The following is a 55,813-nucleotide window of genomic DNA, read 5'->3' as shown; positions in this document are numbered from 1 at the left end:
CCGATCTGCGACTACCTCGACGAGACGCTGACGCCTCAGCTCCACCCGGCCGATCCGCTCGAGCGGGCCGAGCACCGCGCCTGGATCGCCTTCGCTTCCGCGACACTGGACGCCATCGGCGGCCTCTACAACGCGCCCGACCAGGCCGCCTTCGAGAGCCGGCGCGCCGACCTCGCCGGCCGCTTCGAACGGCTGGAGGAGGCGCTGGGCGACGGCCCCTTCTTCGCCGGCGCAGCCTTCTCGTTGGTGGACGCCGCCTTCGCCCCGGTCTTCCGCTACTTCGACACCTTTGAGCGCTTCACCGATGTGGCGCTCTTCGCCCATACGCCCAAGGTCCGCGCCTGGCGCCGGGCGCTCGCCGAACGTACCAGCGTCCGCGAGGCTGTCGGGGCCGACTACGGCGATCGGCTCACCCGCTTTCTTGTGGCCCGCAACAGCTGGCTTTCGCGCCTGATGGCCGACGCCGCAGCCCTCGCGTGAGGCGACCATGAACCCCGACCGCATGCTGCCCGCTCTGCTCTACACCGCAGCCCTGTTCGCCCCGGTCCCCGCCAGCGCCAGCCCGCAGGCCGTGGTCACCGGCTTTCTGGCCGAGGTGCGCTCCGGCGCTCACCCCGAGCGCGCCGACCGCTACTTCGCCCCGCAGGTGCAGGCGCACCAGATGACCTCCGAAGGCGAGAGCACAGTCGTCCGCACGCCCGCCGAATATGCCGACCATGTGCGCGAGTTCCTCGCCCTCTTCGGTGCCTTCCACTTCGAGGTCACTGAAACCCTGGCGGCCGGCGACAAGGTCTATGTGCGCTGGCGCCAGCAGGGCCGGCACCTTGGGTCCGTGTTCGGCGAGCGGCCCACCGAGACGCCCCTGACCGAGATCTCCTCCGCCGTTTATCGCGTCGAGCGCGGCCGCATCGTAGAGTACTGGATCCAGACCGATCGCAAGGGTCTGGAGATCCAGATCGACCGGGCCGAGCCACTGCCCTGGGAGCATGGGCTGTGAGCGGCCGCGAGATCGAGCTGCTGCAGGTCGCGGCCTTCACCTCGGGCGGCGCTGGCGGAAACCCAGCCGGCCTCGTGCTGGGCGCCGACGGCCTTTCCACATCCGACAAGCAAGCCCTCGCGTCGCGCGCGGGCCTCTCTGAGACAGCGTTCATCTCTCGCTCAGAGGTCGCCACACTGAAGCTGGAGTTCTTCACTCCCACCCGCCAGATCGCCCACTGCGGCCACGCCACCATCGCCGCCTTCGGCTATCTCGGCGCCTCCGGCCGCCTGCCCGCCGGCCGGCATACCAAGGAGACGATTGACGGCCTGCGTGAGGTGTTCGTGGACGGCGGCCGCGCGGCCATGCAGCAGCGCCCGCCCGTCTATGACGACGTCGACGCCGCCGAGATGCTGTCCGCCCTAGGGCTCACGCCGTCCCAGGTCGACCGCAGGTTCGCGCCCGTCCGCGTCGACACCGGCAACGGCTTCGTCCTGGTCGGCCTGAACGCTCCCGACGACCTGACCGGCGTCACGCCTGACCTGGCCGCTCTCCACGACCTCAGCGAGTTGCACGACTTGGTTGGCGTCTATGTCTTCGCCCTGACGCCGGACAGCGCGACCGCCGCCACCACCCGCATGTTCGCACCCCGCTATGGCATCGCCGAGGAAGCGGCCACCGGCATGGCCGCCGGTCCGCTCGGCTGTCTCCTCAACGACCGCGGCCTCGCGGGCGCCTCCACGCTGATCGAGCAGGGGCGCTTCATGCACCCGCCCTCCCCCAGCCGCCTGCAGGTGGATCTGACGGTGCGTGACGGCCGCATCCAGGACGTCCGCGTCTCGGGCGAGGCCCAGCTCACCGGCGCCACGCGCCTGCGCCTCTAGCCGGAGCCTTGTGCGGAACGAAGCTGTGCTCGCCGTCTTCTTAGGTCCGGTTCGAAGGAGTGGCCTGAGATGAACGCGGTGGTGCGTTTCGAGACCTTCACGCGCCTGGGGTTCGCCGCCCGCGGCGTGCTCTACCTGCTGATCGCCTATCTCGCCATCAGGGCGGGCCGTGACGCCGGCAGCTCGGACGTGCTGCGATCCTTGGCTGACGGCCCTGCTCGCCTGCTGCTCGGCCTGATCGCCCTCGGTCTTCTGGCCTACGGGGCCTGGCGCTGCCTGGATGCGGCGGAAGACCTGGAAGGCGCCGGAAGCGGCGCCAAAGGCGCGGTCAGCCGGCTCGGCCACGCCTTGAGCGGCGGCGCCCATATCCTGCTTGGTTTGCTGGCCGCGGGCCTCGCCATCGGTCTCGTGGGCCAGGGCGGCGGCGGAGAGGGCGCGGACCGTGCGGCAGGCTTCGCCCTGGACCTCCCGGGCGGCAGCCTGCTCCTGCGCCTGGTGGCGGCGGCCTTCGTGGTCGGCGGCTTCGCCCAGGCCTGGAGCGCCTACAAGCTGGAGTTCCTGAAGCAGCTGGACGGCCGCGCCGCCCAGCGCGCCTGGGTGAAATGGTCCGGGCGGCTGGGCTACGCCGCACGTGGCGCGGTGTTCGTGATGATCGGCCTGCTGCTGTGGCGAGCCGCGAGCGCTCAGGACCCGGGCGCCGCCGGCGGAGTCGGCGAGGCGCTGGGCGCCTTCTCCGGAACCGTCCACGTCCTGGTCGCCGCCGGCCTTGGCCTGTTCGGCGTCTTCAGCCTCGTGCAGGCCCTCTATCGCCGGATCACCAATCCGCAGGTGGTGCAGCGCCTCGAGCGTTCGCGCGGCCCGGCCCGCGCGCCGGTCACCTCTCCAGCGGCCCGCCGCCGCTACTGAGCGCCGGGGCCCGGGGCGCGCTCGGCCACCTCGCCGGCGCCATCCCTCATCGAGATCTGGACCTTGTGCGTCGCCAACTCGGCGCGCAGCATCGGCGCGACCCGTCCCTCCAACGCAGCGCCTAAGTCCGCGGCCAGCTGCACATCGGGCGGGACCACGTCATAGGCGCGGAACACCAGGGCGTCTTTGTCACCCCGTAAGGCGAGCACATAGCCAAGCGGCTTGGCGGGCGTTGTGGCGGACACGGTCTTGATGTCCGGAACTGTCATCAGGAAGAACAGCTCCGCCTTGCGATCGCTCATGGGCATGATCCTGGGCGCGCCCGGATCCGCGGTCCCAAGCACCTTCACAAGCCTCTTGCCATTCTGCAGCCTCGCCACCTCGCACGTGCTTTTGATGCGCTTCAGGTTCTTGGGCGTACGGCTCCATCGTGATGAGCATGCCCGCCATCGCCAGCAAACCGGCCGCACGCTCTGGCGCCGCTCGGGTGGTGAAGGCCGTGGCCTGGGGCCCTTGCGGCAGACACGCAGCCCACGCGTTGGAGCCAAGGCTCCAGGCCGCCACCATCGCCAGTCCGGCTGCGCCAATCCGCATGCGAGTTCCTCCGCTCCCCGAAGCTCGCAGAACTCGCGCAGGTTGCAAGGCGCAAGGTCAGGCGGCCGGCTTCGCCAGCTAAGCCGGTTGTGAGCCCGTGCCGAGCCCTCTACGACATCGGCATGCGCATTCTGCTCGCCCTTGTGCTGATGCTCGTCGCGACGTGGGGCGCGGCCGCGGCGGCGGCCGAGGCGGCCAGCCAGCTGAACAAGCCCCGCGGGACCGCGGTCGACATCGGCGGCCGGCGGTTGCGGCTGGTGTGCGAGGGCCCGCGCACCCAGGCGCCGACCATCTGGCTGGAGTCAGGCGCCTTCAGCGGCGCGGCGGACTTCGCCGCGACCCAGCAGGCGTTGACCGAGCGGGGCTTGCGCTCCTGCGCCTATGACCGCGCCGGCATGGGCTATTCCGATCCCGGCCCCAAGCCGCGCGACGGCGAGGCCATCGTCGGCGACCTCGAGAAGCTGATCGCCGCGTCGGGCGAGCCGGGTCCCTTCGTGCTGACCGGCCACTCCATGGCTGGCCTCTACATGCGGCTGTTCGCGTCCCGCAATCCGCAGCAGGTGGCGGGACTTGTGTTCCTCGACGCCGCCATGCCGGAGATGATCGAGGCTCCTGGCGCGCAGGCCTTCATCGACCGGTTCACCACCATGGCGCGCCTGGGCGCCGTGGCCGGGACGCTGGGCCTGACCAAGCCCTTCTACCTGTTCGGCGACCGCATTGGCCTGCCCCCGGCCGGCAAGGTGGAGAAGCGCCACGGGTTCATCTCCGGGCGCCAGAGCCGCGCCGCTCTGGCCGAGGTGCAAAGCTGGCGAGCCGCCGCCCGCCAAGCGGCCGCGGCAGGCCCCCTCAACCCCCAGTGGCCGGTCGCCGTAGTCACCGCCGGGCCAAGGTCGCCCGATCGCGCCGCCTGGGACACGGCCCGGCAAGCCCCCGCGACAGCTTCAAGGGCCGGCTTCATCGACAACATCGACGCCGCCGACCACCGCACCATGCTGGGCCTGACCCACGCCGGCCGCATCGTGGCCGCCATCGAGCGCGTGCTCGCCGCACGTCAGCAGAAGGACGGCGCCTGACGGCCAGGCCTCCGTCCGCCCACGCCCTCGTCCCTCATCCGTCCGTCGCAAGCTGATCCGTACGCTCACGCGATAACGCGCCCGCTGCCAAGTCGCCGACGAGCCGGCGAAAGATGGCACGGAGGCCGGCAAGCAGCCACGCCTGTCCGCGCAGATCTGCGCAAGCTGAAGCATGCTGCTGCGGCAGGAACCTTGGCCAGACGCATGGGTTCTTGGCGCGGAAACTGTCGAGGTTTGCATGTCGTTCGTCGTCCGCCGGGGCCGCCTTGGCCGCCTTGTTTCCTGCGCCTCCGCGATCGCGCTGCTGGCCGCCGCGCCAGCGTCCCTGGCCCAAGCGCCGCTTTGGCAGAACGGCCCGCCCGCCTCAGCCTCCCAAGGGGTCCCGCGCGAGCACCTTGCCGTGGTGGAAGGCGCCGGCGGCCTGTACGACGGCCCGGTCGCGGCCTACGTCAGCCAGGTCGGCGCGCGGGTGGCGAGGGCCGCTGGGCGCAGCGGCTGCGCCTTCCACGTTCTCAACAGCGACGTGGTGAACGCCTTCACCTCTCCGCCGGGGTGCCACGTCTACGTGACGCGCGGTCTTCTGACCCTGATCAACACGGAGGATGAGCTGGCCTCGGTGCTCGGCCACGAGGTCGGCCACGTCGCCGCCAACCACGCCGGACGGCGCCAGCAACGGTCGGTGGTGACCGGCATCGGCGCCCTCGTCCTGGGCGCCCTGACGCGCTCGGCCAACGTCGCGCAGATCGCCAGCCAGGCGGGCCAGTTGAGCGTGCTCAGCTATTCGCGGCAGCAGGAGTTCGAAGCCGACGGGCTGGGCGTCCGCTACCTCGCGCAGGGCGGCTATTCCCCCTACGGCCTGGTGGACATGCTGGGGGCTCTCCAGCGGGAAGACCAGTTCGACGCCGCCCGACGCGGCCGCCAAGGGCAGGAAACCGCCGCCTGGGCGCGAACCCACCCGCTGACCGGCGACCGCATCGCCCGCGCCCTGCAGTCGGCGCGCCAGGCGGGTCCGCCGCCGACCGATGCGACCGCCGCGGCAGGCCGGGACGCCTACCTCCGCCAGATCGACGGCATGCTCTATGGCGACGACCCCGAGCAGGGCTTCGTGGAGGACCGGCGCTTCACCCATCCGGTGCTGCGGATCGGCTTCGAGGCGCCCTCCGGGTTCACCCTCACCAACGGCGCGACAGCGGTCGGCATCGAGGGACCGGAAGGCGCCAAGGGGCAGTTCTCGGCCGGATCGCTGAGCGGCGACCTCGAACGCTACGCCTACGACGTCCTGCGGCGGACGGTGGGGCAAGCGCCGGCCCAGCTGGGAGCTTCGGAGCGCACGCGCATCGGCGGCTTCGACGCCGTGGTCCTGCCGGCGCGGGCGCAGTCGGGCTCGCGCGTCCTGGACGTGGTGGTGGCCGCCTACGCCGACGGTTCGGGCCGGGCCTACCACTTCGTCACCCTGTCGCCGGCCGGCCGGGCGCAGATCTGGGATCCGGTGATCGGCTCTCTCCACCGCCTGTCGCCGCAGGAGCTCGCCGCCGCTCAGCCCAAGCGGGTGGAAGTCGTCGTCGTTCGGCCTGGGGACACGGTTCAGACCCTCAGCCAGCGCATGGCCTTCGACGACTACCGGCTCGAGCGCTTCCTGATGATCAACGGCCTGCAGCCTGCCGATCCCCTCCGCCCGGGCCAGCCCGTGAAGCTCGTCACCACCTCCCGCCGCGGGCGGTAAGCCCGGATCGAGCACGCGAGCGCGCGGGGCTGCAGCACCTCCGCCGGGCCCCTTCACGCCAGTCTCCGGTACGCTTGCCTCTAAGGATGCCGACGTGAGAGACACGGTCAACGAGGGGAAGGTCGGGGGGCCTGCTGCTCGTCATGAGCGAGCCTGATGAACCTGACGCCTCCCCTGGCCGACGCCGCCGCCCATCGCCTTTTCGCAGGCCCCGGCTTCATGCGGGAGCTTTGCCGTGTCCATGACTGGGCGGCGACGCCGCTCGGTCCGCCCGAGCTGTGGGACCAGAGCCTGCGGGCCACCGTCAAGACGCTGCTGACGTCCCGCTATCCCATGATCCTGATCTGGGGTGAGGACCTCATTCAGATCTACAACGACGCCTACTCCTACCTCATCGGCGACAAGCATCCCGAGGCGCTGGGGATCGACATCCGCATCACCTTGGCGGAGGCCTGGGCCACGCTGGGTCCGATGATCGAAGAGGTGATGCGCACCGGGATCGCCAACTGGGTGCCGGCCCAGCAGCTGGTGCTCAATCGCTCCGGCTATCCGGAAGAGTCCTACTTCAGCCTGTCTCACGCGCCGGCGGAGAACGACGCCGGCGAGATCGTAGGCATGCTGTGCGTCTGCAGCGAGGTGACCCAGCAGGTCGTCGGCGACCGCCGGCTCAAGCTGCTGCGGCAAGTGGCTGAAGCGGCGACCGACAAGCTGAGCGTGGAGGCGACCTGCGCGGCCGTCGCCGAGGCGCTCGAGGGCGCGTTTGACGTGCCGTTCGCCACCTTGCGCCTGCGCGACGGCGAAGAGCTCCGCCTCGCCGCCGGCGTCGGGCTGCCGGCCGAAGGCGCCGCCGCGGACCGCGTGAACATCGCGCAGGCGCCGGCCTGGATTCAGGCGGCGGCGAGCGGGCGGATGACCACCTTCTCCGACGTGCAGGACTACTTCCCGGCTCGGGGCGGCCCCTGGGGCCACGCTGTCACCGACGGCGTCGCCATTCCGCTGACGGCCGCACCAGGCCAGCCGCCGCTCGGCGTCCTGACCGCCGGCCTCAATCCGAACCGCGAGCTGGACGAAGATTACCAGACCTTTTTCCAGCTCCTGGCGGCCCAGGTCGCCACCGCGGTGCGCAATGCCCGGGTGTTCGAGGAGGAGCGCGCCCGCGCTGAAGCTCTGGCCGAGCTCGACCGGGCCAAGACCCAGTTCTTCTCCAATGTCAGCCACGAGTTCCGCACGCCCCTGACACTGATGCTCGGGCCGCTGGAGGACCTGCTGTCGCTGCCGCCTGCGGAGTTGCCGGCGCGCCGCACCGACCTTGCGCTCGTCCATCGCAACGCCATGCGGCTGCTGAAGCTCGTCAACACCCTGCTCGATTTCTCGCGCGTCGAAGCCGGCCGCACCAGCGCCCGCTTCGTGCCCACCGATGTCGCGCAGGTGACCGAGGATCTGGCCAGCACCTTCCGCTCGGCCGTGGAGCGCGCCGGCCTCGCCTATCGGGTGGAGGTCGCCCCCCCGTCCGAGCCGCTCTTCCTTGACCGAGACATGTGGGAGAAGGTCGTCCTCAACCTGATCTCCAACGCCTTCAAGCACACCTTCAAGGGCGAGATCTCCGTCCGCCTCCGGCCGCTGCCCGGCTCGGTCGAGCTCACCGTCGCCGACACGGGCGTCGGCATTCCCAGCGACGAGCTGCCGAAGATCTTCGACCGTTTTCATCGGGTGGAAGGCGCCGCGTCCCGCTCCCATGAAGGCTCCGGCATCGGCCTGGCTCTGGTCAAGGAGCTGGTGCGCCTCCATGGCGGCGAGGTCGCCGTCGAGAGCACGCCTGGCCAGGGGACCAGCTTCCGGGTCTCGATCCCGACCGGCTCGGCTCACCTGCCAGCCACCCAGGCCCGCGCAGACGATCGCGCCTCCACCCAGATCGCCGCCGCGGCCTATGTGGAGGAAGCGCTCCACTGGTCGCAGGACGAGGTCGCTCCCGTCGGCTCGGACGCGACGCCGCGCGCCCGGCTGCTCCTTGCGGACGACAATGCCGACATGCGGGCCTATGTCGCCCGCCTGCTCGGCCACCAGCACGAGGTGATCCTGGCCCGAGACGGGGAAGAGGCGTTCCGGCTTGCTCTGGCCGAAGAACCCGACCTCATCCTAACCGACATCATGATGCCCAAGGTGGACGGCTTCGAACTGCTGCGCCGCGTGCGCGCTGAGCCGGCCCTGAAGCGAGCCCCGGTGATCTTCCTGTCGGCGCGCGCGGGCGAGGAAGCCAAGGTCCAGGGCTTGGAGGCCGGGGCAGACGATTATCTGGTGAAGCCCTTCAGCGCGGCGGAGCTGCTGGCTCGCGTCAGCGTCAATCTCGAGCTCGCCCGCATGAGGCGAGCGGCGGCGGAGGCCGAACACCAGGCCCAGAAGATGGAAGCGATCGGCCAGCTGACCGGCGGGGTCGCCCACGACTTCAACAACCTCCTCATGGCCATCACCGGCAGCCTCGATCTCGCCCTTCGGCGCGTGGAGGACGACCGGGTCCTGCGCTTGCTGCGCAATGCAGCGATCGCGGCCGACCGCGGCGCGACGCTCACCAAACAGCTGCTGGCCTTCGCCCGCCGCATGCCTTTGGCGGTCCGGGCCGTGGACGCCAACAGCCTGATCGCCCGCATGTCGGAGCTGCTCCACCGCACGCTTGGCGGCCAGGTCGCCGTCTCCACCCACCTCGCCCGCAATCTGCCGCCGGTGCTGGCCGACGAGACCCAGTTGGAGCTGGTGCTCTTCAATCTGGCGGTGAACGCACGCGACGCCATGCCGGGCGGCGGGGCCCTGGTCATCAGCACCGAGGCGCTGGCTCCGGGCGCTGGGCCGCAGGAGCTCGCCAGCGAAAGGCTGGTCTGCGTGACGGTGAGCGACACCGGCCAAGGGATGAGCGAAGACGTCCTGGCGCGCGCCTTCGAGCCCTTCTTCACCACAAAGGAAGTCGGAAAAGGCACGGGCCTCGGCCTGAGCCAGGTTTACGGCGTCATCAGCGCGCTGGGCGGCGCGATCCGGATCGAGAGCGCGCCTGGCAAGGGGGCCTCGGTCCACCTGTACCTGAGGGTCTCCGACCAAGCCGCCAGCCACCCGCCGGAGCAGACGGATGGCGAGCCGCTGGGCGCCCGCCGGCTCGTGCTCCTGGTCGACGACGACCACCAGGTCCGCGCGACGGCCGCCGAAATGCTGCGCGAGCTCGGACATGAGGTTGTGGAGGCCGCATCCGGCGAGGAGGCGCTGCAGAAGGTCGCAAGCGGACTGTCGCCGGATCTGCTGCTCGTCGACTACGCGATGCCGGGAATGAACGGCGCGCAGGTCGCCGACCGGGTCCGGCAGATGCGCCCGCAGGTGCAGGTGCTGTTCGCGACCGGCTATGCCTCCGGCGCGGCCCTGAGCCAAGAACGTGCGCAGGGCATGGTGGTCGAAAAGCCCTTCAGCCTCGACGCCCTTCGGCGCGCCCTCAGCCCGGAAGGCGCCAAGCTCTAGAACTCGAGGGCTTTGCTCGCCGCAAGCGCAGCAGACTGAAGCCTACCGCGCTCCCGCACGCGCGGCCGCCACGTCATGCACCGAGCCAGGCAAGCCCGAAGAGTCGTAGTAGACGACGGCGCCTTGCGCGAAATAGTGGCCGACGATGGAGCGGCGCGACTTGGTCAGATCCACGCGCGGCTGGCCGCCGTGCATCAGGTTCTCGTGCCAGATGAGGACCGTGCCGGCTTTCGGCCGGTAGACGAACCGCTCGAAGCCGCCCTTCGCGAGGGTGTTCATCCACATCGGGACCACCTTCTCGCCGAACGCCGTCCAATCGTTGTCCCGGACTTTCGGCGCCCCGGCGGTGTGCATGTAGATGCGGGGCGTGCGGTGGGAGCCTGGAAACACCACCAGCTCGCCGCTGTCCGGCTGCACATCTTCAAGCGCCGTCCACACGCCGCACATCCGGCCGGCGGGAAAGGGCGTCAGGTGCACGAGATCCTGATGATGCTCCTGCTGCGATCCGAACACATAGGTGAGCGACTGACACGGACTGGCCGGAACGCCGAAGATCAACTCCAGCATGCGCATCACCTTCGGGTGCATCCATAGCTCCCGGACAGCCGGGTACCGCTCGTGAAGATTGTGCATCCGCTGGCTTGAGCCGTACTCATAGCCCTCCACCTTGCGGGAGATCGCGTCATCCAGGGACGCGTTCAGCCGTTCGAGGAGCTCTGGCTCGATCACGTTCTCCAGGATCGCGAAGCCCTGCTCAGCGAAGTGACGCAGGATCTCACCCTCGGCTTGGCTGGCCCGGCCCGCCGCAATCAAGCCATCGACATGAGCCTGCACCGCACTGGCGTCCCGGTCGAACCACGCCGTCAGCTTGGGATCGGCGTAGTCATAGGCAGACGAGTCGCAAGGTCCCTCGAACACGGTCGGGGCGCCTCGGGCTTGCAGGCTTTGCCGCACCATCTCCGCCACCTCACCCTGGTTTCGGACCTGGATGGTGAAGGTGCGCTTTCCCACCAGCTTCCCGCCGTCGAAAGCCTTGAAGACGAGGTCCACAGAGCCGTTCGGCAGGAGATGCGAATGGAAGATGAGCTCGCCCGTGCGCTCGCCGGCCTGAGTGACCTTTGTGAAGATCGGGCTAGGCTCGCCCCGCACATGCACCTGGATCGACAACGGGCGCCGGGCTTGCGGGCCGAGTTTATAGCCGATCGTGATCAGCCCGCTTGTAGGCTCCGCGTGCGCACGCGACTGCAATCGGAAGGCGGCGAGACCGACGACAGAGGGCAACCTCTCCAGAAGAGTCACGACTGAGCGCAAGTTGTCTCTCCCCTCGTCGCTGCAAGCCAGGCGTGTTTAGGACGCTCTTCGGCATCGGGCCATGGGCGCAGCGCCTTTTCTGTCGGCTATCCAGAGCCGCTGAGCGCCCTTGGCCGCGGACCCTTCGCTTCTGGACGCCGCGGCTTGAAAGGCTTCCGCTGCGCCCTGCTCGCGCAGCTAATCTGTGGAATTCGCAGATGGAGCCGGGACGCTCGCGCTCAGCAGCACTGTCGCCGATGCGGAAGTCAGGACCGAGCTACGGCTCGCCGCCAGTCTTTGGGCCGCCGTCGCGGCCGCGCGCGCCTTCTCCTGGTCCGCGCGTGCGACCATCTGAACGTGCCACGGTTGAGGCCTGCCATAGACGCCGGGCCGGAGCGGGAATGAGGTCATGGTCGCCTCCTCTCCACTAGAGATGGCGCCTCCCCGCGCCTCGTCAACGCCTGAGCTCTAGGCTCCTATCCGGCGAGCTATGGCGACCGCTGCATCACGCGGTTCGATCCGGGTCGTGTCGATCGTCAGGTCCGGCCGCGGCATCTGCGCAAAGCAGCTCGCGAAGTCGGTGCGCAGGCTCTGGAACAGCGGCAGCGATGTCATCTTGCCGAATGCCGCCCGGTCCGGAGACAGCAGACGCTGCTCTTGGACCTGGGGGTCCACCTCCAGGGCGACAAACAGCGTCGAGCCGCCCGCCTCGGCGACAACATCTCTCGCCCGCTCCGGAAACGTGCGTTCCACCGTCGGTTCCGGCGCGAAGGTGAAGATCAGCGAGGTGTCTGCGCGGGCCGCCTCTTCGAAAACGCTGAGCCAGAAGCTCTCCCGCAGCCGAACGAACGGCGACGATCCGAATGGAAAGACGGAGCCCACCGCATCGACGACCAAGTGATTGTGGAAGAGAGCCAGGCCGCTGAGCTCGGCAAGTTCCCGCGCGACGGTTAGCTTCCCCGCGGCGACCTGACCATAGATGAACACCAGTTGCATCGGCCCTTAGTAGCGGGAGACCGGCGCCGCTTTCCACCCAGAGAACCGACGGCCTGGCGGTTCGCCCCGGACGAGGTGCAGCAGGCGGGGCTGCGCGCCCTCGCCGGCAGCGCCGCTGCACCCCCGCTCAAGCTTTCGAAATCTTAGTGAATTTCGGCGCTTCTTGATGGATCAGGGATTCGCTCCGGGGGGAGTGCGGGATGACTGCCAATCTATTTTCACGGCGGCGGCTGATGCTGGCTGCGGGAGCGGGCCTGCTCGCCTCGCCCGCCCTCGCCTCAGCGCCCAAGAAGGCTCACGTCGCGCCTGCGGCTACGACGGGGGCTGCGGCGACGCCCACCGTCTCGCAGGTGGTGGTCGAGGCGCCGCTCACGCCCGAGCAGGCGATGACGCGCCTGATGGCCGGCAACGCGCGCTATGTGGCCGCCAAGGCCACGCATCCCAATGGCGACGCCCAGCGGCGGCGGCTGGTGGCCGGCGGCGAGCGCCCCTTCGCGACCATCCTGGCCTGCGCCGACAGCCGGGTTGCGCCCGAGCTGGTGTTCGATCAAGGGCTTGGCGATCTCTTCGTGGTGCGGGTGGCGGGCAACGTCGTTGACGACGCGGTCCTGGCGTCCATCGAACACTCGGTGATCCACCTGGGCTCGCCCTTGATCATGGTGTTGGGCCACGAGCGGTGCGGCGCGGTCGCCGCCGCCGCCGAGGCCCTGGACGGCCACCCCGCGGACGAGGACAAGGACACTAAGATCGGCGCCTTGGCCGCCCTGATCGCCCCGGCCGTACACGCCGTGCCGGTGGGCGCCCCGGACAAGATCGACGCGGCGGTGTCGCTGAACGCCTCTCACGCCGCTGTCGAGATTTTCGCCGGCAGCAAGCCGCTGCGGAACCGCGTCCTGGCCGGACGGCTCAAGATCGTCGCCGCCCGCTACGACCTAGACGAGGGCAAGGTCGCCCCCGCCAAGGCGCGCGCGGAGATCTGACCTAGATCAGCCGGCGTTGCGCACCACCTGCAGGGGGCCGGGCGCCTGGCAAGTGGGCATCAGCTCCATGGTGTTGATGTTGACGTGCGCCGGCAGGGTCGTGACCCAGAACACCGCTTCGGCGATGTCCTCGGCCGTGATCGGCTGCGTGCCTTCGTAGACCTTGGCCGCCTTGTCGGCGTCGCCGTGGAAGCGGACGGTGGAGAACTCCGTGCCGCCGCACATGCCGGGCTCCAGGTCCGTCACCCGCACCCCGCGCCCCACTAGGTCGGCTCGCAGGTTCAGCGAGAACTGGCGCACGAACGCCTTGGTCGCCCCGTAAACATTGCCGCCCGGATAGGGATAGGTGGCGGCGATCGAGCTCAGGTTCACCACATGGCCGCGCCCGCGCGACACCATGCCGGGCAGCACCGCGTGGGTGGCGTAGAGCACGCCGTTCACGTTGGTGCCGACCATGGTCTCCCAATCGTCCAGCGAAGCGCGGTCGGCGGGCTCCATGCCCAGGGCCAGCCCTGCGTTGTTGACCAGCACGTCCACCGCCGCGAACTCCGCCGGCAGGCCGGCGATCGCCTGCTCCACCGCTGCGCGGTCCGTGACGTCTAGCTTCAGCGGCTGGAGGTTGGCGCCCAGCTCCCTGGCCAGAGCCTCCAGGCGCTCGGCGCGGCGGGCGGCGGCGATCACCTTGTGCCCCTCAGTGATGAAACGGCGAGTGATGGCCTCGCCGAAGCCGGCGGTGGCGCCGGTCACCAGAACGATCATGGTTGCTTCCCGTGCTGCGTTGGCGCGTCCCTAGCGCCCGCACGCGTTCGGAGCCAGCCTGTTCAGGGCGCCTTGTAGGCGCGCAGGAAGGCGTCGCAGATCTCGGTGGCGGTCCTGTCCAGGTCCACGGGCGCGCATTGGGCGCCGCCCATGTGGTGCTGGTGCAGCACGCCGATCAGCAGCGGCGAGAGCAGCATCAGGGCTGCGGCCCGCGTGTCGGTGGCGATCATCTCGCCCCGCTCCACATGCCGGTCCAGCCGGATCTTCAGGGCCTCGATGGACGGATCGACAATGTACTTCAGCGAGGCTGGGCCGATCTGCTCGTCCAGCAGCCCCTCGGCGATGCTCACCGCAAAGACGTCGCCCAGCTTCACTTCGCGCGGCGCCTGCACGGCGATCAGCAGCGAGGTGACATAGGTGCGAATGGACTCCTCGAACGGCGCGGTGGTCTCGGCCAGGGCGCGCAAGCGCGCCTCGCCCGCCGCACGGTAGGCTTCGAGGATGGCGCTGACCACTTCGGCGCGGCCGCCGAAGTAGTGGCGGAGGGTCGGGACAGTGACGCCAGCGGCGTCGGCCAGCTGGCGAAGGCTTGGGCGCGCGATTTCCCGGCGCATGATCCGCGTGGTCATGCGTTGAAGAAGAGCAGCCCTCTTCTCCTCGTAATCGACGTCGCGTGACCCCTTAGGCCTAGGCACGAATTCCCCTTATCAAAAGCTAACTAGCGCGACTGGCTCCCAACAACAATCTGGCGCGCGGCCATTCCATTCTTTATGCGTAGCATAAGAAAGAACGAGAGGTTCCCAGAAGGTGTCGACAAGCCCCCCCACCGACGTCCTGCTTGTCGGCGGCGGCCTTGCTAATAGCCTGATTGCGCTCGATTTCCACCTCCGCCGGCCCGATTTGAGGCTGACCATGCTCGATGAGTCGGCCGAGCCCGTCGAGCACACCTGGTCGATCTTCGACAGCGACCTCGAACAGGAAGGCGAACTCGCAGCCCTGTTCGACCATAGGTGGAGAGGCTACTCCGTCGCCTTCCCGGCCCTCTCCCGAGGTCTGTCTACTGGATATAGCAGCCTGACCAGCACCCGCCTGCGTCAGCACATCAAGCAGCGCCTCGGCGACCGGCTGGTCTGCCGCAAGGTCGTCCGCCTCTGCGGCTCCCACGCCGAGTGCGAGGACGGCGAGACCTTCAGCGCTCCCCTGGTCATCGACGGCCGCGGCGCCCGCCCCAGCCGCAACCTCGAACTCGGCTGGCAGAAGTTCGTCGGCCTGGAAGTCGAGCTGCGCCGGCCCCACGGCCTTTCCGAGCCCATCGTCATGGACGCCACCGTGCGCCAGGAGGACGGCTTCCGCTTCCTCTATGTCCTGCCCACCGGTCCCTCCCGCCTGATGATCGAGGACACCCGCTACAGCGACGGCGCCGACCTCGATCGGGTCCGGCTGGAGGGCGAAGTGCTTCGCTACGCCCGCGGCCGCGGCTGGTCGGTGGCCGAGGTAGTGCGGCGCGAGCAAGGCGTGCTGCCGGTGGTGCTGGGCGGCGACATCGAAGCCTTCTGGAACGAGCCGGGTCGCGAGGCCGTGCAGGTCGGCATGCGGGGCGCCTTCTTCCACCCCACCACCGGCTACTCCTTTCCGGACGCCCTTCGCACCGCCCGTCTCGTCGTCGACCACGCCGATGAAGGCGGCCCCGCCCTTCGCGAGCGCCTGCGGACCCACTCCATCGCCCTTTGGCGCGAGCGTGGCTTCTACCGTCTGCTCAACCGCATGCTCTTCCAGGCCGCCGAGCCGGACCAACGCTACCGCGTCCTGGAGCGCTTCTACCGCTTGCCTCAGCCCCTGATCGAGCGCTTCTACGCCGGACGCTCAACCTTGGCGGACAAGGTTCGCATCCTTTCCGGTAAGCCGCCCGTACCTATCTTCAAGGCGGTCAAGGCGGCCGCCCAGCCGTGGACCTCGCATGCCCCAGTCTGACGCGTACTCGTCCAAAGCCATCGTGATCGGCAGCGGTTTCGGGGGTCTCGCCCTGGCCATCCGGCTGCAGTCCATGGGCCTGCAGGTGACGCTGCTGGAGGCCCGGGACCGGCCCGGCGGCCGCGCCTACGTCTACCAGCAGGACGGCTATACCTTCGACGCCGGCCCGACGGTGATCACCGACCCCAGCAGCCTGGAGGAGCTCTTCGCCCTCTCCGGCCGCAAGCTGTCGGACTATGTCGACCTGCTGCCGATCACCCCGTTCTACCGGCTGCTGTGGGAAGACGGCGCAGCGTTCGACTACGTCAATGACCAGGACGAGCTCGATCGCCAAATCGCCGCCATGTCGCCCCGCGACGTCGAAGGCTACCGCGAATTCTTGAAGTACTCTCAGGCCGTCTTCGAGGAAGGCTACCTCAAGCTCGGACATGTGGCCTTCCTGGACCCAATGAGCATGGTCAAGGCCGGCCCGAAGCTCGCCCAGCTGCAAGCCTGGCGCAGCGTCTACTCGATCGTTTCCAAGTACGTGAAGGAAGAGCACCTGCGGCAGGCGCTGTCCTTCCACACGCTACTAGTGGGCGGCAGCCCGTTCGCGTCCTCGTCGATCTACGCCCTGATCCACGCCCTTGAGCGCAAGTGGGGCGTCTGGTTCCCGCGCGGCGGCACCGGCGCGCTGGTGGCCGGCATGGCGCGCCTGTTCCAGGACCTCGGCGGCACGCTGCGCACCGCAACGCCCGTGGAGCAGATCCTGACGGAAGGCGATCGCGCCGTCGGCGTCCGCACCAAGGCCGGCGAAACCCTCAAGGCCGATCTGGTGGCCAGCAACGCCGACGTCATGCACACCTATGAGCGCCTGCTCAGCGGTCACAAGCGCGGGGCGCAGATGCGGCGTAGTCTTGGCCGGCGTCGGTTCAGCATGTCGCTGTTCGTGGTCTACTTCGGCCTCAAGGCGCCGCCTCCGGCCGACCTGCGCCACCACACCATCCTGTTCGGCCCGGAGTACAAGGCGCTCGTCGAGGCGATCTGCGGAGCCAAGCCGCTGCGCGACGACTTCTCGATCTACCTCCATGCGCCGAGCGTCACGGATGACAGCCTCGCCCCGCCCGGCTGCAGCGGCTACTACGCGCTCTCGCCGGTGCCGAACCTGAAGCAGGACATCGACTGGGCGGTGGAAGGCCCCGCCTACGCCGACCGACTGCTCGAAGCGATCGAGCGCCGCGCCATCCCAGGCCTGCGCGCCAACCTGGAAACCTTGCGGATCTTCACGCCCGAGGACTTCCGCACCGAGCTCAACGCCCACCTGGGCAGCGCCTTCTCGCTCGAGCCGATCCTGACCCAGAGCGCCTACTTCCGGGTTCACAATCGAGACGACGTGGTGCGCAACCTCTACTTCGTGGGCGCAGGCACGCACCCGGGCGCGGGCGTTCCCGGCGTGGTCGGTTCGGCAAAGGCGACCGCCGGCGTCATCGCCCAGGATCTTGCCCTACAGCCGGCCTGATGGACGCCGTCGTCGCCCATAGCGAAGCTTCGATGACGAAAGGCTCGACCAGCTTCCGTCTCGCCTCTCGCCTGTTCGGTCGCAAACTGCGCGAGGACGTCTGGCAGTTCTATGCCTGGTGCCGCCACTGCGACGACGAGATCGACGGCCAGGATCATGGCGGCCGATCCGCGCTCATGGATGACCAGACGCGGCGCGAGCGCCTGGACCATCTGCGCCGCACAACGCGCGCCGCCATGGCCGGAGAGGCGGTCACCGACCCGGCCTTCGTGGCATTTCAACGTGTCGCCCTGCGCCACCACATGCCCGAGCAGTGGCCGCTCGAGCTGCTCGACGGCTTCGCCATGGATGTCGATGGCCGCCGCTACGAAACCACGTCCGAGACCCTCGAGTACTGCTGGGGCGTCGCCGGCGTCGTGGGTGTGATGATGGCCGTGATCATGGGCGCCAAGCAGGATCCGGAAGTGCTCAGGCGCGCTCAGGATTTGGGTCTCGCATTCCAGCTCACGAACATCTGCCGGGACGTTTCCGAGGATGCGGAGAACGGTCGGATCTATCTGCCGGCTGAGAGCCTGCGCGCCGCCGGCGTGCCGCCCAACACTGCGATCCTGCTCGATCCGCAGCTGCGCGCGAACGTGTTCAAGGTGGTCGAGTCACACCTCCAGCTTGCCGAGGCCTACTACCGTTCTTCGCGTGAGGGGCTGCGAGCCCTGCCGTTCCGAGGGGCTCTGGCCGTTTCGGCGGCGCGTGAAGTCTATCGGGAGATCGGTCGGCGCATCCTGCGACGTGGACCTGAGGCGCTTGGCGCACGCATGTCCGTTCCCAAAGCCGCCATGGGCTGGCTCGTCGCGCGGGGCGCGCTGGTGGCGCTCTGGAGCCGGCTCGAGCGCCTTTGGCCCGCGCCGCCGCGCCCGGCGCTGTGGTCGCGTCTCTAGCCGAGCTTCACCGACGGCAGCCGCCACCAGGGCGCTTCGGGGTGCAGATGATGCTCATGGTGGCGCCCGAAGTGGAAGCAGGTCAGCAGGCTCAAGAGCCAGGGATAGTTCAGAGATCGCGCATGGTGCGCATCGGCGAAGGTCGCTTCTTCGTGCCGATGCGGCAGATACGTGCCGAAGGTGAAGAGCTGCAGCGCCGAAAGGATCGCCGGTAGTCCCCAGAAGACGATCAGGTTGGCGACCTGCGCGCCGAGCAGCAGGTAGACCACAAGCACCGCCGTCACCCGAGCGAATTCGATCCACCCAAAGTGGGTCAGAAAGAACCGGTAGAGCCAAGGGGCGAAGTCGGCCGGCCGTTCCGGGTGGAAGTCCGGATCGGCGGCCGTGCCCGGCGCGTCGTGATGCTTCTGATGTGCTCCAGCCAGTTTGCGGAACGAGAAGCCTGCGTAAAGGCCGACGCAGATCTGCCCCACCAGAGCATTCAGCCGTCGCCTGCCGGGGGCAAGCGAGCCATGGATGGCGTCATGGGCCACGATGAACATTCCGGCGCCGAGCCAGCCTTGCAACAGAACGATCAAGGGCGCGCGGACCCAGTCCACCACGCTCCAGCTATGGAAGAAGACGCCCCAAATGTGGAGGGCGAGCCAGCCGCCGACGATCAGCGCGGCCAGCGAGAGCCCGATCAGGCTCTGCCGCTGAACGTTCACGGCCGATCGGCCCGCTGGGCCTGTAGCTGCCTCATCAATCGCTCCGGATCTTCCGCCACCAGGAAGCCGAAGGAGACTCCGCCCTCCCGCGTGTGGGTGACGTGATGCAGGTGATGAGCGCGAACAAGGCGCAGGAGATAGCCCCGATCCGCCTTGATCGGGAACGGGAAGCGCCGATGCACCAGGCCGTCATGCACCATGGCGTAGAGCACGCCATAAGCGGTCACGCCGACCGCCAACCACCATAGCGGCCGCAGACCGGGCTGAGCGCCCGCCCAGAACAGCGCGATGGCGATGCCGGCGAAGACGATGGCGAAGAGGTCGTTGAGCTCAGGACCTTTGCGCCCCGGCTCATGGTGCGACTTGTGCCAGACCCAAAGCGGCCCATGCATGATGTAGCGATGCATGGCCCACGCGACGCCTTCCATGGCGACGAGGCCCGCCAGGAAGCTGACGGTGTTGATCAGAATGGCCGGCATGGATGCAGTCTACGCCGCGGCGGGCCTCAGCAGAAGATCGACATAGGACGCCAGGGGGACAAGCTGCGGCGCGCCATCCGCAAGGGCGGCCTTCGCCCGCTCGAGCCGGCGGCCGGCTTCGTCCCGTAGACCGTCGCGCCCCAGCACGCTGAGCAGGTTGACGGACGCCTTGTCCTCCTCCCCATCGGCCAAGTCATCGAGGGCCTGGAAGGCGAGCCCCAGTTCCTTGCCGAAAGCGCGCAAAGCTTCCAGCACGGTCGCGTCGGCGCCCGCAGCCAGCGCGCCCATTTCGACCGAAGCGATGAAGAGCACGCCCGTCTTCTCGTGGTGCAACTGGCTGACGAAGCCAAGCGACGGTTCGACCGAGCCGCGCAGATCCTTGTCCTGGCCGCCGATCAGGCCGCTGGTGCCAACGGTGCGCGCCAACAGCGACACCATCGCGAGCCGGGAGGCCTCCGGGATGTGGTTGGCGCGGCCCAGGACCGCGAAGGCTTCATTGAGCAGCGCCACGCCAGTCAGAACGGCCACATCTTCACCATAGCGAACGTGAACCGTGGGTTGTCCCCGGCGGGCGTCCGAGTCGTCCATGCACGGGAGGTCGTCCAGCACGAGAGATGCGGCATGAACCAGCTCAAGCGCGCAGGCGCCCGGCAGGGCCGCGCCCGGCGGGCACCCCAGATGTCCAGCGCTCAGCAGCGCCAGAAGCGGGCGGATGCGCTTGCCCGGCGAAAGCACGGCGTAACGCATCGCGGCATGCAGCCTGTGCGGCGGGTCGCCCGGATCCGGCAGGATGTCAGACAGGCCCCGCTCGATCACGTCCCGCAGGGCTTCCAGCTGTCCACGCTGCAACGCGGCCGCTTCCATCAGCGTACTCCGTCCAGCCCCCTGATGCTAAACACACTAGGGTAGAACCGGGTTACACCGCGAGCTTATTTTTGTATCAGTCGGAAAAGAGAATGCAGCGCTCACGAGGGCGTCGCACGAGGGCTCAGTGACCGACTCCCAACACATCCTGCGGCGCAAGGACGAACACCTGGACATCGCCCTGAAGCAGGGCGTAGGCGGGGTGAACAGCTCGTTCGACAGCGTCGCGCTGGAGCATTGCGCCCTGCCGGAGCTGGACCTCGATCAGGTCGATCTTTCGACCGAGTTCCTTGGTCGACGGCTCGCCCTGCCGTTCCTGATCAGCTCGATGACAGGCGGGCCGCAGCGGGGCGCCTCGATCAACGCTCATCTGGCGGAGGCAGCCGAAGCACTCCAGATCCCAATGGCGGTCGGGTCTCAGCGCGTGGCCATCGAAGGCGAGGCCGCGGGCGGCATCGATTCGAACCTGCGCCGTCTCGCGCCGACGACGCCGATCTGGGCGAACCTAGGCGCGGCGCAGCTCGTGCTGGGCTATGGGGTGGACGAGGCGCGACGAGCGGTCGAGATGATCGGCGCTGACGCCCTGATCATTCACCTGAACCCACTGCAGGAGGCGGTCCAGCCAGCAGGCGATCGAACCTGGACCGGCGTGCTGAACGCCATCCAGACGCTAGCGAGCGGGCTTGGTCGGCCGATCATCATCAAGGAGGTCGGCTATGGCGTCTCAGCCCAAGTGGCGGGACGCTTGCGCGATGCAGGCGTGGCGGCGATCGACGTGGCCGGCGCGGGCGGAACCGCATGGGCGGCGATCGAGGCTGAGCGCGCGCCGACTCAAGCGGACAAGGCGGTAGCCGAGGCGTTCACCGGCTGGGGCATCCCCACTCCGCTGGCGCTGCTGCAAGTCCGGTCGGCCTATCCCGACCTGCCGCTGATCGGCTCCGGCGGAATTCGCCACGGGGTCGATGCGGCCAAGGCGATCCGGCTGGGCGCCGATCTTGTCGGCCAGGCGGGCGGCGTGCTGGCCGCGGCGCTGGTGTCGCCGGACGCCGTCATGCAGCACTTCGAGATCCTCGCTCAGCAACTGCGCATCGCCTGCTTCTGCACGGGCTCCGCCAACCTTCAGGCGCTGAAAAGCGTCCGGCTGCTGCCGCTTGCGCGTCCTATTCACGACCTTTGAAGGCGGCGGCCATGTGCCGCCCGCCCTGCTCGTCGCCCGTCGCATGCAGGAGCGCGGACACGAGGTGCTGTTCGTCTCGGACGAGGCCAACCGCCCGCAGGCCGAGCGCAATGGGCTTGCCTTCCAGACCTGGCCCACGGCTCCGAACCGCACGGTCATGGGAGCAAAGGACGATCCGCTCAACGAGTGGCGCACGCGCTGGCCGCCGGCGGTGGTACGCGCCGTCTGCAAGGCGGTGATCACCGGCCCGGCCGCGGCCTACGCCCGGGACACGCAGCAGGTCATCCGCGAGTTCCGGCCGGATCTCATCGTCTCCAACGAACTGCTCTTCGGCTGCATGGCGGCCGCCGAAGCGATGAACGTGCCTCTGGCTCTTCTTACCGCAAACGTCTGGTGCTTCCCGACTCGTGCAGACGTGCCGCCGTTCGGCCCGGGCTTTCCGCCCCCGCGCAACGCCTTCGAAGAAGGGCGCGACCGCAGCAGCCGGGGCATGATCGCTCGCTGGTACGACGCCGGTCGGGAGCCGCTGAACGCCGCGCGAATCGGGCTGGGTCTCGCCCCCGTCGCCCACACACTGGACCAGTTGGGCGCAGCAGGCCTCGTCCTCCTGGGCGCGAGCGGCGCCTTCGACTACGGGCGCGTCGCCCCCCCTCCTCCGTTCATCTACGCCGGCCCGTTGGGAGAAGCGCCCGCCTGGGTTAGCGACGGCGCGGAGCCAGATGCGCTGATCGATCCTGGTCGGGCGAACGTGCTGGTCTCGTTCAGCACCGCCTATCAAGGGCAGGAAGCAACTGTTGGACGGTGCATTCGAGCCCTCGCCACCCTGCCCGTGAACGGCATCGTGACCCTGGGACCTGCGATCGACCCCGCTGGTCTTCCGTCCGCATCCAACGTCAAGGTCGTGGAGCGGGCTGACCATGAGCGGATCGTGCCCCACTGCAAGCTGGTGGTATGCCATGGCGGGCACGGCACGGTGCTGCGGCCGCTGATGATGGGCGTGCCGCTGATCTGCATTCCGACGGGCCGGGATCAACCCGAGAACGCCCAGCGGATCGCCGCGGCAGGCGCGGGCCTGCGCCTGCCGCGCAACGCTGGGGTGGCCCGCATCCGCCGTGCGGTCGAGCGGGTGCTTGGCGACTGCAGCTTTGCATTCGCGGCGCGCGAGCTGGGCGAGGCAGTCGCACGAGAGGCCGATGGTGGGCTGACGGCGGCGAAAGCGCTGGAGGCCTTCGCCGGTTAAAGGGCCGCGACCCCGGCGACAACCAAGCGCCGCGCGGTCGAGGGTTTCCCTTCCGCCATCTTCCCGCAGCTGCCGAAGAAGCGGACTTCCGTCACATCCAGAGCGATCTCGAAAGCCTTGCCGTCCACGCGCGCCTCCGCCGTGGCGGGGTCGCGGCGCACGACATCCAGCGGCAGGGACGCGTGATTGAACACGCCCGCCCTGGCGAGGCCGGCGCGCAGAACCTGGGTCAACGCGGGCTCGAACACCCGCCCTCGGTAAAGCTCTGGCGTCAGGCGGCCGGCGGCTTCTCCCTGCGCCATGGCTCGCAGGTCTGCGGAATCCAGGTGGGCGTACATGCTGCCGGAGGGGAAGAAGACGCCCGTGGCCGCGAAGCGGTCGCCGCCAAGGTGGGAACACTGGATCGGCTCGAAGGGCGACAAGCCGGCGGCATGCAGATCCCTTGCCGCGCTGAAAACGGCGAAACCCCACTTGGCGCAGCAGCGGTCGCGAGTGCCATGGGTGCATACCGCCAGCCGCGGCGCGCGGCTCTCGTCGGCCAGCCACCGACCAGCGAACACGTCAAGCAGCGGCTGCAGCGCAGCCGGTTGGTGTCCGGCGTCGGCCGAATAGACGAGGATACGGCAGGTGTCATCCGTCCCGCGCGGCGGATCGTACAGGCGCGTGACCACCCCGCCCTGACGCGCCGCCTTGATGGCGGCCTGCTCGTCGGCAGAGGCCCACGAGGCGTTCACCTCAGCCGTTCGCCAGAACCGCTTTGCGACGGGCAGGAACACATAGGCCTGCGCCACCACGCCCGTGCCGGCCATGGTCTCGTGGGCGCTGAGCGCAGCCCGCGAACAGAAGCTCATTGCTGTTCCTGCTCGATCAGGAAGGCGCCACGGCGCAGCATCTCCTGCACGAACGCCGTCAGATGCGGTCGAGCGGCCGGCGGACTGGTCGCTTCCAGTGCGGCGATACTGATCGCTTCTCCGGCGGCGAGCTCATCCAGCGCTGGCTTGAGATCTCTCGAGACGGTGAACTCGACGCCGCGCCAGGTCAGAACCACGGAGGCGCCGCGATCCAGAACGCGCGCAGCGCCGTCGGCGAGCCGGATGCGAGCTCGATCCGGCAGCTCGGTCTCATCGCCGATGAACGGAAACGAGAGCTTCGGCCGCTGCGGCTGCGTCGCCTCGACGTGTCGGCGATAGGCCCTGGCAAGTTCTTCTGGATCCTCAGCTGCGACCTGGGCCAACAGGCTGGCGAGGCGCTCGCCCAGCGCCTCGTCGTCTTGTTCGAAAGGTAGATCTCGTCGCGCGAGGGGCTCGGTCAGCGCCCGATCCGCCAGCCAGTGCAGGAAGTCGGCTCCGCTCTTGCGGGTCAGTCCGACTGTCAGGTGCATAGTGGGACCGCCCAGGCCTACCGCGGCATGCCAGTAGCCGCGCGGCAGGTACAGGACGTCGCCAGGCTCGAGAATTATCTCCTGCAGCGGGGCTTCGGGTCGGTGCTGGTCGAACTGCCCGCCGCGTCGCGTGGGCGCTTCAAGCGTTGAGCCGTAGAGCAGCCAGCGCTTTCGGCCCTCGACCTGCAGCACGAAGACGTCGTGATCGTCCCAGTGGATGTCGAAACCCTGGGTCGTCCCCCAGCAGGCGTAGAGGTTCGCCTGGCAGGCGCAGGCGAACTCCGCCGACAGGTCAGCGCAGATGCGTTGCAGCGGGGCGTTCAACTCATTGGCCGCATCGACGATCAGCGTCGCCCCATCGCGCAGCGCCTCGTTGAGGGCTGCAGGGTCTAGATCCTGCAGGACCGCGCCACGCCGCGTCCGCCGGGACTTGAAAGCCGCCTTGCTGATGTCCGCGCCCGCCCGCTCAAGTCGCAGACGCGGCGGGACGAGGCGATGTTCGGCCAGCGCCCCATTGAGCGTCGACCACCCGAACAGGCGCGCGACGGCGTTAGGCGCCATCCGCGTACGGAAGGCGTCCTGCCCTAGACGGCGCTCCAGAAATGGCCCGACCTGCGCCGCCCCGATCAGGGCGGCGAGGCCCGCAAACCTGGCTTCAGGCCGCGCCGTCCGTCCCGTCGGCGTCGGAGCCGTCGGTTCCGTCTCCTTCGGCGCCGTCTCCTTCAGCGCCATCGGTTCCGTCGCTGTCGCCGTCAGTTCCATCCGTGCCGTCCCCCTCTTCCCCGTCCGTGCCATCGCTGTCGGGATCGGTCTGATCCTGCAGCTGCATGACGGTGGGATCGATCGGATCGTTGATGGCTTCCAGCAGCGGGCCGCCGCCCGTTTGTCCCGTCTGGTTCATGTTCCTGTCCTTGTCGCCCGTGGCCGGCTGGCCCTGCACAAGCTTGGCGCAGCCCTGTGACAGAACTCCGAGCGGCGCAGGTTCGATCCCTTGACGATGCACCGCGGACGCGGAGCCACCCTCCCCGGCGCTCCAAATCCGCAACGGGTCCGGCGGATCGTCGCAAAGGCCGTTCAAGTCGTTGTGATCGACCGCCCTTGGCTGTACGGCGAGTACGAGACCGCTCCCGGAGTCCAGACCGGCGTTCAGCAGAGTATGCGTGCACAGACCCTCCGCCGCCGCGATGTCCTCGCCGCCGCGCCTGCGGCGCTGGCGCTGCCGCACGTCGCGCGGGCGCAGACCGCGCGGGTCGCCGACTTCGTGCGCCGTCGCGCCGCAGCGTTGGCGGCAGCGCCGTACCAGCCGCGTTCAACGGAGCTGCCGCGCAGCCTCGCCGAGCTGAACTACGACGGCTACCGCGACCTTCGCTTCCGGCCCGATCAGGCGGTTTGGCGGGCGGAAAAGCTGCCGTTCCAGCTGCAGATGTTTCACCGCGGCGGCCTGCATCGCGAAGCGGTGGAACTGTTCGAAGTCCACCGCGGGCAGATCCGCCCGATCGGTTACCGGCCCGATATGTTCACGGCCGGCCCTGTGGCAGGTGATGTTCTCACCAGCGACCTCGGACCACAGCTCGGCTTTGCAGGGTTCCGGATCCACACGCCGATCAACGATGCTTCGAGGTTCGACGAGTTTGCGGTGTTCCTGGGCGCCAGCTACTTCCGGCTGATCCCGAAGGACTGCGTCTACGGCCTTTCGGCTCGAGGCCTGGAGCTTGGCTCGGGCGACCCTGGGGAGGAGTTCCCGGCCTTCCGCAGCTTCTGGATCGAGCGGCCGGCTCCCGACGCCCGCACGATCACCGTTCACGCCCTTCTCGACAGCCCCAGTGTCGCGGGCGCCTATCGTTTCGTGATCGCGCCGGGCGAGGCGACCGTCATGGACGTCCAGGCGAGCCTGTTCCCGCGTAAGGCGCTCTCCAACGCTGGACTTGCGCCGCTGACGAGCATGTTCCTGTTCGGACCTGAGCAGCCGCGCCGGTACGACGACTTCCGGCCAGAGGTTCACGACTCTGACGGCTTGATCGCCAGCAATCCGGCCGGCGAGCGCCTCTGGCGGCCGCTTGTGAACCCCCAGCGGGTGGAGATCAGCCAGTTCCATGGCGATGGCCTCGGCGGCTTTGGACTGCTCCAGCGCCGACGTGATCTTGCCTCCTATCAGGACCTGGAGGCCGCATATCATCGGCGGCCTGGCGCGTGGATCGAGCCCACCTCCAACTGGGGCGCCGGCGCAGTACGCCTTGTGGAGCTGCCCGCCCGTAGCGAGGCGGAGGACAACATCGTCGCGTCGTGGCGACCGGCCCGGCCGCTGCAGCCGGGACTTGAGCACACCTTCGGCTACCGCCTTCGGTGGGCGGCCGACCCCGTGACGCCCGCCTCGCTCGCGCCCGTCACCTTGTGGCGGACCGGCCAGGGCGGCGCACAGGGCGTGCGGCTCTTCATCGTCGAATACGGTGGCGTAGACCTGTCATCTCAGCGGGGCTTGGCTGCGGACGTCGCAGCGGGCGCGGGCGCGATCCGCAACCTGACGCTTCACCAGAACGAGGCGACGGGCGCGGCGCGCGTCAGCTTCGAGTATGACCCTCAAGGGGCGTCCGACGCCGAGCTGCGGGCACGCCTGGTCCGTGGCGGCCAGCCGATGTCGGAAAGCTGGGTCAAGCGGTGGCAAGCATGAGCTCGATCGAGCCGCTTTCCCGCCCGCCTGTGTCTCGCGTGGCGGAGCCGCCCCGGAAGAAAACGCGGCTGCCTAGCAGCGAGGCGACGAGCGCGCCGACGCCGTCGCCCACTTCAGCAAGCACGCGCCGCTATGATCTCGACTGGATCCGCATCACGGCATTCGGGCTGCTGATCCTCTACCACGTGGCGCTGGTCTACGCTCCATTCGACTGGCACATCCGCAGCACCCACACCTTCGGATGGGTGCGCGAAGCCCTGCTGGTCTCCAGCCCATGGCGTCTGACCCTGCTGTTCCTGGTGTCGGGATCAGCGCTTCGGTTCATGTCGACAGGTCAGGGCCCCAGGTCCTTGATCGCGGCTCGGCTGAAGCGTCTTGGGCCGCCGTTGCTGTTCGGTGTTCTGTTCCTAGTGCCGATCCAGTCCTGGATCGAGGCGATGGACAAGGGCTCGTGGTCCGCCAGCCTGCTGGCATGGTGGCTGCGGGAGTTCAGCCCTGCCGGCCTGGCGAACGGCGCACCGCTGAACCACCTCTGGTTCCTGCTCTACGCAGCAGTCTACAGCTTGGCGGCGATCGCCGTGTTCGGCGATCCGCAGCGAGCGGCTCGCCTCGAGGCGAGGCTCTCCGATCTGCTCACTGGCTGGCGAGCGCTGGCCGTGCCGGTAGCCTACCTGATCGCGATCCGCATCCTCCTGTTCCCGCTGTTCGGCCTCACAAACCAGCTGGCTACCGACTGGTACAATCACGCGCTCTCGTTCGGCGCGTTTTCGCTGGGCTTCCTGCTGGCCCGTCGTGAGACCCTGTGGCGCGACCTCGAGCGCTTCCGCTGGATCAGTCTGTGCGTCGCCGTTCTCGCCTTGCCCGTTATGATGGCGCAGGACGCTCACCCGGGCGGCGGCGCATTCCTGGGCATACCGCGGGCGGTCATCTTCGGCTTGGACCAGTGGGCCACCATCGCCGCAATCCTCGGCTTTGTTTATCGGCACCTGCGCAACGTCTCCGGCCCCTTGCTCCGGTACCTCACAGACGCGGTGTTCCCCTGCTACCTCGCCCACCAGACGGTTCTGGTGGTCGCCATCTGGCTCCTGAAGCCGCGCGGCCTGCCGGCTGCCGCCGAAGCCCTGGTGCTTGTGGGCGTGACTTTCGCGGGAAGTCTGCTGATCTATGAAGCCGTGCGTCGGGTTCCGCCCATCCGTCCGCTTTGGGGACTGAAGCCGCTTGCGACTTCGGCGGAGACGCAGGCGCCGAAGCTCTATGCCCGTCGGCGCATGCTGCTCGCCTGTGGAATGATCGCGCCCCTTCTGGCGTTTGCGACGACCCTTCTGGCGGTAGCCGCCTACCCCGACTTCAACCATGCCAGGCAATACCTGAGCGAATTGGGCGGCGCCTCGGCGCACCTGCCGATCATCTTCAACGCGGGCGTCCTAGCGGCCGGTCTGATGGCCGCGCTTGCGGGCTGCGGCTTCGGCCTCGCCCTGATCGCCCTTTCGCGCGCCCACATTTCCGGAGCCCTGACGGGCGTGGTGTTCGTGCTCGCTGGCTGCGGCTTGGCCGTTGCGGCGATCTACCCTTGGCCTGACCCGCGGCACCTGGCGATCAATCTGGCGCTCGGCATCCAGCTTGCCCCCCTGCTGCTGCTGTGGGGCCTGCGCGCGCAGCCCGAACTGGGCCGCCTGAAGCTGTTCCTGGCGATCGTGTTTGTGGTCATGGCTGTGCTTACCGTCCTGACCAAGCACCTGCTGTTCCCAGGCACGGTGAACGACGCCAACGTCGGCTGGTGGGAGCGGGCGTACGCTGTGGTGCTGGTGGGCTGGGTTGGCGTCGCCGCCTATGTGTTGGAACGGCGCCTCAGAAGCGAAAGCTGTGCGTCAAAAGCGGCCTGAATGGCCGGCGATTTAAGTTCGTTCTCGCTTCTTTCAACATTTCGTGATTGATCGTTTGGGAATCCAAGCCATGCTGCAACGCAGCGGCCTGGGCTCTCCCCCTCGTGGGGTTCGGGGAAGTGAAGCAGACGATGAGCAATCTAGCGAGCCGCCTCCAAGAACCGAACCTCCGGATCGAGGCGCCGATCGGGCCGATCCCCTGGCTGCCGCCGGAAGCGCCCCTTTCGATGCCGCGACAGGAGCCGGAAGACGAGTCCGCGCTGGTTCAGAGCCGGCCGGCCAGCTCGCCTCCGGACATGCTGAGCCGGCGCATCGCCGTGTTCGGCGGCGCCTTCATCATGACCGCACTGGTGGCCATGGGTCCCGCCGTGCTGTTCGCACGCGAAGGCTGGGACAAGCTGGAGATCGCGGCCTTCGCCGTGTTCCTGCCGCTGGTCCTCGCGGTCGCCTGCTGGTTCTGCAGCGCCGTTGCAGGCTTGTCCGTGCTGCTGGGCGGTCGCGAACAGGAAGACCTGGAGTTCCCCGCGCGTCCGAGCCCGCCGAAAACGCGCACGGCTCTGCTGATGCCGCTCTACAACGAGGACGCCGGCGCGGCGTTCGCGCGACTGGCAGCCATGGATTCCTCCCTGGCTCGCCTGGGCGTGTCGGACGCTTTCGACATCTTTGTGCTCAGCGACTCCACCAAGGACGCCGTGGCCTTGGAAGAGCAGTCGGCCTTCCGTGCGTTCCGCGTCACCGCCCACAGCCACATCTTCTATCGCCGCCGCGTCGAAAACACCGAGCGCAAGGCCGGCAACATCGCCGAGTGGGTTCGCCGCTTCGGCGGCGCCTACGATTTCATGATCGTGCTGGACGCCGACAGCATCATGGCTGGCGAGACGGTTCTGCGCCTGGTCAACGCCATGGAAGCCCATCCGCGGGTCGGCCTTATCCAGACCGCTCCGACGATCACCGGCGCCTCCACCTTGTTTGCCCGGATGCAGCAGTTCGGCGTGCGCATGTACGGCCGCGTGGCGGCGGCGGGCCTGGCCTGGTGGGCCGGCGCGGAAGCCAGCTACTGGGGCCACAACGCCATCGTGCGCGTGCATGCCTTCGCGTCGGCCGCCGGCCTGCCGATCCTGCCGGGCGTGAAGCCCTTCGGCGGCCACGTGCTGAGCCACGACGTCGTCGAGGCGGCCCTCCTGCGCCGCGCCGGCTGGGCGGTGCACGTCACCGCCGCGCTGGACGGCAGCTGCGAAGAAACGCCGCCGACCATGCTGGACTTCATGCAGCGCGACCACCGCTGGTGCCAGGGCAACCTCCAGCACCTGAAGCTGCTGCGTGCCAAGGGCCTGCACCCGATCAGCCGCTTGCAGCTGGCCATGGGCTGCATGGCCTACATCTCCTCGCCGCTTTGGTTCGCGGCGCTGGTGATCGGCATGGCCATCCAGCTGCAGCATCCGGTCGACTGGAGCACCTTCTGGTACTTCCTGAACCCGCAATTCACCCCCTTCATGCTGACCTCCCTGCTGTCGGGCGCCCTGCTGATCGGGCCAAAGGTGATGGGCTGCATCCTGGTGATGAGCCGCCCGCGCGAGCGTCGTGAGTTCGGCGGCGCCCGCACGATACTCAAGGGCCTAGGCATGGAGATTTTCCTGTCGGCCGCCCTGGCCCCTGTGCTGATGGTCGCCAACACCAAGTCGGTCCTGCAGACGCTGCGCGGCCGTGATGTGGGTTGGAAGCCGCAACAGCGGGACGCGGACGGCGTTTCGCGGGCTGACGCCTACCGCGCCATGGGCTGGCAACTGTTCACGGGCCTGTGCTTTGTGGTGGCCCTCTGCTTCCGCCCGGACCTTTCGGTCTGCTTCGCGCCGATCGTGCTGCCGCTGCTCTTCGCTCCGCAGCTGGCGGTTTGGACCTCGCGCCGCAGCCATGGCGACGCCTTTGCCCGCGGCGGCTTCCTGGTGACGCCGGACGATCCTGGCGTCAGTGCGATCCCGGCGGTGCTGGGCGCCCGTCAGACGCCCGCTTATGCCGCGCCTCTGCACGTGGAGGCCCGGCCGACTGTTGCGAGCGCCGCGGCCCTCTAGGCCTGGCTTCAGACAGAAGAAGGTCCGGCGCGCTGGCCTCCAGCGCGCCTTTTCTTTTTTGGCTTAGCCCCAAAGCTCCACCGGAGGCGGCTCGATCAACGAGCCCAGGTAGGTCAGGCCGGGGTGTCGGTCCCGAGCCAGCAGAAGCCCACCATCTAGGTCCACGAATTGCGCGCCCTGGGCAGGGATCAAGGCCGGCGCGATGCCCAGCGACGTCGAGACCATGCACCCGACCATGATCTCGAGCCCGGCGGCCAACGCCGCCTCCCGTAAGGCCAGCGCTTCAGTGAGGCCGCCGGCCTTGTCGAGCTTGATGTTCACGCAGCTATAACGGCGTGCACAGTCGGCCAATTCGGCCCGGGTGTGCAGGCTCTCGTCAGCGCAAAGCGGAACGGGGCTGTTCCAGCCTTCCAGTTCCGCATCCTGGCCAACAGCCAGCGGCTGCTCCAGGAGCTTGACCTGCAGTCGGGCGAAATCGGGCGCAAGCCGTACGAGGTCTTCGAACGTCAGGGCCTCGTTGGCGTCGACGATAAGCCTTGTGCGGGGCGCCGCCTCGCGCACCGCAGCGACGGCGTTCACGTCATCTGGACCGCCAATCTTCAGCTTCAGCATCGGCCACCGCGCCACCGCCCGCGCCTGTTCGGCCATCGCTTGCGGCTCGCCCAGGCTGATGGTGAGGCAGGTCTTCACGGGATCAAGGCGTTCTCGTCCCGCCAGGCGCCAAGCCCGAACGCCCGCACGCTTGGCTTCAAGGTCCCAGAGGGCGCAGTCGAGGGCGTTGCGCGCCGCACCAGGCGGCAGCAGGTCCTGCAGAGCAGCCCGGTCTGCACCCTCCGCGATCTGAGCAGTCACCGACTGCAGTTGGGCGAGCACGCCCTGCACGCTTTCGCCGTAGCGAGCATAGGGCACCGCCTCGCCGCGACCGGCGAACGCGCCGTCCGACACCTCGGCGACGACCACCTCGGCTTCCGTCTTGGCGCCGCGTGCAATCACGAATGCGCCGGCGATCGGCCAGCGCTCCGACCGGGCGTTCAGGGACGCTGGCACACGCACGCTGTGGTCAGGCCGCGTCGCCGACCGCGGCGTCGAGCAGCAGGTAGAGCCGGCCCGCGTCACTGCCCAACAGACTCGCCATCAGGAACCCCTCGGGATCACGGACCACGGCGTCGTCGACAACCGCCTGGTAGCGGCGCACGAAGGTCTCGGCCTGATTGCGCAGGTCAGCGTCAGTGAAAAGACGGCGCACGATGCGGCGCGTGGCGGCCGGTGCGAGCCGCTTCACCACTTGGCGGGCGCCATCGAGATCGCCGCTTTGGACCGCCGCGGCGATCTCGTCGATCCGTCCAGTCGGCAACAGGCGATCCGGCTCCACCCCCATACGGGCAAGTTCCGCGCCCAACGCCGCTTCGATCGGCTCATCCCCGCCGCCTGCGTCAGGTCCGTCGATCGACGCCAGGAGATCCTTCCAAGTCCAGGTCTCGCCCCCCTCCTCCTCGTCCTCGGTTTCAGCGGCCGCGCGCGTGGCCTGAGGAGGCCCACCTGCGGCTTCGAAGATGGAGGAGAACTCCTGATCGCTTGCAGTCGGCGTCAGCTTCAGTCGGGGGCGCAAGCCGATCTGCTCGGCAGGATCGGCTTGCGAGCGATCGGCCGTCGAACTCGTGGGCGAAGGCACGACCAGGTCTTCAAGTTCAAGCTCCGGCTCGTCCGGTTCGATAGCGCCAGAGGCGGACGTGATAGATGCGACGGGCTCGGGCTCCGGAGGCTCAGGCTCCGCCGCAGGCGGCGGCGGAGGTGCAGGCCGCAGCGTCGGCGCCTGATAAGCCGCACGGAAGGTGGTGCGGCCAGCGGCTCCGGACAGAGGCGCGCGCAGCGGCGCGGCCATGCTGGCGGATGCTGCCGTCGGCGCCACGGCCTGCGGTTCGACGACCGGCGCAGGATCGACTGCCGGCGGAGGCGGTGTGGGCGGCGGAGGCGGCGCCGCCACACGCGTGGTGGGTGCAACAGGCGCAGGCTGGAGCGGAGCTGAGAGCGGCGCGGCGCCGGCAGGCGCGGCCGCCACCGTGCCCATCAGGCGCACCGCCTCGCTCAGCATGTCGAAGTTGCGACGGACCCGCTCCTGGAACGCCGCATCGATCGCTTGCGCTTCCGCCGCCGTGCGATGGGCGTGCTGCATCAGCTCGTCCATGCCGTGGGCCAGCGCGGCGCGCACCTGCTCAGCTTGAGCGCGAGCGGACGCGGGCATCTGACGTGTCCGCTCTTCCAGGCGAGCGAACATTGTCTCCAGTTCCTGGAGCGTCGCACGGGCCGCCGAGGCGCCCTCGTCCAGCTTGCGGGCGGTTGCGGCGCCGGCCTGCTCGACCATTTGCGAGGACTGCTGCACCAGCGCCCTCGCCTCTTCGAGGCGCGCTTCGAAGACCTGGTTCGCCTTCTGGCCCGCCGCAAAGGCGGCTTCGGATAGCTGGTCCACCTGCTCGCGCGCCATGGCGGCGTGCCGCGACGCCGCTTCGCGCGTCTCCTCGGCTGCGTGGTGGAGGGCTGCAATCGCGGCGCGGGTCTGCGCCTCCAGCTCGGCTCGCTCGCGGGCCGCGGCTTGGGAGACCGCCTCGAGCGACTGATGGGTGGACTGACCGAACTCCTCGCGCTCGGCGTGGGCCGTCTGGGCCAACTCGCGGAACTGCTCGGCCGCGTCCGCCATCAGCGCCTTCAGGGTCTCGCCGCCCTTGGAAGCGCGATCGCTCATCTCCATCGCCGACAGCCGGGCTTGCGAGATGAAGTCGGCAAGGCGGGTGGCGTGGGCGTCGGCCTCGTCGGAGAAGGACTCGTGATCGGCGCGCAGCGCGTGCGACAGGGTGATCAGCGCCGCCCGCTGCTCCGACAGCCCGCTTTCCACGGCGCGGATCTGCTCCGAGACACCGACGCCGGCCGTCTCCAGCCGTGCGATGTGGCGAACCAGGTCCTCTCCAGCGGTTCGGGCGGCGTCTCCCGCTTCGCTGGCGGCGGCGGCCAAATCGGCGGCCCGCGCCGACAGGGCGGCTTCAGCCTCACGCAGCTGGGTCTCGGCCAGCTCGGACGCCTCGGCGACCATCCGCGCCTGCTGCGTGATGGAGTCGGCCACACGGGTGGCCTGAGCATCGAGCGTGTGGGCCAGCCCCTGCATTTCGGTGCGTTCCCGGCCAAGCGTGCCGGCGAGTTCGTTAGCCGTGCGCACCGAATTCTGTGTCGTCTCGGAGAGGCGTTCGGCTTCGGAGGCCAGCGCTCGGCTGAGGGCCAGCAGGGTTTCACGCGCTTCGTCCGCGGCGGCGCCGGCGCGAAGTATCTCCTCGCGGACGCCTTGGACGACGTCGCCTGCTTCGGCTGCGGCGCTGAGCGCCGGCGCGAGCATGGTCTCGGCCATCGCCTTCGCCCGCCGGCTTTCCGCCGCCAGCTTCTGGCCTTGGCGGATCATGTAGGCCGCGCCGAAAACGAAGGCCGCTGGCCCGACCGCCAGAAGCACGAACACAGCCATCGCGAAGGCGTCGTCCGTGAACGGCTCCACACGGTTCCGGTAGCCCACCGCATAGGCCAGCGGCGCAAGCGCCCAAAGAACGGAGACCGCAAGGGCCGTCAGGTAGATCGGCCAGCCCGACGGAGCTTCGTAGACGTCCTCAGCAAGCGGCGCCGGCGGCTGGGCGTCGCGAAGTGCGGGCTGCGGCGTCTTGGGGGCGGCCACGGGTGTTGCGAACGATGGCGACGCTATGGGCGCATCCAGCTCGGAAGAGGTGGCCATGCGGGCCATCATCGGTTGATCGATCAGCGGTGCGGGCTCAAAGGCGGTCTGCGTGTCCGCTCCGGTGTCGCTGGACGCCCCGAAATCCAACGGCTGACGCCGCTTCCTGATCTTCATGCCCGCCATCCACTCCGCACGAGATCGCGCCCGTCCCCGCGCCCGCGTCTCCAACGGCAAGGATTACCTGCGATGGCAGGCGACGCAAACAGGCGAGCTCGACTCAGCTCAGGTTGGACGTGGAATGTCGCGCCGACGCAATGCGTTGCGACAAGAGGTTCAGACGCGAACGGCGCCTGACGCTCAGGCCCGAGCTTCGGGTGCCCGCCGATTAGACGAGGGCCCATCCACCGCGATCTTCTCGATCTTCCGAGGGCTGCGGGCGATCACACGCTGCGGCGCAGGTTGAACCCGTTCCGGCTGCGCAGCTTCGAGGCTGACGCCGAAATGGCACATGGCGGCCGCGGACGAATGCACGACAACGGCAGCGACCATCTCAGTCAATGTCGAGAAAGCCATCTCCCTGCCTCGTGCTCTCGATTCCGTCGACCAACGTTATACGTCATGTGCTGGCGCGTCTCCATGACCCTGAGATGAATTTTCAGCAATGTTGCTGAACCGCCGCGCCGCTCCGACTTTGATCTGGACAAGCCTGGGACTTGGCAGAAGGTCCTTAGGCTGAGGGACGCGCATTTGGACAGACGTGCTGACGAGTTGAGCCATCCAGGGCAACTGGAGGATGACCGCGCGCCACGGGCCTTGGCTAGCTTGGCGCCGAGATTCGTCCTGGCCGGCCTGCTCCTGCTGGTCGCTTTCGGGGCGTGGCGCATGGGTCTGCTGGAACAGATCTCCCCTGCCCGGCTGGAGAGTCTTCAGGCTCGGGTGGACGCCGCTCCGGTGCTGGCCGTGTTCATCTACGTCGTGGTGTTCGCCCTGCTCACCGGCGCCTGCCTGCCCGTCGCCCTAATGATGACCTTGTCAGGCGGCGTGCTGTTCGGCGCTGCAGTCGGCGGCGCTGCGACGGTGGTCGGCGCGACGGCTGCGGCGGTGCTCACCTACCTCGCCGCGAGGACCGCACTGGCGCCTTCCTTGTTGGCTCGCGCCAAGCGCGACCCGCGAATGCGCAAGGTGATGAACGGTTTCGGCGAGAACGCCTTCAGCTACATCCTCACCATGCGGCTAATCCCGCTGTTTCCCTTCTCCCTCGTGAACATCGCAGCTGGGCTCGCGGCGGCGCCGATCCGCGCCTATGCCGGCGCGACTGCCGTCGGCGCGGTGCCGACGTCCTTCATCTACGCCAGCCTGGGCTCGGGCTTGGGCCGGTCGGTGAACTCGGAGCACGCGGTAGCCGCCGCGTTGCATTCGCCCGCCGTGCTCGGATCGCTCACCGCTCTGGCGCTGCTCTCCCTCGCTCCGCTGGTTGTCAGTCGGCTGCGCCGACGCCGCCCCTAAGCCGCGGACACCCGCGCCTGCAGCAGCTTGATGGCTTCGTGGCTGGAAAGCGCCGCGCCTTCCTGCCAGGCGTTGATGTAGCTGAGGTGTTCGCCGGCGAAGAAGAATGGCCCGTCCGGCCTGCACAGGGTTGCGTAGTCGGTAGTCCGCTGAGCCTCTTCCCAACTGACCGCCACGCCTTCGCTGTAGGGTGTCTGGTCCCAGGCGACGGTGACTGGTTTGCCGAGCTCACGGCCTCGTCCGGGGTGGAACTTCTCGATGACGCGCCTGGAGACGGCGAAACGCTCGTCAAAGCTCATCGCCGCGAATTTCCGCGGGTTCTCGGGCCCTGAGAACCCGATCGAGTAGGCGCCCACCAGAATCCCGGTCTTCTCCCCGAATCCGCCCGACGGATACCAAACCAGCTCGCTCGGCTCTTCGGTCCACCCGAGACCGCCATACTGGAAGTCGTCTTGCTCCCAGAACCGACGTGTTTGCCAGGCGACCTTGGTGCCCTCGTGATATTGCGTGTTGGCCAGAGCCTTCTGCACAGCCGGGCTAAAATCGGCGGTGATCTTGCGCAGCACCGGCACAGGGATGGTCACAATGGCGTAGTCGGCGTCGAGGCGCTGAGCTCCGCCAGCGTCCACATAGGCGATCCGCACGCCCTTCCCGCGGCGCCGGATCTCCTTCACCTCGGCGCCGAACTTCACCGCCGGCTTCACCTGCTCGTAGAGCGCATAGGAAATTCGATCCATGCCGCCCACCGGCTGCAGCATCGTGGCCTGCATCTCGCTGATCTCTTCGAAGATCAGCGACGCGCCCCAGAAGCGCGACTGCATCATGTCCTTCAGCCGCAGCGGCTCGCCCGAGCTGGGCGGATGGAGATAGCCGCCGGGCGGATCCTTGAAGGTGGAGCGGACCGAGCCGGCGTACATGCGCTCAGGGTTCAGGTCGCCATAGAACCCGAGATAGCCCAGCAGGGCCTGCTTGTCGGCGGGCGTGAGCTCTTGGTCGAGCGAGCCGCGGCTGATGGCCTTGGACAGCAGCTCGGCGAAGGCGCCGCGCGTGTCGTTCGTCGCTTGGCCGTTGGTCACCACCTTGCCGCCAAAATCCAGCTTGGCCATGCGGTTGCCGTTGACCATCACCTCGAGCGGCACGCCAAGGTCGCGGCAGTAGCTAAGGATGGCGCGGTGGGTCTGCGGAATCCGGGCCGGACCTGCGTTGAAGTAATGGTGGCGGCCGCTCTCCCAATCCACCGTCTGGTCAGGCCGCCCGATCTGCTGGATGCGGTCGCCGCCCCGAACGCTCCAGGCCCGGCCGCCTGGACGCTGGCGGGCCTCCAAGACCGTGACTTCGTAGCCAGCCTTGCGAAGCTCGTACGCGGCCACCAGACCGGCGACGCCGGCGCCCAGAACCGCAACCTTGACGCCCTTGCCTGACCCCGCCGGCAGGTTCGGGGCGGCATAGGCCTTCGGAGTCGCCAGCAGGCCCATGCCCTGCATGGTCACATACAGCGCGCCGTAGCCGCCCGCCTTGCCGACCCGTTCCAGAAACGCGCGACGCGAAAGACCCATGAGCTGAACTCCCGAAGTTCTACCGGGAACGCTCGGACCCAGGCCGCCCGCACGCAATGACGCAACGCGCCGACGGCTAGGACGACCTCTGAACCGCCTAACAATTATACAGGTTTAGGCGGCCATCTGATCCCGGAAGCTTGCGCCTTCGTGGGCGAGAAGCCAACGCTTGCGAGGCAAGCCGCCGCCATAGCCCGTCAGAGTTCCGTTGGAGCCGATGACCCGATGGCAGGGTACAACGAGCGCCACGGGGTTTGAGCCATTGGCCAGTCCGACCGCCCGCACGGCGGTTGGCCGACCCACCGCCTGCGCTAGTCGCGCATAGCTCCAGGTCTCGCCTGTCGGAATCTGGCACAGGGCGGTCCAGACCTGTCGTTGGAAGCTGGTCCCGATCGCGGCCCAGGCAAGCCGCTCCAGCGCTTTCACTTCGCCGGCGAAGTAAGCCTCAAGGGCCGCACGAATTGGGGAGCGGCCAGCACGAACGGCCGCGCCAGGGTAGCGGCGCGAGATCCACGCGTTCATGCGCTCCTCGTAATCGGTCCAGTTGAAGGCCCGCAGCACGCCCGCCTCATCGGTCACGACGATCGCCGTGCCGATCGGTGTGTCGAGCCGATCCAGGATCAGGGTGTCAGGCAGCGGCTCGTTCATCGGACTTCCTCTGGGGCTTGGGTTGAGCCGCGTCAGCGGCCCACAGATGCTGGGCGGCGTAGGCGCGCCAGGGCCGCCACCCTTCGGCGCGGGCAAGCAGTTCGGCTGGCGTCGGTCGGGCGCCGTCGGGCTTCGGCAGCATCCGCAGCAGGGCGACGTCGGCTTGCGGGAAGGCGTCCGGCTCGCGCAGCTCGCGCAGGGCGATGTACTGCGCCGTCCATTCGCCGATCCCTGGAAGCGCACGAAGAACAGAAACGGCGCTTTCCAGGTCAGCTCGCGGCGTGAAGATCGAAGGATCGCTCGCGACGGTCTGCGCGAGACCCTGCAGGGCTGCAGCCCGGGCTCGCGGCATGCCCAAAGCGGCGATTTCCTGCCCGAGTAGGCGGCCCGGCTGAGGGAACAGGCGCGACAGCCCGAGCTCTTCGGCTGCGGGGTCGTCGAGTGGCTCGCCATAGGCCTGCGCTAGTCGGGCCGCCAGATTGCGTGCGGCCGACACCGTGATCTGCTGCCCAAGAATGGCTCGCACCGCGAGCTCGAAACCGTCCCACGCTCCGGGCGCTCGCAGCCCCGGCCTTGCTGCGACCAAGGGCGCGAGATCAGCGTCCCGGCTCAGGTGAGCGCCAATGCGAGCTGGATCCGCAGTCAGGTCGAACACCCGTCGGACGCGCGCGATCACCGCCGGCAAGGCCTGCAGCTTCGGAAAACGAATGTGGGCGATCAGGTAGTCGCCGTCGCCGGGCTCCACGACGACCACGCCACGTGCGCCGTCCACCTCCAAGGAGCGCGCGTAGCGGCGGGCTGAAACCGTTTCCACGCCTGGGATGGCGCGGGCGGCCAGAAAGCCGATCACCTGCTCCCAATCGTAGGGCGCGCGGTAGGCCAGACGTACAGTGACCCCGGCTCTCCCGGCGCTCACCTCCTGCCCGCGCGATCGGCGCAGGGCGCCTGGCGGGCGACCGAACAGCTGCTGAAAATTCTCGTTGAAGCGTCGCACGCTGCCGAAGCCGGACGCCAGCGCCACCTCAGCCATCGGAAGGCGCGTCTCCTGGATCAGCTGCTTGGCAAGGAGGACGCGGCGCGTCTGAGCCACGGCGACTGGCGAAGCGCCCAGGTGCTGCTTGAACAGCCGACGCAACTGACGCTCACCAACGCCGACCCGATCGCCGAGCGCGTCCACGTCCCCGCCGTCCAAAGCCCCAGCTTCGATCAGGGCGAGAGCTCGAGAGACCGTATTGGAGGTGCCCCGCCAGGCGCCTAGATCCGGCGACGCCTCGGGACGGCAGCGCAGGCACGGGCGGAATCCGGCCTCCTGCGCAGCGGCTGCGGAGGGGAAGAAGCGCATGTTCTCCGGCTTGGGCGTGCGCGCCGGACAGACCGGTCGGCAGTAGATTCCCGTGCTGCGGACGCCGCAGAAGATGCGTCCGTCAAACCGCGGGTCGCGGGTGACGAAGGCTTGGCGGCAGGCTTCGAAGTCGAGGTCCATGGCGGGAGCATGCACCCGCCGCCGCGCTCACGTCTCGCGGTTTTCGGACATCGATGGCGCGGCGACTAGCCGTTCGCAGCCAGCACCTTGGACGCCTTAGAGCGAGCCTTGCGGCTGTACACCCGCGGCGGGTTCAACGCCGCCGGAAGGCTGGAGTCCGGTCGCTGCCAACGCCACTCGTACGAGGTGAGCCAAACCCAGCCCCCTTCGCTCAGCCGGCGCGGCGTGATCGCGAAGCCGCGGATCCAGGGAGTTTCGGTGAGATCAGTCACGGCGCAAATCCGACTCGGGGGCACTCAGAGGAGGGGCGGTGCTAGCAGATCGCGCAGGGCGCCGTCTGCGCCCGCCGGGCCACAGTCGGCCCGTCGCGACGATAAGACTCAGGCAGGCGGGTAACGATGCTTGCGACCGCGGAAATCCTCGACGTCGGAGCCGCCGTCCTGCGCCTCGGAAAGAAACTGCGGCCCCACTGGCGCCTTCCCGTGCCCGCCGGGAATGTCGAGCACATAGGTCGGCTGACAAAGGCCGGACACGTCCCCGCGCATTTGCCGCATCAGCGCCTGTCCAGCATCCAAGTCGGTGCGCAGGTGGCTCGTCCCAGGCGCAAGGTCGCCGTGGTGCAGGTAGTAGGGCTTGATGCGCGTCTCGACGAACGCCCGCATCAGAGCGGTCAGGCTTTCGACATCGTCGTTCACGCCCTTCAGCAACACGGTTTGCCCCAGCATCGGGATGCCAGCGTCGACAATCCGGGCGCAGGCGGCCCGCGCCTGCGGCGTCAGCTCGCGAGCGTGGTTGGCGTGAAGGGCGACATAGACGGCCTTGCTCCCGCACTTCAGCGCTTCCACGAGGTCTGGCGTCACGGCGGCGGGATCCACGGCCGGCACGCGGGTGTGGAAGCGAACGACCTTCACGTGTTCGATCCCGGCGAGCCGCTGCATGGTCTCGCTTAAGCGCCGGGCCGACAGGATCAGAGGATCGCCGCCGGTGAGGATCACCTCCCAGATCTGCGGCCGGGAGGCGATATAGCTGATCGCGGCCTCCATCTGAGCAGGCGACAGGGTCCCTGAGCCGCCGGGGCCCACCATCTCGCGTCGGAAACAGAAGCGGCAATAGACTGCGCAGGTGTGGGTCGGCTTCAGCAGCACGCGGTCGGGATACCGGTGGACGATCCCCTCGACCGGGCTGTGTGCATCGTCCCCGATCGGATCGGCGCTTTCGAGCGCCTGCTGCACCAATTCTTCTCCGGAGGGGACGAACTGCCGCGCGATGGGATCGTGCACGTCTGCGCGGTCGATCAACTCGGCCATGGGCGGCGTGATCGCCACGGCGTACTGCGCCGCGACGCGCTCAAGCTCTGGCAGCCGTTCAGGCGCAATCAACCCGGCGTCGGCGAGCGCGCGAGGATCGCGAAGTGTCCGGGCTGCGGTCATAGTCGCCGGCATATGGCCCGGAAGTTGGCGTGGAGCAACGCGCGCCGCCTCTGGCTTGCGAGGCCGAACTGCGCTAAAGGCTGGCGCAGGAGACGACGCATGACCTATCAGGTCTTCCAAGCCGAACCGATGACGGGCCTTGCAGCCCGCGCGGCCGGCTGCGCCTCCGTCAAAGCCACCATGATGATGATTATCACCCGCACGGGGCGACGGCGCACGTCATAAGACCTGCCGCCACGATCGGACGATCGAAGCCCCGCTCCTCACCGGACGCGGGGTTTTTTGTTGCCCGGTCGGCCCCTGCCTCACACGCAAAGGACCACCGAGATGGCCACCGCCAAGATGCACATCGCTAGGATCGCAATGCTCGCCGCCACGGCCGCCACTTCCGTGAGAGGGCCTGATCATGTCCGCCGCTGAGAACTTCGCCCAGCATCACGTCCTGACCTTCGCCGCCAGCCACACCCAGGCCGCGCTGCAAGCGGTGGAGGACTTCCTCGCCCGTTCCGGCGCGGCTCTCGCGGGTTTGCGCATGCGTTCGGTGGGCGAGATCGTCGAAACGACGCTGCAAATCCAGGATCTGTCGGATGCCAGCGCCGAAGCTGCCGGCGAGCGACTGGCTAACCGCGCGGGCGTCTCCGCCCTGCGTGTCGAACACGTCAGGCCGCTGAAATGACCTGGCCCGCCAACGACAGCGGCGCCACGCGCAACTGGCTCTTCCTAGTCGAGATGGAGGACGGCGCCGACGCCCTGCTCCGCGCGCTCGGCCCCTTTCCAGCGCAAGGCGCTCGGGTTGCGCGCATGGCCATGGAGGTGAGCGGCGACATCGCCCGCCTGGAGGTCGAAGCGAACGGTCTTGATGAGGAGCGGGCCGCCTACCTGCGCACCCGCCTGCAACAGCTCGCCAGCGTTCGATCGGTGGCTGCCGGCTGGCGCTAGCCAGGCACGGGCACGGGCACGGGCGTCCAGAGCACCTGTTCGATGCGCTGGGCGCCCGCCGCAAGCATGACGAGACGATCGAAGCCGAGGGCCGAGCCGCTGGCCGGCGGCATGTGTCCGAGAGCGACCAGGAAATCGTTGTCGATTGGATAGCGCTCGCCGTAGATTCGCTCGCGCTCCGCCTCGTCCGCTTCGAAGCGGCGGCGCTGCTCAGCAGGGTCGGTCAGCTCGCCGAACGCGTTTGCGAGCTCGACGCCGCAGGCATAAAGCTCGAACCGCTCCGCCACCTTCGGCTCGCCCGGCTTGCGTCTGGCCAAGGCGGCCTCCGGTGCAGGGTACTCGCAGAGGACTGTAGCACGTCCGTTGCCGATGGCCGGTTCGACCTTGTCGACGAGCACACGTGTGAAGACGTCGGACCAGCCGTCGTCCGCCGCCACGCGCACGCCGGCGGCACGGGCCTGAGCGGCAAGCCCCTCGCGGTCTGTCGATCCGTCGTCTGCCACGGTGGCGAGCAGGTCAATGCCGGCCAACTGCGAGAACCCCTCGGCCAAGGTTACCCGTTCCGGCTCCTCGAACGGGTCGATTTCGCGGCCGCCGAAGCGAAACGACTTGGCGCCCGCCGTCTCTGCGGCCAGCCGCAGCAGGTCGCCGCAATCCTTCATCAGCGTCTCGTAACGCTCACCCGCGCGGTACCACTCCAGCATGGTGAACTCGGGGTGGTGCAGCGCGCCGCGTTCGCCGTTCCGCCAGACCTTGCCCATGTTGAAGATGCGCGTCTCGCCCGCCGCCAGCAGCGTCTTGCAGCCGAACTCGGGCGAGGTGTGAAGATAGAGGCTGGCCCGCTCGCCCGCCGGCCCGACGATCTCCGTCCGGAAGGCATGCAGATGTGTCTCGTTGCCGGGCGAGACCTGCAAAGCCGCGGTCTCCACCTCCGTGAAGCCCTTCGCGTCGAACCAGGCGCGCACGGCGCGCGTGATCGCCGCACGCGCAGTCAGGAAGGGCCGGCGATCGGCGTGCTTGTCCGGCGCCCACCAGGGCGAAGCTTCAGTGTGTTGCAAGGCTGCGACAGGGGAAGGACTGGCGATTTCGGCCGGGATCGCTATAGGGGCGCAACAACAATTTGATTAGCGGAATCATGCGGGCTTGCCCGCGCGCCGCCGTCATCGAGGAACAAGCAACGTGAAAGTCTCCGCCAGCTCGCTGCGCAAGGGCAACGTCGTCGACCTGGAGGGTAAGCTCTACGTCGTCCTCAGCGCTCAGAACATCCACCCCGGCAAGGGCACCCCGGTGACCCAGCTCGACATGCGTCGCATCTCGGACGGCGTGAAGGTCTCGGAACGCTACCGCACCACCGAGACGGTGGAGCGCGCCACGGTGGACGACCGGCCCTACCAGTTCCTCTACCAGGACGGCGAAGGCTTCCACTTCATGAACCCGGAAACCTACGACCAGGTCGTGGCGGCCGAAGACATGGTCGGGGACGCCGCGCCTTATCTGCAGGACGGCATGCAGGTCATGCTCTCCACTCATGAGGGCGTGCCGATCGCTATCGAACTGCCGCGCCTGGCGACCTTCGAAGTGGTGGACACCGAGCCGACCGTGAAGGGCCAGACCGCCTCTTCATCCTACAAGCCGGCGATCCTTTCGAACGGCCTCAAGACCATGGTCCCGCCCTACATCACCACGGGCACCCGCATCGTGGTCTTGACGGAAGACGGCTCCTACCAGGAACGCGCCAAGGACTAAGGTCCGGCGGCCAGTCAGATCCGAAAGCCCCCGTTCACCAGGACGGGGGCTTTTTTCTTGCGACCGACGCCCGGCTCGCGCGTTCGCCCCGCGCCGAACGACCGCGTAAGATCCCGGAATGCCCGACGCCCTGCCGCTTTCCCTCTCCGGCCTGACCAAGAGCCTGCCCGGCGGCCGCGTGCTGTTCCAGGACCTTTCCCTGCAGGTCCGCCCAGGCGAGATCGTCGCCGTCATGGGCGAGTCCGGCGTCGGGAAATCCACCCTGCTCAACCTCATCGCTGGCCTGGACTTGGCGGACAGCGGCCGGATCGAGATCAGCGGCCAGGCTCTGGACAGCTTGTCGGATGATGTGCGCACCGCCTTGCGCCGCGACAACATCGGCTTCGTCTTCCAGGCCTTCCACATCCTTCCGCACCTGACCCTGGCTCAGAACGTCGCCCTGCCTCTGGTGTTGGCTCACGCCGCGCAACGCGAGGCGTTGGAGCGCGCCGACGCGATGTTGGCTCGGGTGGGGCTTGGCGGTCGAGGCGGTGATTTCCCGGCTCAGGTGTCCGGCGGTGAGCTCCAGCGGATCGCTCTGGCGCGTGCGCTTGTCCACCGGCCTGCCCTGCTGCTCGCCGACGAACCCACGGGCAATCTCGACCCGCAGACGGCTGAGCGTATCCTTGATCTGTTCAGCACCCAGGTCCGCGAGTCCGGCGCGGCCGCGGTGATGGTGACGCACTCCGAGCGCGCCGCCGCGGCCGCCGATCGGATCCTTACCCTCACGTCTGAGGGGCTCGTGGCTGCCCATGCCGCCTGACCGGGCGCTCAGCCCCACCCTGCTTCGGTGGATGATGCTCGGCGAGTGGCGCGCGCGGCCCAGCCGGGTGGTGCTCGCCATCATGGCGATCGCCATCGGCGTGGCTCTTGGCCTGGCCGTGCACATCGTCAACCGCTCGGCCCTGGACGAGTTCGCACGCGCGGTTCGCACCGTGAGCGGCGAGTCCGATTTGCAGATCCACGCCGTTTCGCCGGCCGGCTTCCCAGAAGGCCTCTACCCTCAAGTGGCGCGCGCGCAGGGCGTCGCGATGGCGAGCCCGGTGGTGGAACTGGCGGCGCGCACGGATACCGGCGGGCAGTTCACCTTGCTCGGCGTCGATGTCCTGCGCGCCGCGGCGGTGACGCCGAGCCTGATCGGTCGGCGCCCAGGAGCGGACACCTTCGACTCTTCCGAGGCGGTGTTTCAGGCTGACGCCCTGTTCCTTTCACAAGATGCGTTCCAAGCGCTCGGCCGCCCGGTGGGCGCTCGCGTGACCGTCACAGCGGCGGGACGCAGCGCAGAGCTTCAGATCGCCGGGACCTTGCCCGCGGCGGCCTCCGGTCAGGCGCTGGGCGTGGTGGACATCGCCACTGCACAGTGGCTGTTCGGCCAGATCGGCCAATTGCAGCGGCTGGATGTGCGGCTGCAAGAAGGAGCGGACCGGGCACGCGTGGAGAATGAGCTTGGCCGCCTTCTGCCGAGGGCCGCGGAGCTCGTCACGGCCGAGACCGAGGCGCGGCGCAGCGATAATCTTTCCCGCGCGTATCGCGTGAACCTTGAGATGCTGGCGATGGTCGCACTGCTGACCGGCGGCTTCTTGGTCTACTCGGCGCAATCGCTTTCGGTGGCGAGGCGCCGTCCGCAATTTGCTCTTCTCCGCGTCCTGGGACTGAAGCCTCGAGGCATGCTCCGCCAGGTGCTTATAGAAGGCGCGGTGCTTGGGGTGACGGGCGCCGGGCTCGGCATCCTGCTGGGCGTCGGCCTGGCGGCCCTGGCCTTGAACCTCTTCGGTGGCGACTTGGGCGGCGGGTATTTCGCCGCTGACCGTCCGAGGCTGGTGTTCACGCCGGTCGCCGCAGTCGTGATCGCGTCGCTCGGGTTGATCGTGGCTCTCGCGGGAAGCCTCCTCCCAGCGCTGGAGGCCAGCCGCGCCCAGGCCGCCGTCGCCCTGAAAGCGGGAGCGGGTGATGCAGGCGATCCACGTCGCGCGCCCATGCCGTGGATCAGCGTGGCGCTGCTCGGCGCAGGCGCCCTCGCCGCATTCGGGCCGCCCGTGGGGGGACTTCCGTTGCTGGGCTATCTGTCCATCGCTCTCATGCTGGCGGGCGGCGTCGGAGCAATGCCGTGGCTTGCCCGTGTGCTGATCCGGCCGCTGCGGCGCCTCAGGAACCCCGCTCCACCCGTCGCATTGGCCGTCGCCCGTCTTTGGGGCGCGCCGCGCCAAGCCGCCATCGCACTTTGCGGCATCGTCGCGTCCACCAGCCTGATGGTGGCCATGGCCGTGATGGTCACCAGCTTCCGCGGCTCCGTCGATGAATGGCTGGTCCAGATCCTGCCCTCCGACGTGTACATGCGGATTGAGGATGCCACCGGCGGCGGCATTCCGCCCGAAGTCCAGGCGCGCATCGCAGCCCTGCCCCAACTCGAAGCCGTGGATTTCCGCCAGGAGGCGCCGTTGCGTTTGGCGCCGGACCGACCCGCTGTCCGTCTGATTGCTCGAGAGCTCGACCCCGCCACGATCAAGGAGGTCCTGCCGCTTGTCGCCCGCGCGGACATCCCCGTCGGCGCGGTTGCGGCGTGGGTGTCCGAGCCCATGGCGGATATCTACCGACTGAAGGCGGGCCAACGGCTCACCCTGCCGATCGGCTCAGGGGGCACGACGCAGGTCTGGGTGGCGGGGATCTGGCGTGATTACTCCAACCAGTTCGGGGCGGTAGCGCTGGACTCCGACGACTACACACGCATCACCGGCGACCGGCTGCGCTCTCAGGCGGCCATGGACCTTGCGTCGGGCGTCCGTCCTCGGGCTGTGGCTGAGGCGATCCGGGAGCTACTGCCGCCGGCGGTCGCACGTCAGACCGACTTCGCCGAGCCGCGCAATCTGCGGGCGGTGGCCTTGCAGATCTTCGATCGCAGCTTCGCCGTGACCTACGCTCTTGAAGCCATCGCCATCGTTGTCGGTCTGACGGGCGTGGCGGCTACCTTCTCCGCCCAGACGCTCGCGCGCCGCAAGGAATTCGGCATGCTCCGGCACGTGGGCGTGCTGAGACGGCAGATCGTGCTGATGCTCGCCACCGAGGGCGCGCTGCTTGGCTTGGTCGGCGCAGTAGCGGGGCTGGCGCTGGGCGTCGCCATGAGCCAGGTGCTCATCCATGTGGTCAATCCGCAGTCCTTCCACTGGACCATGGAGACCCGCCTGCCCTGGGGCCTGTTCACCATTCTGACCCTCGCGCTTGCGGTCACATCGGCCGGCGCTGCGGTTCTCGCTGGGCGCGGCGCGGTCTCCAGCGCCGCAGTCCAAGCGGTACGGGAGGACTGGTGATGTTCTCGCGCCGTCAGCTCCTCGCGCTTACGGCCCCGAGCCTTCTGTTGCCCGGGATCGCTGCGAGCCAGCGGGGAGACGCGCCCGTGCCGCCGACCTATCCGCAGGTCCGTCCCGGCGCCCGTTTAAGCTTTCCGGCGGACCATGGCTCCCATCCCGAATTCCGGACCGAGTGGTGGTATGTCACCGGCTGGCTACGCGCTCCAGATGGGGCGGACCTCGGCTTTCAGGTCACCTTTTTCCGCAGCCGGCCGCAGGTGGATCAGCGAAACCCGAGTGCGTTCGCGCCCAAGCAGATCATCTTCGCGCACGCCGCCCTCTCCGATCCCGGCGCGGGACGCCTGTTGCATGACCAGCGCATCGCACGGGCCGGATTTGGCCTGGCTGAGGCTCGGTCGGGAGATGCGGATCTCGTGCTGGATGATTGGAGCCTGAGACGCGACCCGGAGGGGCTCTTTCGCACCCACGCTGGCGCGCAGGAATTCGCGCTCGATCTCGTGCTGGCGCCCACCCAGCCGATCCTCCTGCAGGGGCAAAGCGGCTACAGCCGAAAGGGGCCAGCGCCCGAGCAGGCGAGCTACTACTACAGCCTGCCTCACCTGAAGGTCTCAGGTGCGGTTACCCGCGCGGGCCGCCGGGTGGATGTCACGGGTGAAGCCTGGCTCGACCGCGAATGGTCCTCTACGCTGCTGGACGCCCGCGCGGTGGGCTGGGACTGGGTCGGCCTGAACCTCGACGACGGCGGCGCACTTACGGCCTTTCAGGTGCGCGACGAGTCCGGCCAAGCGGTCTGGACGGGAGGATCGCTTCGCGACGCCGCAGGCCGGTTCACCGAGTTCGGGCCGCGGGATGTCCGCTTCACCACCCGTCGGCTCTGGCGCTCGCCCCGCACCAACGCCGCCTACCCTGTCGAACGGGTCGTTGAGGTGCGCCTGCCCGGCGGGATGCGCGCCTTTTCCATCCGCCCGCTGTTCGACGACCAGGAACTGGACAGCCGCGCGTCCGGAGGTCCCGTCTACTGGGAGGGCGCGGTACGAACTGACGGAGGGCGCGGGTATCTGGAGCTGACCGGCTATGCCGGCGCTTTGACGCTGTAGGGCCACACGCTCGCCTCCAACTTCAGGTCTCCTCGTCGCATGCTGAAGACCAGCCTTTCACGACGCAGCCTCGCAGGCGGGTTGGTCGGCGCTGCGGCCGCAAGCCTCGCCGGATGCAGCCGGGCAGCGCAGCCGCCGGCCGCTGGAGCCGCAGAGAGTGGCAGGAAGCCAGGGCTCGACGGCGCCCTGCTCGGCCAGGGTGTCGAACTCGCCAGCCGCCTTCCTCAGCTGCGCTCCATGATCGTGGCGCGTGACGGGCAGACCGCTTTCGAGCGCGCGTTCCGCGGTCCCTCCCTGGATACTCCGGTCAACATCAAGTCCGCGTCCAAGACCGTGCTTGCGTCAGTCGCCGGCGCCGCGATCGCACGGGGCGAACTCAAGCTGGCCGATCGCATCGCCCCCATCCTCGGTCCGCGCGTCCCGGCCAGCGCGGACCCACGGGTGCAGCAGATCACCGTTGAGCACCTGCTCAGCATGGAGGCCGGCCTGGAGCCGACATCCGGCCCAAACTACGGGCGGTGGGTGAGCAGTCCGAACTGGGTGGCCTACGCCCTCTCCCGCCCCTTCGTCGATGAGCCGGGCGGCCGGATGCTGTACTCCACCGGCACATCGCACATCCTCTCGGCCGTCCTGACCGCCGCCACGGGCCGCAGCACGCTTGATCTCGCCCGTGACTGGCTGGCCGAGCCTCTCGACGTCCAGATCCCCTCGTGGTCTCGCGACCCGCAAGGCATCTACTTCGGCGGCAACGAAATGCGGATGTCGCCGCGCGCTCTGCTTCGCTTCGGCGAGATGCACCGCAACGGCGGCATGAGCGGCCAGACCCGGGTGCTGCCAGCCACATGGGTCGAAGACGCCTGGCGCTCGCGAGGGGGACGCTCTCCGTATACGGGCTACACTTATGGGCTCGGCTGGTGGATTCAAGAGAGCGCTGGCCAGCCGGTCTACTTCGCCTGGGGCTACGGCGGTCAGATGGTGTACGTGCTGCCGTCGCTGGATCTGACCGCCGTGATGACCTCGGACCCTGACGCGCGCGGCGTCACAGGACATGTCCAGGCGCTGCACGCGCTGATGGACCAAACGATCGTTCCAGCCGCCCTGCGGGGCGCCTGACGGCAACGAAGGATCAGCCACGCCGTTTGCCTTCAGGAAACCCCAGGCTCCCCCGAGAGACAGCCATGAAGATCACGCTCACCGCAGCCGCCCTCGCCGTCCTGGCCTTCGCCGCCGCCCCGGCTGGAGCCCAGACCGGCTCCAGCGGCGGCACGACAGCTGCGAGCGCCAGCCAGCCCGCCGCCAACCCGGCGCGGCGCTCCGCCGGGCGGGCCGCGCCTCAGCCAGGTCGAACCGAGCGGACGCCGACCAACGCTGAGACCACAGCCGGCGTAGCAGCCGCGGAAGACGACGATGATGAGCCGGACACCCGCCCCCGTCTGACGACCGGCCTGAACGGCTCTGAAGCGACGCAGGGCCGCGGTGGCGAATGGGGTGTCGCGCCGGGCTCTGGTCGACTGGGTGAGCCAGGCGCCATCTCCATGGGTATCGGCTCTACAGGCGGCGACAGCCTCGGCTCCACGAGCCCCGGCCAAAGCGCCAGCTCGATGGTGCGCACCGTGACTCCGCCGGGATCACCCCCGCCGCGCTAGCCGCGTCGGAGCGGCACCACCTTCTGCGCGAGTTCCGCCGCATCAGCCAGAGCGGCTTCGACCTTGCGCGACAGCTCGTCGTCTCGGAACGGCTTCTGGATAATCCGGTCCTCGCCGACGTCGCGCAAAGCTTTCAGGTCCGCATAGCCGGTGATGAACAGGACCGGCAGACCGGGGCGCATCTGAACCGCGGCGCGAGCCGCCTCGACCCCGTTCATGCCGGGCATCGCATAGTCGGCGAGCAGGATGTCGATGCGCTGGTCGGTGCGAAGCACGTCCAGCGCTGCGGAGCCGCTGCCCGCCTCGATCACGGTGAAGCCCAGGTCTGTGAGCATCGCGGCCGTGATCTCACGCACTGCGCTGTCGTCGTCCATGACCAGGACGTTGCGGGTGCTGGCGCTGACCACGTCGCGCGGGGCGACCTTCCGTTCCGGCTCGCTGCTCGCGCGGGCCGCAGCCCGAGGCAGGAACACCTTCACGGTCGCGCCTTCACCCAGCTTGGTCTCGATCCGGACGCCGCCGCCCGACTGTTTGGCGAAGCCGTAGACCTGGGCGAGACCGAGGCCGGACCCCTTGCCGATCTCCTTGGTGGTGAAGAACGGTTCGAAAGCCTTGGCGAGAACCTCATCCGACATGCCCGGTCCGGTATCGCTGACCGCCAGCAGAACATACTCGCCAGGCATCGGCTCTTCCGGCCGGCTCGGCTTGTCGCGCAGGGTGACGTTGGCGGTTTCGACCGTGAGACCGCCGCCGACTTCCATGGCGTCGCGAGCGTTGATCGCCAGATTGAGGATGATCAGCTCGATCTGCGTAGGGTCGACCAGGGCCGGCCACAGGTCTGGCTTCAGCACCGTCTCAAGCCTCACGCTGCCGCCAAGCGTGCTCTGCAGCAGGTCACGCATGCCGCCGACCGTTTCGTTGAGGTCGAGGGGCTTGGGTTCCAGCTTCTGCTTGCGGGAGAAGGCGAGCATCTGGGCGGTCAACTTCGCGCCTCGCTCGGCAGCGGTGCGCATGTGGCCGATGCGGTCGGCGATCTTGCCGTCCACGCTCTCCTTGGACATCCACCGCTCGACGAAGCTGATGTTGCCGAGGATCACTGTCAGCAGATTGTTGAAGTCGTGCGCCACCCCTGAGGTGAGCTGACCGACCGCCTCCAGCCGCTGCATCTGGCGCAGAGTCTGCTCGACCCGCTCGCGCTCTTCGATCTGCTCGGCGAGCTCGCGATTGCGCTGCGCCAGGGCCTCGGCGGCGGCGCGCTCCTCAGTGATGTCCCGGCCGATGGCGTAGAACGCCTCGCCTTCCGGAACGGCGGTCCAGGAGATCCACCGCCAGGTGCCGTTGGCGTGGCGCAGCCGGTTCTCGTGGCGCTCGATGACTTCGCCCTCGGATAGGCGCTTGATCACCCCCCCAAGCGCCTCGATGTCGTCGGCGTGGATCAGCAGGCTGAAGTCAGAGCCCACCAGCGCGTCCGGATGGTAGCCTAGCTGGTTCAGCCAGGCTGGGTTCACCCGCCGCAAGCGTCCGTCCAGCCCGGCGACGGTGAAGAGGTCACGCCCAAGCCGCCAGATGCGGTCGCGCTCGGCGGTGCGCTCGGCGACCTGACGCTCCAGGTCGCCGGTCAGCCGGCGCAGAGCTTCCTGCGCCAGGCGCTCTTCGTTGATGTCGCGGACGATGCCGACAAACCGGGTGCAGATGCCCTGCTCGAACTGGGCCTGACCGCGCGACGCGATCCAGCGCTCACGCCCGTCCGGGGAGACGATGCGGTACTCCTCGGCGTAGGCCCCCGTCTTGTCCGGATGGTAGGTGATAGCGTCCGCAACGCTGTCGGCCAGCCGCTCGCGGTCGTCCGGATGCAGTCGCGCCAACCAAGCGTCGAAAGTGGGTTCTTCGTCAGGGCCGAGCGCCAGCAAGACCCGGCACCGCTCATCCCAGCTCATCTCACCGGAACGAGGATCGAAATCCCACAATCCGAGCTCGGCGCCCTCGATGGCGAGGCGAGCGCGCATTTCGCTACGCGACAGCGCCTGTTCGGCTTCCCGGCGTTCGCGGCGCTCTCGCGCCTGATCCAGCGCCCGTTCCACGGCTGTCGCCAGCCGGGTCAGGTTGCGCTTCATGATGTAGTCGGTCGCGCCGCGCTTGAGGGCGTTTGTCGCGAACTCTTCCCCCACCACGCCGGAAACGAAGATGAAGGGGATATCCGGCTGCAGAGCGCGTGCGATGTTCAACGCAGACAGACCGTCGAAGTCCGGCAGCGAGTAGTCGGCCAGGATGACTTCGCAGGCGCCCTCTTCGAGAGCGGCCACGAATTCGCGGCGGTTTACGACGCGCGTGAGCCTGAAGGCGAGCTGCGCCTTGTTGAGATGCGCCGCGAGAAGTTCGGCGTCGATTTCGCTGTCCTCCAACAGGAGGAGGCAGATTTCGCGATCAGGCCGGCTTGCGTCAGGCATCGACCCTTCCCCTAGGCGGCGGCTCGTTCAGGATGGCCCAGAACATGCCAAGATCCTGAATGGCCTCGAAGAATGCATTGAAGTCGACGGGCTTCACCACGAAGGCGTTCACCCCCAGCTCGTAGCTCTTCACCAGGTCCCGCTCCTCCCGGGAGGAAGTGAGCATGACGACCGGAATCTGGCGACGGGTGGCGTCCTTCTTGACGGTCTCCAGCACTTCGAGGCCGTCAACCTTCGGAAGCTTCAGATCGAGCAGCACGACGGCGGGGTCGCCCGGCAAGCGCTCGGCGTGCTCGCCGCGCGAATACAGGAAGTCCAGCGCCTCGGCGCCGTCGCGCGCGACCACGATGTCATTGGCCAGCTGGCACTTGGCGAGAGCGGCAAGCGTCAGCTCCAGATCCCTCGGATTGTCCTCGACCAGCAGGATCGGCCTCAGGTCAGCCACGCGTCGTCTCTCCTCTGAGCGCCACTTGGCGCTTCGGCAAGGTGAAGGTGAAAGTAGCCCCTTGGCCCAGAACGCCGTCGGCCGCAATCGTTCCGCCGTGCCGCTCGACGATGCGCTTGGCGAGCGCTAGGCCGATGCCGGTGCCTTCGAAGTCCTCGGCCCTGTGCAGGCGCTGGAAGACGCCAAACAGCTTGCCGACATAGGTACGGTCAAAGCCGACGCCGTTATCCGAAACGGTGTAGGCGACGGACTCGCCACGGTCTTCGCCTTCAACCGTGATCACCGCCAACTCCCGCGGCCCGGTGTACTTCACCGCGTTCTGGATGAGGTTTAGCAGCGCCTGTCGGACCATCGGGCCGTCGCCCCAGGCCTCCGGAAGCTCGCCGATACGCCACTCGATCTTGCGTCCAGCCACGTCCGGCTCCAGGGAGCGGCGGATCTCGCTGACCAGCTTACTGATGTCGATCTTGCCGAGGTGCAGGCTGGCCCGCCCCATCTGGGAGAAGTTCAGCAGGTCATCCACGAGCCTGCCGGCAGCGACGGCGGCTTCGCTGATGCTCTGCACGTAGTGGCGCGATTTGGCGTCGAGGTCCTTCTCGCGCTCCGACAACAGCTCGGCGTAGCCCACGATGTGGCGGAAGGGCGCTCGCAGGTCGTGCGAGATCGAATAGGAGAAGGACTCCAACTCCTTGTTGATCCGCTCTAGGCGGCCTGTGAGCTCGGCCCGTTCCTCAGCGCGCTTCAGGACGAGGTTCTGGATGGCGTTGCGGAAGCCTCGGGCGCTTTCCACCTCGGCGTCACGCCATGGCAAGCTGTGTAGGCGCACCTGCTCCTTCCAGAGTTCAAAGGAGGTACGCGGGCTCAAGCGATCGGCCTTGGGCTCCATGGGCTTGTTGGGATCGCCGCCCCACTCGACCGTGCGGATCACCTCAGGGCGGAACCACATGATGTAGTCCGGATGAATCTGGGAGATGGAGACCGCGAGCAGGCCACATGCGGTCGCGGCGTAACCCGCCGCGTCCGGCCAGGTCTGAGCGAGGGAGTCCGTCGCGAAGTGATCGTCGCCCCGCTGGAAGAGCTGATGGGCGATCGCGGTGATTTCCGCCGGCTCCGGTGTGTCGCCCGTGCTCAGGACCCCTTCTTCGGTGATGACCGCCGCGCCCGCCGCGTGGGTCAGCTCGAGCCAGATCTCGCTGTTGTCGGCCAGCGCCCTTTGGAAGGACGTCGAGAGTGCGAGGCGCGCCAGGAGGTCGGTTTCCACCTGCTTCAACGACAGCCGCTCGGCCGCCGCATCAGCCCGTTCCCGCGCTTCCACCTGAAGGGACAGGACCTGCCCCAGGATGTCGCACGCCGTGCGCACCTGCGGGTTCACCTGACGCGGCTCGCGGCTGTGACCGGAGATCAGCCCCCAGAGGCGCCCCTCGACCAGGATCGAGATCGACATGGACGATCCCGTGCCCATGTTGCGCATGTACTCGAGGTGGATCGGCGAGACGCTGCGCAGAGCGGCCAGCGACAGGTCCAGCGGCTTGCCGTCGGTCGGGCTGATCGCGGGCAGCACCGGCACCGGCTCGTAGTCGGCGCTCGCGATCAGGCGGATCCGGTTCAAGCGATACAGTTCGCGCGCCTGGGCGGGGATATCTGACGCGGGGAAGCGGAGGCCGCGATAGGACGGCAGAACGCCGTCCGTGTCCTCGGCCAGCACCGTGCCGTCACCCGCCTCGTCGAACGAGTAGAGGAGCGTCCGGTTGAAACCGGTGAGCGCGCGCACTTCCCGGACCGCAGCATCGGCGATCGCCTGCAGATCCTCAGCGCGGGCGATGTCGTCGAGGAACTCGCGCAGGCGCGGGTAAAGGCCCTCGAGCGTCTCGGCTTCCGAGTGCGGCGGATCCTCGAACTCCAGCACCACGCCCTGCTCGGTCACATGGCCGAACACCTGCAAGACGAACTCGCCCACGGTGACGGTGCGCAGGAAGGCAGGATGCTCCCCGTCCAGCCACCGCCGTAGCTCGGCCGTCAACTGGCGCGCTTCGGCCACATCGGAAAGCCGGTCGCCGGGTTTCAGCTCGAACCCGGCCACCTGCAGCAGGTTGGCGCTGAAGTTGAGGCAGACGAAGTCCTTCGGACGCACCACCAGCAGCGCACCATGCGGCTGGATTGCGCCTGGGATGCGGATCGGCTCGGCGGCGCACGAGTCCAGATCGAGCTGAGCCGTGGGGGTAAGCGAAACGTCGTTCATGCCGCCAACCACTCCTGAAGCAGGGCGAAAGTGCGGTTGGCGCCGGCGCAAACCGCGTCCTGACGACTTGCGGACGTCGTCTGCTCGGCGAAAGCCTGATAGCTGCGCCACATCTGGCCGGTCCGCGAGCCGTAGGGCTGAAAGTAGGTCAAGCCGCCCCGGGGCAGCCAGCCCGTGTCCTTCAACGCGCGGTGGATCACCTGACCGCCGAGGGTGGAGCCTTCCATCACATAGATCGAGCCAAGCGCTTCTGCGGGATCTGCAGCCAGATCGGCAGCAGCGAAACAGTGCGGCAGCGCCTCAAGCTCGGCCGTAGTGCGCCCGAGCGCGATCAGATCCCTCCGCAGGTGCGGGAGCCGACTTCTCGGCTCCAGAAAAGCCCGCAACTCAGGACGCTCGCGAATGGCTCGCTCCCAAACCATGTGAAAGCCAAGGAAACCCTCCAACACGCAAACGAACCATTGTCTGTCGGAAACCCGACCAAGCAGCTGCAGTTGGTTCTCAAGTTGTGCGTGAGCGTCCGCAGTTTCCCGGCGCAGGCGGATCGCCAACGCCTCAGACGCAGCAGGCTCGGAGGGAGCAGGCAAACTCAACGCAAGCGACATTCCGAGCGAAACCCTCAAAGGTCCGCCCCCGCCCGACGCGGCGAGATGACCTCAAACGCCCAACATATACAAGCTGCGGCGTGCCGACCATTTCCCCTCATGGAGCGTAGAGAATTCCTGGGGGCCGCTCGCCTTGCACCGTTCAGGGCCGTTCTCTAAGTCACCGGCAGGGCCAGCTCCGACTGCCGTTTTCCACTGCGGCGGGCGGCATTTCCTCTGTTGATGTAAGGTCTCGCCCATGGACGCCCGCGCCGCGCCCGCCCGGTTCTTCGAGAGAACCGCCCTGCCCTCCGACACTCTCACGCACCTTCAGCGTCTTGAGGCCGAGAGCATCCACATCCTTCGGGAGGTGGTGGCCGAGTGTGAGAACCCGGTGATGCTCTATTCGATTGGCAAGGACAGCGCGGTGATGCTGCACCTGGCCG

General features: G+C 68.3%; 49 protein-coding genes and 1 pseudogene (1 of these 50 cut by a window edge). 27 read left to right on the top strand and 23 right to left on the bottom strand.

The features are described from left to right. The 4 genes from DJ018_RS09895 to DJ018_RS09880 all read left to right on the top strand — a co-directional run. Window positions 1-480: the 3' portion of a glutathione S-transferase family protein gene (locus DJ018_RS09895; RefSeq protein WP_111514803.1), read on the top strand. Its footprint begins 198 nt before the window's first position; the window shows 480 of its 678 coding nt (coding positions 199-678); its start codon lies off the left edge, out of view; its stop codon occupies window positions 478-480. Window positions 481-487: 7 nt separating this feature from the next. Continuing rightward, the gene (locus DJ018_RS09890) at window positions 488-997 is read left to right on the top strand and encodes an ester cyclase (RefSeq protein ID WP_111514802.1); all 510 of its coding nucleotides are present in this window, start codon (window positions 488-490) and stop codon (window positions 995-997) included. Continuing rightward, entirely contained in the window at window positions 994-1,860 is an 867-nt protein-coding gene (locus DJ018_RS09885) for a PhzF family phenazine biosynthesis protein (protein WP_111514801.1), read from the top strand. Before DJ018_RS09890 ends, DJ018_RS09885 begins: the two co-directional genes overlap by 4 nt. A 69-nt stretch (window positions 1,861-1,929) precedes the next feature. Beyond that, complete coding sequence (locus DJ018_RS09880) at window positions 1,930-2,766, top strand: DUF1206 domain-containing protein (RefSeq protein WP_111514800.1); 837 nt, start codon at window positions 1,930-1,932, stop codon at window positions 2,764-2,766. Here the strand turns inward: DJ018_RS09880 and DJ018_RS09875 are convergent. Continuing rightward, window positions 2,760-3,068 (bottom strand): hypothetical protein, encoded by a 309-nt coding sequence (locus tag DJ018_RS09875; RefSeq protein WP_133254260.1) that lies wholly within the window; start codon window positions 3,066-3,068, stop codon window positions 2,760-2,762. The genes DJ018_RS09880 and DJ018_RS09875 overlap by 7 nt on opposite strands. A gap of 381 nt (window positions 3,069-3,449) precedes the next feature. Here DJ018_RS09875 and DJ018_RS09870 point away from each other — a divergent pair, with 381 nt between their 5' ends. From DJ018_RS09870 to DJ018_RS09860, 3 genes are all read left to right on the top strand, one after another. Then, on the top strand, window positions 3,450-4,433 hold the full coding sequence (locus DJ018_RS09870; RefSeq protein WP_133254259.1) for an alpha/beta fold hydrolase: 984 nt from the start codon (window positions 3,450-3,452) through the stop codon (window positions 4,431-4,433). 238 nt (window positions 4,434-4,671) lie between these two features. After that, complete coding sequence (locus DJ018_RS09865) at window positions 4,672-6,156, top strand: M48 family metalloprotease (protein ID WP_165842866.1); 1,485 nt, start codon at window positions 4,672-4,674, stop codon at window positions 6,154-6,156. A 615-nt stretch (window positions 6,157-6,771) separates the two neighbouring features. After that, entirely contained in the window at window positions 6,772-9,651 is a 2,880-nt protein-coding gene (locus tag DJ018_RS09860; RefSeq protein ID WP_420849515.1) for an ATP-binding protein, read from the top strand. Window positions 9,652-9,693: 42 nt separating this feature from the next. Here the strand turns inward: DJ018_RS09860 and DJ018_RS09855 are convergent, their stop codons facing one another. Continuing rightward, a complete protein-coding gene (locus DJ018_RS09855; RefSeq protein WP_133254258.1) occupies window positions 9,694-10,932 on the bottom strand; it encodes a phytanoyl-CoA dioxygenase family protein in 1,239 nt (412 codons plus the stop codon). A 477-nt stretch (window positions 10,933-11,409) separates the two neighbouring features. Beyond that, complete coding sequence (locus DJ018_RS09850) at window positions 11,410-11,937, bottom strand: P-loop nucleotide/nucleoside kinase family protein (protein ID WP_111514794.1); 528 nt, start codon at window positions 11,935-11,937, stop codon at window positions 11,410-11,412. Window positions 11,938-12,137: 200 nt separating this feature from the next. Between DJ018_RS09850 and DJ018_RS09845 the strand changes: the two genes are divergently transcribed. Then, on the top strand, window positions 12,138-12,917 hold the full coding sequence (locus DJ018_RS09845) for a carbonic anhydrase (RefSeq protein WP_111514793.1): 780 nt from the start codon (window positions 12,138-12,140) through the stop codon (window positions 12,915-12,917). Between the two features lie 6 nt (window positions 12,918-12,923). Here the strand turns inward: DJ018_RS09845 and DJ018_RS09840 are convergent, their stop codons facing one another. Then, a complete protein-coding gene (locus tag DJ018_RS09840) occupies window positions 12,924-13,676 on the bottom strand; it encodes an SDR family NAD(P)-dependent oxidoreductase (RefSeq protein WP_111514792.1) in 753 nt (250 codons plus the stop codon). A 62-nt stretch (window positions 13,677-13,738) separates the two neighbouring features. Beyond that, a complete protein-coding gene (locus DJ018_RS09835; RefSeq protein ID WP_165842907.1) occupies window positions 13,739-14,290 on the bottom strand; it encodes a TetR/AcrR family transcriptional regulator in 552 nt (183 codons plus the stop codon). A gap of 193 nt (window positions 14,291-14,483) precedes the next feature. On the opposite strand from DJ018_RS09835, the gene crtY reads away from it, so the two are divergent. From crtY to DJ018_RS09820, 3 genes are read left to right on the top strand one after another with little or no spacing between them, the layout of a single operon-like run. Continuing rightward, window positions 14,484-15,647 (top strand): lycopene beta-cyclase CrtY, encoded by a 1,164-nt coding sequence (crtY, locus tag DJ018_RS09830; protein ID WP_111514790.1) that lies wholly within the window; start codon window positions 14,484-14,486, stop codon window positions 15,645-15,647. Beyond that, window positions 15,634-17,145, top strand: a complete 1,512-nt coding sequence (locus DJ018_RS09825; protein ID WP_111514789.1) for a phytoene desaturase — start codon at window positions 15,634-15,636, stop codon at window positions 17,143-17,145. Before crtY ends, DJ018_RS09825 begins: the two co-directional genes overlap by 14 nt. Window positions 17,146-17,177: 32 nt before the next feature. Continuing rightward, window positions 17,178-18,080, top strand: coding sequence for a phytoene/squalene synthase family protein (locus DJ018_RS09820; protein ID WP_240609508.1), 903 nt, complete (start codon window positions 17,178-17,180; stop codon window positions 18,078-18,080). Here DJ018_RS09820 and DJ018_RS09815 read toward each other — a convergent pair. From DJ018_RS09815 to DJ018_RS09805, 3 genes are read right to left on the bottom strand one after another with little or no spacing between them, the layout of a single operon-like run. Next, window positions 18,077-18,787 (bottom strand): fatty acid desaturase, encoded by a 711-nt coding sequence (locus DJ018_RS09815; RefSeq protein ID WP_111514787.1) that lies wholly within the window; start codon window positions 18,785-18,787, stop codon window positions 18,077-18,079. The two genes, DJ018_RS09820 and DJ018_RS09815, sit on opposite strands and share 4 nt — an antisense overlap. Continuing rightward, the gene (locus tag DJ018_RS09810; protein ID WP_111514786.1) at window positions 18,784-19,266 is read right to left on the bottom strand and encodes a sterol desaturase family protein; all 483 of its coding nucleotides are present in this window, start codon (window positions 19,264-19,266) and stop codon (window positions 18,784-18,786) included. The genes DJ018_RS09815 and DJ018_RS09810 overlap by 4 nt, the downstream gene beginning before the upstream one ends. Window positions 19,267-19,275: 9 nt before the next feature. Further along, window positions 19,276-20,130 carry a polyprenyl synthetase family protein gene (locus DJ018_RS09805; protein ID WP_111514785.1) on the bottom strand — a complete coding sequence of 285 codons (855 nt, stop codon included), beginning with the start codon at window positions 20,128-20,130 and terminating at the stop codon, window positions 19,276-19,278. A 127-nt stretch (window positions 20,131-20,257) separates the two neighbouring features. Between DJ018_RS09805 and fni the strand changes: the two genes are divergently transcribed. Next, entirely contained in the window at window positions 20,258-21,307 is a 1,050-nt protein-coding gene (gene fni / locus DJ018_RS09800) for a type 2 isopentenyl-diphosphate Delta-isomerase (protein WP_111514784.1), read from the top strand. Continuing rightward, window positions 21,282-22,547 (top strand): glycosyltransferase, encoded by a 1,266-nt coding sequence (locus tag DJ018_RS09795; protein WP_111514783.1) that lies wholly within the window; start codon window positions 21,282-21,284, stop codon window positions 22,545-22,547. Before fni ends, DJ018_RS09795 begins: the two co-directional genes overlap by 26 nt. Here DJ018_RS09795 and DJ018_RS09790 read toward each other — a convergent pair. The 3 genes from DJ018_RS09790 to DJ018_RS09780 form a co-directional block, all read right to left on the bottom strand. Continuing rightward, window positions 22,544-23,398, bottom strand: coding sequence for a sucrase ferredoxin (locus DJ018_RS09790; protein ID WP_111514782.1), 855 nt, complete (start codon window positions 23,396-23,398; stop codon window positions 22,544-22,546). The two genes, DJ018_RS09795 and DJ018_RS09790, sit on opposite strands and share 4 nt — an antisense overlap. Beyond that, on the bottom strand, window positions 23,395-24,489 hold the full coding sequence (locus DJ018_RS09785; RefSeq protein WP_165842865.1) for a cupin domain-containing protein: 1,095 nt from the start codon (window positions 24,487-24,489) through the stop codon (window positions 23,395-23,397). The genes DJ018_RS09790 and DJ018_RS09785 overlap by 4 nt, the downstream gene beginning before the upstream one ends. A gap of 94 nt (window positions 24,490-24,583) precedes the next feature. Further along, window positions 24,584-24,829: a hypothetical protein gene (locus DJ018_RS09780; RefSeq protein WP_133254256.1), complete on the bottom strand. Its 246-nt coding sequence runs from the start codon at window positions 24,827-24,829 to the stop codon at window positions 24,584-24,586. Window positions 24,830-25,012: 183 nt separating this feature from the next. Here DJ018_RS09780 and DJ018_RS09775 point away from each other — a divergent pair, with 183 nt between their 5' ends. The 3 genes from DJ018_RS09775 to mdoH all read left to right on the top strand — a co-directional run bounded on the left by DJ018_RS09775 (window position 25,013) and on the right by mdoH (window position 30,548). Next, window positions 25,013-26,596: a glucan biosynthesis protein G gene (locus DJ018_RS09775; RefSeq protein WP_165842864.1), complete on the top strand. Its 1,584-nt coding sequence runs from the start codon at window positions 25,013-25,015 to the stop codon at window positions 26,594-26,596. Next, window positions 26,593-28,479 carry an acyltransferase family protein gene (locus DJ018_RS09770; RefSeq protein WP_111514778.1) on the top strand — a complete coding sequence of 629 codons (1,887 nt, stop codon included), beginning with the start codon at window positions 26,593-26,595 and terminating at the stop codon, window positions 28,477-28,479. The genes DJ018_RS09775 and DJ018_RS09770 overlap by 4 nt, the downstream gene beginning before the upstream one ends. Window positions 28,480-28,610: 131 nt before the next feature. Continuing rightward, entirely contained in the window at window positions 28,611-30,548 is a 1,938-nt protein-coding gene (mdoH, locus tag DJ018_RS09765; RefSeq protein ID WP_111514777.1) for a glucans biosynthesis glucosyltransferase MdoH, read from the top strand. A gap of 63 nt (window positions 30,549-30,611) precedes the next feature. Here mdoH and dgcA read toward each other — a convergent pair whose 3' ends face one another. Together dgcA and DJ018_RS09755 are read right to left on the bottom strand one after the other, a co-directional pair. Next, window positions 30,612-31,595 carry an N-acetyl-D-Glu racemase DgcA gene (gene dgcA / locus DJ018_RS09760; protein WP_111515279.1) on the bottom strand — a complete coding sequence of 328 codons (984 nt, stop codon included), beginning with the start codon at window positions 31,593-31,595 and terminating at the stop codon, window positions 30,612-30,614. Between the two features lie 13 nt (window positions 31,596-31,608). Beyond that, window positions 31,609-34,431: a coiled-coil domain-containing protein gene (locus DJ018_RS09755; protein ID WP_133254254.1), complete on the bottom strand. Its 2,823-nt coding sequence runs from the start codon at window positions 34,429-34,431 to the stop codon at window positions 31,609-31,611. A 648-nt stretch (window positions 34,432-35,079) separates the two neighbouring features. Here DJ018_RS09755 and DJ018_RS09750 point away from each other — a divergent pair. Continuing rightward, entirely contained in the window at window positions 35,080-35,763 is a 684-nt protein-coding gene (locus DJ018_RS09750; RefSeq protein ID WP_111514775.1) for a TVP38/TMEM64 family protein, read from the top strand. Here the strand turns inward: DJ018_RS09750 and DJ018_RS09745 are convergent. From DJ018_RS09745 to DJ018_RS09725, 5 genes are all read right to left on the bottom strand, one after another. Further along, window positions 35,760-37,319, bottom strand: a complete 1,560-nt coding sequence (locus DJ018_RS09745; RefSeq protein WP_111514774.1) for a flavin monoamine oxidase family protein — start codon at window positions 37,317-37,319, stop codon at window positions 35,760-35,762. The genes DJ018_RS09750 and DJ018_RS09745 overlap by 4 nt on opposite strands. A gap of 114 nt (window positions 37,320-37,433) precedes the next feature. Beyond that, entirely contained in the window at window positions 37,434-37,967 is a 534-nt protein-coding gene (locus tag DJ018_RS09740) for a methylated-DNA--[protein]-cysteine S-methyltransferase (protein WP_111514773.1), read from the bottom strand. Beyond that, entirely contained in the window at window positions 37,948-39,450 is a 1,503-nt protein-coding gene (locus tag DJ018_RS09735; protein ID WP_111514772.1) for a DNA-3-methyladenine glycosylase 2 family protein, read from the bottom strand. The genes DJ018_RS09740 and DJ018_RS09735 overlap by 20 nt, the downstream gene beginning before the upstream one ends. Before the next feature lie 65 nt (window positions 39,451-39,515). After that, window positions 39,516-39,722: a hypothetical protein gene (locus DJ018_RS09730; RefSeq protein ID WP_111514771.1), complete on the bottom strand. Its 207-nt coding sequence runs from the start codon at window positions 39,720-39,722 to the stop codon at window positions 39,516-39,518. Between the two features lie 108 nt (window positions 39,723-39,830). Then, on the bottom strand, window positions 39,831-40,880 hold the full coding sequence (locus DJ018_RS09725) for a lysine-2,3-aminomutase-like protein (RefSeq protein WP_111514770.1): 1,050 nt from the start codon (window positions 40,878-40,880) through the stop codon (window positions 39,831-39,833). A 99-nt stretch (window positions 40,881-40,979) separates the two neighbouring features. Between DJ018_RS09725 and DJ018_RS19545 the strand changes: the two genes are divergently transcribed. The 3 genes from DJ018_RS19545 to DJ018_RS09715 all read left to right on the top strand — a co-directional run bounded on the left by DJ018_RS19545 (window position 40,980) and on the right by DJ018_RS09715 (window position 41,819). Continuing rightward, on the top strand, window positions 40,980-41,105 hold the full coding sequence (locus DJ018_RS19545; RefSeq protein ID WP_276309822.1) for a hypothetical protein: 126 nt from the start codon (window positions 40,980-40,982) through the stop codon (window positions 41,103-41,105). Between the two features lie 181 nt (window positions 41,106-41,286). Further along, window positions 41,287-41,556 (top strand): hypothetical protein, encoded by a 270-nt coding sequence (locus DJ018_RS09720; RefSeq protein WP_111514769.1) that lies wholly within the window; start codon window positions 41,287-41,289, stop codon window positions 41,554-41,556. Continuing rightward, window positions 41,553-41,819 (top strand): hypothetical protein, encoded by a 267-nt coding sequence (locus DJ018_RS09715; protein ID WP_111514768.1) that lies wholly within the window; start codon window positions 41,553-41,555, stop codon window positions 41,817-41,819. Before DJ018_RS09720 ends, DJ018_RS09715 begins: the two co-directional genes overlap by 4 nt. Here the strand turns inward: DJ018_RS09715 and epmA are convergent. Further along, window positions 41,816-42,877 carry an EF-P lysine aminoacylase EpmA gene (gene epmA, locus DJ018_RS09710; RefSeq protein WP_111514767.1) on the bottom strand — a complete coding sequence of 354 codons (1,062 nt, stop codon included), beginning with the start codon at window positions 42,875-42,877 and terminating at the stop codon, window positions 41,816-41,818. The genes DJ018_RS09715 and epmA overlap by 4 nt on opposite strands. 121 nt (window positions 42,878-42,998) lie before the next feature. Between epmA and efp the strand changes: the two genes are divergently transcribed. The 6 genes from efp (at window position 42,999) to DJ018_RS09680 (ending at window position 49,652) form a co-directional block, all read left to right on the top strand. Next, entirely contained in the window at window positions 42,999-43,565 is a 567-nt protein-coding gene (efp, locus tag DJ018_RS09705; RefSeq protein ID WP_111514766.1) for an elongation factor P, read from the top strand. A gap of 118 nt (window positions 43,566-43,683) precedes the next feature. Further along, the gene (locus DJ018_RS09700; protein WP_111514765.1) at window positions 43,684-44,367 is read left to right on the top strand and encodes an ABC transporter ATP-binding protein; all 684 of its coding nucleotides are present in this window, start codon (window positions 43,684-43,686) and stop codon (window positions 44,365-44,367) included. Continuing rightward, window positions 44,357-46,909, top strand: coding sequence for an FtsX-like permease family protein (locus DJ018_RS09695; RefSeq protein ID WP_111514764.1), 2,553 nt, complete (start codon window positions 44,357-44,359; stop codon window positions 46,907-46,909). The genes DJ018_RS09700 and DJ018_RS09695 overlap by 11 nt, the downstream gene beginning before the upstream one ends. 86 nt (window positions 46,910-46,995) lie before the next feature. After that, the gene (locus DJ018_RS09690) at window positions 46,996-48,006 is read left to right on the top strand and encodes a lipocalin-like domain-containing protein (RefSeq protein WP_205853745.1); all 1,011 of its coding nucleotides are present in this window, start codon (window positions 46,996-46,998) and stop codon (window positions 48,004-48,006) included. Between the two features lie 39 nt (window positions 48,007-48,045). Further along, window positions 48,046-49,119, top strand: coding sequence for a serine hydrolase domain-containing protein (locus DJ018_RS09685; protein WP_111514762.1), 1,074 nt, complete (start codon window positions 48,046-48,048; stop codon window positions 49,117-49,119). A gap of 65 nt (window positions 49,120-49,184) precedes the next feature. Beyond that, the gene (locus DJ018_RS09680; RefSeq protein ID WP_111514761.1) at window positions 49,185-49,652 is read left to right on the top strand and encodes a hypothetical protein; all 468 of its coding nucleotides are present in this window, start codon (window positions 49,185-49,187) and stop codon (window positions 49,650-49,652) included. Here the strand turns inward: DJ018_RS09680 and DJ018_RS09675 are convergent. Genes DJ018_RS09675 through DJ018_RS09660 form a run of 4 tightly spaced genes read right to left on the bottom strand, consistent with a single transcriptional unit; the run spans window position 49,649 to window position 55,406 of the window. Then, window positions 49,649-52,099: a response regulator gene (locus tag DJ018_RS09675; protein WP_111514760.1), complete on the bottom strand. Its 2,451-nt coding sequence runs from the start codon at window positions 52,097-52,099 to the stop codon at window positions 49,649-49,651. The two genes, DJ018_RS09680 and DJ018_RS09675, sit on opposite strands and share 4 nt — an antisense overlap. Next, on the bottom strand, window positions 52,092-52,544 hold the full coding sequence (locus DJ018_RS09670) for a response regulator (protein WP_111514759.1): 453 nt from the start codon (window positions 52,542-52,544) through the stop codon (window positions 52,092-52,094). Before DJ018_RS09670 ends, DJ018_RS09675 begins: the two co-directional genes overlap by 8 nt. Next, a complete protein-coding gene (locus DJ018_RS09665) occupies window positions 52,537-54,783 on the bottom strand; it encodes an ATP-binding protein (RefSeq protein WP_111514758.1) in 2,247 nt (748 codons plus the stop codon). Before DJ018_RS09665 ends, DJ018_RS09670 begins: the two co-directional genes overlap by 8 nt. Next, complete coding sequence (locus tag DJ018_RS09660; protein WP_133254253.1) at window positions 54,780-55,406, bottom strand: biliverdin-producing heme oxygenase; 627 nt, start codon at window positions 55,404-55,406, stop codon at window positions 54,780-54,782. The genes DJ018_RS09665 and DJ018_RS09660 overlap by 4 nt, the downstream gene beginning before the upstream one ends. A gap of 220 nt (window positions 55,407-55,626) precedes the next feature. Here DJ018_RS09660 and DJ018_RS09655 point away from each other — a divergent pair. Further along, a pseudogene (locus tag DJ018_RS09655) lies at window positions 55,627-55,813 on the top strand (sulfate adenylyltransferase subunit CysD); the annotation flags it as partial.

The organism is Phenylobacterium deserti, assembly GCF_003254705.1.
GTDB classification, from domain to species: Bacteria; Pseudomonadota; Alphaproteobacteria; order Caulobacterales; family Caulobacteraceae; genus Phenylobacterium; species Phenylobacterium deserti.
This window is presented reverse-complemented; position numbering and strand designations above follow the sequence as displayed.

What these genes read in the sequence shown, in the direction of transcription:
- DJ018_RS09890 (WP_111514802.1), top strand. Translation starts at nt 488, where the DNA reads ATGAACCCCGACCGCATGCTGCCCGCTCTGCTCTACACCGCAGCCCTG.
- DJ018_RS09880 (WP_111514800.1), top strand. Translation starts at nt 1,930, where the DNA reads ATGAACGCGGTGGTGCGTTTCGAGACCTTCACGCGCCTGGGGTTCGCC.
- DJ018_RS09875 (WP_133254260.1), bottom strand. Translation starts at nt 3,068, where the DNA reads ATGAGCGATCGCAAGGCGGAGCTGTTCTTCCTGATGACAGTTCCGGAC.
- DJ018_RS09865 (WP_165842866.1), top strand. Translation starts at nt 4,672, where the DNA reads ATGTCGTTCGTCGTCCGCCGGGGCCGCCTTGGCCGCCTTGTTTCCTGC.
- DJ018_RS09860 (WP_420849515.1), top strand. Translation starts at nt 6,772, where the DNA reads ATGCTGTGCGTCTGCAGCGAGGTGACCCAGCAGGTCGTCGGCGACCGC.
- DJ018_RS09850 (WP_111514794.1), bottom strand. Translation starts at nt 11,937, where the DNA reads ATGCAACTGGTGTTCATCTATGGTCAGGTCGCCGCGGGGAAGCTAACC.
- DJ018_RS09845 (WP_111514793.1), top strand. Translation starts at nt 12,138, where the DNA reads ATGACTGCCAATCTATTTTCACGGCGGCGGCTGATGCTGGCTGCGGGA.
- DJ018_RS09840 (WP_111514792.1), bottom strand. Translation starts at nt 13,676, where the DNA reads ATGATCGTTCTGGTGACCGGCGCCACCGCCGGCTTCGGCGAGGCCATC.
- DJ018_RS09835 (WP_165842907.1), bottom strand. Translation starts at nt 14,290, where the DNA reads ATGCGCCGGGAAATCGCGCGCCCAAGCCTTCGCCAGCTGGCCGACGCC.
- DJ018_RS09825 (WP_111514789.1), top strand. Translation starts at nt 15,634, where the DNA reads ATGCCCCAGTCTGACGCGTACTCGTCCAAAGCCATCGTGATCGGCAGC.
- DJ018_RS09820 (WP_240609508.1), top strand. Translation starts at nt 17,178, where the DNA reads ATGACGAAAGGCTCGACCAGCTTCCGTCTCGCCTCTCGCCTGTTCGGT.
- DJ018_RS09810 (WP_111514786.1), bottom strand. Translation starts at nt 19,266, where the DNA reads ATGCCGGCCATTCTGATCAACACCGTCAGCTTCCTGGCGGGCCTCGTC.
- DJ018_RS09805 (WP_111514785.1), bottom strand. Translation starts at nt 20,130, where the DNA reads ATGGAAGCGGCCGCGTTGCAGCGTGGACAGCTGGAAGCCCTGCGGGAC.
- DJ018_RS09790 (WP_111514782.1), bottom strand. Translation starts at nt 23,398, where the DNA reads ATGAGCTTCTGTTCGCGGGCTGCGCTCAGCGCCCACGAGACCATGGCC.
- DJ018_RS09785 (WP_165842865.1), bottom strand. Translation starts at nt 24,489, where the DNA reads ATGGCGCCTAACGCCGTCGCGCGCCTGTTCGGGTGGTCGACGCTCAAT.
- DJ018_RS09780 (WP_133254256.1), bottom strand. Translation starts at nt 24,829, where the DNA reads ATGAACCAGACGGGACAAACGGGCGGCGGCCCGCTGCTGGAAGCCATC.
- DJ018_RS09770 (WP_111514778.1), top strand. Translation starts at nt 26,593, where the DNA reads ATGAGCTCGATCGAGCCGCTTTCCCGCCCGCCTGTGTCTCGCGTGGCG.
- mdoH (WP_111514777.1), top strand. Translation starts at nt 28,611, where the DNA reads ATGAGCAATCTAGCGAGCCGCCTCCAAGAACCGAACCTCCGGATCGAG.
- DJ018_RS09755 (WP_133254254.1), bottom strand. Translation starts at nt 34,431, where the DNA reads ATGAAGATCAGGAAGCGGCGTCAGCCGTTGGATTTCGGGGCGTCCAGC.
- DJ018_RS09745 (WP_111514774.1), bottom strand. Translation starts at nt 37,319, where the DNA reads ATGGGTCTTTCGCGTCGCGCGTTTCTGGAACGGGTCGGCAAGGCGGGC.
- DJ018_RS09740 (WP_111514773.1), bottom strand. Translation starts at nt 37,967, where the DNA reads ATGAACGAGCCGCTGCCTGACACCCTGATCCTGGATCGGCTCGACACA.
- DJ018_RS09735 (WP_111514772.1), bottom strand. Translation starts at nt 39,450, where the DNA reads ATGGACCTCGACTTCGAAGCCTGCCGCCAAGCCTTCGTCACCCGCGAC.
- DJ018_RS09725 (WP_111514770.1), bottom strand. Translation starts at nt 40,880, where the DNA reads ATGACCGCAGCCCGGACACTTCGCGATCCTCGCGCGCTCGCCGACGCC.
- DJ018_RS19545 (WP_276309822.1), top strand. Translation starts at nt 40,980, where the DNA reads ATGACCTATCAGGTCTTCCAAGCCGAACCGATGACGGGCCTTGCAGCC.
- DJ018_RS09720 (WP_111514769.1), top strand. Translation starts at nt 41,287, where the DNA reads ATGTCCGCCGCTGAGAACTTCGCCCAGCATCACGTCCTGACCTTCGCC.
- DJ018_RS09715 (WP_111514768.1), top strand. Translation starts at nt 41,553, where the DNA reads ATGACCTGGCCCGCCAACGACAGCGGCGCCACGCGCAACTGGCTCTTC.
- DJ018_RS09700 (WP_111514765.1), top strand. Translation starts at nt 43,684, where the DNA reads ATGCCCGACGCCCTGCCGCTTTCCCTCTCCGGCCTGACCAAGAGCCTG.
- DJ018_RS09695 (WP_111514764.1), top strand. Translation starts at nt 44,357, where the DNA reads ATGCCGCCTGACCGGGCGCTCAGCCCCACCCTGCTTCGGTGGATGATG.
- DJ018_RS09685 (WP_111514762.1), top strand. Translation starts at nt 48,046, where the DNA reads ATGCTGAAGACCAGCCTTTCACGACGCAGCCTCGCAGGCGGGTTGGTC.
- DJ018_RS09680 (WP_111514761.1), top strand. Translation starts at nt 49,185, where the DNA reads ATGAAGATCACGCTCACCGCAGCCGCCCTCGCCGTCCTGGCCTTCGCC.
- DJ018_RS09675 (WP_111514760.1), bottom strand. Translation starts at nt 52,099, where the DNA reads ATGCCTGACGCAAGCCGGCCTGATCGCGAAATCTGCCTCCTCCTGTTG.
- DJ018_RS09665 (WP_111514758.1), bottom strand. Translation starts at nt 54,783, where the DNA reads ATGAACGACGTTTCGCTTACCCCCACGGCTCAGCTCGATCTGGACTCG.